The sequence below is a fragment of the Buttiauxella sp. B2 genome (assembly GCF_006376615.1).
Taxonomy (GTDB): domain Bacteria; phylum Pseudomonadota; class Gammaproteobacteria; order Enterobacterales; family Enterobacteriaceae; genus Buttiauxella.
Genome location: NZ_VEXQ01000006.1, coordinates 173015 through 230685 on the forward strand (window position 1 = coordinate 173015; position 57671 = coordinate 230685).

The following is a 57671-nucleotide window of genomic DNA, read 5'->3' on the forward strand; positions in this document are numbered from 1 at the left end:
ATTTCCAACAGGCGCATGCGGCGTACTAGCAGTGCTCCGACGACCAATGCCAGTAGCATTAATGGTGCGGCAGGGAAGATTTTCCCCCAGGTCAAACCGTTCAGAGAACCGGCATTCCACAGGCCTGCAGAAATAGCGGTTTCAAGCGATGCATGCAGCAAAAGCCAGGTGTTAAAGGCCACCAGCATGGCTCGTACGCCGATACCGATAATGATCAGGCGGAAGGTTTCGATGCCGTTGCGCCAGGCCAGCAGCCAGACAATCAACGCCGTAATGATGCCACCTGCCATGGCTGAGGTGGCAATTGCGGTTTGATGTTGACCGAACAGCACCATCGCAATTAACACGCCGGTCCACGCGCCAGTGTTAAACCCCATCACATCGGGGCTGCCGAGTGGGTTGCGCATAAGCGACTGGAAGATGGCCCCGCTGACGCCCAATGCCCCGCCGATTAGCAGCGCCATCACCACGCGAGGTAGCCGCCATTCAACGACCACGAGCGAGATATTGCGCGGCGCGGACCCTAAGAGTGCGTCAAAAACCTGGCTTACCGTAAGCGGCAGCACGCCACTTCCCAAGCTCCATAAACCCAGAGTGATACTAAGCAGCAATAAGAGCAGGCTGGCGATTAACAAGCGAGGGGAGAGGCGGCTCATAACCCGGCTCCTTTGCGGCTACGGCGCACCAGATAAATCAACATTGGCGCACCAATAAACGCACTAACCACCGAAACGCGTAACTCGCCGGGGACCAACATGCGGCCAATAATATCGGCGAACAGCAGTAATGCGGGCGTGGCGATTAAAGTGACGGGAAGTGACCAGCGATGATCGGCACCCACCAACCAGCGCGACAGATGCGGCATCATCAGGCCAATAAAAGCGATTGGCCCAACGGCTGCCGTGGCGCTTCCACACAGCAATGTAATGGATATCAAGCCCAGTAATTGGGTGCGAGCAACTTTACTGCCAAGTGCTGTGGCGGTATCGGTACCCATGCTCAGGCTATTAAGCGAGCGACTGATAAATAACGCAATTACGCAGCCTGCAAGCACTGGCAGCACAATAATTTTTAATGTCGAAAGGGTGCGAATATCAAGCGTTCCGGCTTGCCAGAAGCGTAGTTGGTCGTACACCACCGGGTTCAGAAGCGAGATACCGTTGCTCAAACCTTCAAGTACCGCGCCAAGTGCCACGCCCGCCAGGGTTAATCGGACAGGGCTTAGTTGCCCTCCGCCCTGACTGCCAGTAAACGCCACCACTAATGCAGCGAATAGTGCGCCAGAAAACGCCAGGCCAAGCAGTGCGAGTGGTGAGGAAAGACTCCAGACTGCGGCACCCAACACAATGGCGAAACTGGCTCCGGCATTAACGCCAAGCAGGCCAGGGTCGGCGAGTGGGTTACGAGTCAGGGTTTGCATCAGCGCACCAGCAAGGCCAAGTGCGCCTCCGGCGAGAATACCTGCCAATGTGCGCGGTAAACGTGCATCAAGTACGATAGTGCAATCCGCACTTTTACACTGGCCGCTAAGTGCCTCCATAACGACTTCAACAGGCAGTGATTTTGCGCCTAACAGCAAACTGAGTGTTGCCATTAAAAGCAGCAAGAAAAACAGGATAAGCAGAACGGATAGCCGAGAAGCCGACATATTGTTACCTGATACAAATTCCATGTAAAATTTAATGATAGTTATTATCATTATCACTCTTATTTGTTTATGTTAGCATGAGCCGCCTCGCACCCGGAAAGAAAAATTCGTTTTAAGGCCATGTAATGAACCGCAATTCTTTGCTGCTAAATCTCAGTTTACTCAAGACTCATCCCGCTTTTCGCGCCGTTTTCCTTGCCCGTTTTATCTCCATTTTATCTTTGGGGTTACTCGGTGTTGCGGTGCCAGTACAAATTCAGATGCTTACGGGTTCCTCACTGCAAGTGGGTTTAGCGGTGACGTTGACCGGCAGCGCGATGTTTATCGGTTTGATGATGGGCGGGGTGCTGGCAGACAGGCACGAGCGTCGCCGTCTTATCTTGCTGGCGCGTTCTACCTGCGGAGTAGGTTTTATTGGCCTGACAATTAATGCTGCTTTGCCGGAACCTTCGCTAGCCGCGATTTATCTGCTTGGCGTGTGGGATGGCTTCTTTGGTGCGCTCGGCGTCACAGCACTTCTCGCCGCAACACCTGCGTTGGTCGGGCGCGAGAATTTAATGCAGGCAAGTGCGATTACTATGCTCACTGTGCATCTCGGCTCAGTGATATCGCCAATGATAGGCGGGATGTTGCTGGCATCGGGCGGTGTAGTGTGGAACTACGCGCTGGCCTCAATCGGCACCTTCATTACTTTACTTCCATTGCTGAGTTTGCCGAAACTGGCACCACCGCCACAAGCGCGTGAAAACCCACTGCTTTCTTTGTGGAACGGGCTACGCTTCCTGGTCGGTCATCCGATTATCGGTGGCATTGCGTTAGTCGGTGCGTTACTGACGATGGCGAGTGCGGTGCGTGTTCTCTATCCGGCTTTAGCCGGGCACTGGCACATGAGTGCGGCGCAAATCGGTCTGATGTATGCCGCGGTTCCTCTGGGTGCTGCTATTGGTGCATTAACCAGTGGACGCATCGCTCATCATGCGCGTCCAGGCATGATTATGCTGGTGAGTGGTGTCGTGTCGTTTATCTCTATTGGGGTTTTCAGTTTGATGCCCTTCTGGGGATTTGGGCTTGCTTGCCTTGCGCTGTTTGGCTATCTCAGTGCAATCAGTTCTTTGCTGCAATACACCTTAATTCAGACGCTTACACCAGACGGTATGCTAGGCCGTATTAATGGATTATGGACGGCGCAAAACGTGACTGGAGATGCGATTGGAGCCGCGATTTTAGGCGCGATGACGGTGGCGTTAACGCCCGTTGCGGCGGCGAGCTCCGGTGGTTTTGCGTTGACGTTATGCGGGATTGTGCTGGCGGTTGTTCTGGTGCAATTACGACGTTATCAGCAAGCCGCTCCGGCGCAAACCGAAGCAGCTACGGCTAAGTAATCACTTGCTGGCAAATAACTTGCTCATGCGATCAAGTATTTGAGTGGCACTGTAATAATCCAGACGGAATGTTTCTGTGCCCAGCGCGTAAACCTGTTCTTTCTGCACCGCAGGAATATGCGAGAGCAGCGGGTTGGTTTTAAGCAAGGTGGCGTCTTTCTCGTCGCTGGCAAACAGGAACAGACTCTCGCCATTCAAACCAGTCGCAAGGTTTTCACCACCCAGTTGCACGATATCGTGACGTTTTCCCATGCTTTGGAGGGCCGGAAGCGACGCAGGTAGAGCCGATAACGTGAAGCCAAGCTGTTGGAGTAATTTCCCTTGCGCGGATTCCGACGTCCAGAGGTTAGCCGAACGAGATGCCGGGGTGTAAACCAGCGCGGTAACAGGCTGCGGTGGCAATGTCATATGCATTTTGGCTTCACTCAGTTGCTTATCGAAGCTGGAAATTCTGTCGGCCGCTTGCTTTTCGTGGCCAGTAATTTTGCCGAGTTGAGTGAGTAATCCCTGCCAGCTTTTATCGTCATAATTAATCACGAGCGTCGGTGCGATGGCGGATAACTGGTCATAAAGGGAGAGCGCGGAATCACCCCCGGTGGCGCTGACCAAAATAAGATCCGGCATTTGTGCCGCGACGGCTTCTGCGCTGGCTTCGCCAATATACAAGCGTTGTATGTTACGTGTTTTGGCCACATCACCCCATTGACGAAGGAATCCTTGCGAGTCCGCCATGCGGTTGCCCGGCGTCGTTGCGCCGCTCGCGACTATTGGTGCATCAATTGCCAGTAGCGAGCCGGTTAATGTCACGCTGGTTGAAACAATCCTCTGCGGTGCCTGTTCAAGCGTGTGTGTACCACGGGTGTCAGTGATGGTTCGTGGCCAGTCGGCTGCATGGGCAAGGTTGCTCAGACATAAAAGGATAACTGCGGAGAATCTGATTTTCACTCAATGACATCCTGTTGAAATTTGCGCGCAATGTTATGGTAATGCTTCTCATTTTCACTATTCTGCCATCCCGGCGCAAGTATGACGATTGTTAAAAAAAATTTGCCTTTGTTGACAGCGGGCGGGTTTCTCTTTAGGTTACGACTCCGAAATACAAATGATAATTATTATTAATATCCTTTATCATTTTTTAACGGAGGACGCATGGAAACGTTACTGGCGCCGCAGTCACAAGAAAAACAGCTAACACATTGTGCAGATAGCTTTTTCTTTATGTCGCCTTACCGCAGTTTTTCGACAAATGGCTGCTTTGCTCGTCTGGATATCCCGGCGCTGGATGGCGCAAACCCCCATGGTCACTTGCAAACACAGCTTCGCGAAGCGTTTGAAAATGCCAAAAAGCATGGCATCGAGAAGCCCGTTGTTGTCGGCGCAATCCCGTTTGATCCCCGCAAACCATCAGCTTTGTTTATTCCTGAAAGCTCGCAGACGTTTTCTCGTGCGCAGCGCCAGGACGATGCCTGCCAATTTGTTACGGGGAAACCGCTAAACATTGCGGCGCGCAAAGCGATTCCAGAACAAGACAAATTTATGGAAATGGTAGCGCATGCCGCTGCCGCAACCGCGCTGCCGGATATCGACAAAGTGGTGCTCTCGCGCCTGATTGATATCGAAACCGATGCGCCTGTTGATCTCGATGCGTTGCTCAATCGCCTGATTAGCCAAAACCCGACCAGCTATAACTTCCATGTTCCGTTGCCAGATGGCAGCTCGCTGGTGGGGGCAAGCCCGGAATTGCTGTTACGCAAATCCGGCAAGAATTTCAGCTCGTTACCGCTGGCAGGTTCAGCGCGACGCGACAAAGAAAATATCCCACGTGATAGCGAAATTGGCGCGCAACTGCTGCGTTCAACCAAAGACCGTCATGAACACGGTCTGGTCACTCAGGCGATGCAAAGTGTATTGCAGCCGCACAGCCAGTATTTAACGCTTTCCGATACACCAGAACTGATTACGACCCCGACGTTATGGCACCTTGCCACGCCGATTTACGGGCAGATAAAAGACAGCCAGGACAACGCGCTAACGCTAGCCTGCTTGCTGCATCCAACTCCTGCGTTAAGCGGCTTCCCACACGATGTCGCGCAAAAACTTATTGCCGAACTGGAACCGTTTGACCGCGAATTATTTGGCGGAATTGTCGGTTGGTGTGACGCCGAGGGTAACGGTGAGTGGGTTGTGACGATTCGTTGTGCCCGCGTGGGGGGCAAACAAGTGCGCTTGTTCGCAGGCGCGGGCATCGTACCAGCCTCATCACCGGAATCAGAATGGCGCGAAACCGGCGTAAAACTTTCCACCATGCTGCACGTATTCGGACTCAATTAAATGGCGATTCAATTCACTCGCTGGCCGGCGGATTTGGCCGCACGTTATCGTGAGAAAGGCTACTGGGCGGATTTACCGCTTACCGACATTCTTACTCGTCATGCAAAAAATGATGCACTTGCGCTGATTGATGGCGAGCGCCATTACAGCTACCGCGAACTGGAGCTAGCAGCCACTCGTCTGGCGTGCGCATTGCAGCGCCGTGGCCTGAGTTCCGGTGAAACAGCATTGGTTCAGCTTGGCAATGTGGCGGAACTGTACATCACGTTATTTGCGCTACTGAAAATTGGTGTCGCCCCAGTTAACGCGCTCTTTAGCCATCAACGTACCGAGATGGAAGCGTACGCAAAGCAAATCGAACCGGCGGTACTGATTGCCGATCGCAAACACAACTTGTTCTCTCACGACGATTTTCTGGATGCGCTCTGCCAACAGAACCCGTCGCTGCGTATGGCGGTATTGCTAAATGAAAACGACCGCGAACGTTCGCTGAGCGCGTTTATCAACGAGTCGGAAGATAACTTTGTTGCCTGTCATTCGGCTGCTGATGAAGTTGCTTTTTTCCAGCTTTCTGGCGGCAGCACTGGCACGCCAAAACTGATTCCGCGCACGCATAACGACTACTACTACAGCATTCGCCGCAGCGTAGAAATATGCCGCTTTGATGCCAACACGCGTTTCTTGTGCGCGATTCCTGCGGCACATAACTACGCGCTGAGTTCACCAGGTTCGCTGGGTGTATTTTACGGCGGTGGCCGAGTGGTGCTGGCAAATGACCCGAGCGCCACGCTGTGCTTCCCACTTATCGAACGCCATCAAATTAATGCTACCGCACTGGTGCCACCGGCTGTCAGCCTTTGGCTACAGGCAATTAGCGAGTGGGGCAGCAATCAATCCCTTGAATCTTTAGAGCTGTTACAGGTTGGCGGCGCGCGTTTGAGCGAAGCTCTGGCTGCACGAATTCCCGCGGAAATTGGTTGCCAACTACAGCAAGTATTCGGCATGGCTGAAGGGCTGGTGAACTACACACGCCTTGATGATGACAACGACCATATCTTCAAAACCCAAGGCAAACCGATGTGCCCGGACGATGAGGTTTGGGTAGCTGATGAAAACGGTAATCCGATGCCAGCGGGGGTAGTGGGCCGCCTGATGACGCGCGGGCCATACACCTTCCGAGGCTATTACCGCAGCCCGGAACACAATGCCAGCGCCTTTGATGCCAACGGTTTTTACTGTTCCGGCGATCTGATTTCTATTGCCGAAGATGGTTACATCACGGTTCAGGGGCGCGAAAAAGATCAGATCAATCGTGGTGGGGAAAAGATTGCCGCCGAAGAGATAGAAAACCTGTTGCTGCGCCATGAAGAGATTATTCACGCAGCACTCGTCTCGATGGAAGACAGCCTGCTGGGTGAGAAAAGCTGCGCATTTATTGTTGGCAGCCGCCCGTTCCGCGCAGTGGAAGTTCGTCGCTATTTGCGTGAATTGGGTATTGCAGATTTTAAGCTGCCGGATCGTATCGAAATTGTTGGAAGTCTGCCGCTTACCGCTGTAGGCAAAGTAGACAAAAAACGTTTGCGCCAGTTGATTGCTGATAAGCAACTGGCTTCTTGATTGACGGAGAAATTATGGCTATCCCAAAACTGAACGCGTACACCTTACCGACGGCTGCCGACATCCCAGAAAATAAAGTGAGCTGGGCGTTTGAACCTGAACGTGCGGCGCTGCTGATTCATGATATGCAGGAATATTTCATTGATTTCTGGGGTGATGATTGCCCGATGATCCAACAGGTTATCGCCAACATTGCTGCCCTGCGTCAGTACTGCAAACTGCACAATATCCCAGTCTATTACACTGCACAGCCTAATGCTCAGAGCGATGAAGACCGTGCATTGCTAAACGACATGTGGGGACCTGGCTTAAACAAACACCCTGAGCGCCAGAAAGTAGTGGCTGAACTTGTGCCTGATGAACACGACACGGTTTTGACTAAATGGCGTTACAGCGCGTTTATCCGCTCGCCGCTGGAACAAGCTTTGAAAGAAACTGGCCGTAACCAACTGATTATCTGCGGTGTGTATGCCCACATCGGTTGTATGACGACGGCAACTGACGCGTTTATGCGTGATATCAAACCGTTTATGGTGGCCGACTCACTGGCAGATTTCAGCCGTGAAGAACATATGATGGCGCTGAAATACACCGCCGGTCGTTCAGGGCGCGTGGTAATGACTCGTGATTTGCTACCTGAAATTGCGCCGCAAAACAAACAGCAACTGCGTGAAGTAGTGCTGCCATTGCTTGATGAATCCGATATTCCGGAAGACGATGAAAATTTGATTGATTACGGCCTTGATTCGGTTCGTATGATGGCGCTTGCAGCACGCTGGCGCAAAATCCACACTGATATCGACTTCGTGATGCTGGCGAAAAACCCGACCATCGATGCATGGTGGACGGTGCTGTCACGGGTACCACAAGCATGAACATCGACTTTAGCGGCAAACGTGTCTGGGTGACGGGGGCGGGCAAAGGCATTGGCTATCATACTGCGCGGCTATTTAGCGAAGCTGGCGCGAAGGTGACGGGTTTCGATGTGGCGTTCCCGCTCGATGATTATCCCTATGCCACAGAAATGCTGAATGTCGCGGATACCGACCAGGTTGCCAGTGTTTGCCAACGTCTTCTGAGCGATGAGCCGCAACTGGATGTGCTGGTCAATGCGGCGGGTATTTTGCGTATGGGTGCAACGGATGCGTTAGCGCTGCAAGACTGGCAGGACACCTTTGCCGTCAACGTTGGCGGCGCGTTCAATATGTTTCGCGTCGTCATACCGCGAATGCGCGAGCAGCGTAGCGGGGCGATTGTGACGGTTGCCTCTGACGCCGCTCACACGCCGCGCACCGGCATGTCTGCTTATGGCGCTTCGAAAGCGGCGCTAAAAAACCTTTCTCTGACGGTTGGTCTGGAACTGGCACCGTTCGGCGTGCGCTGTAACGTGGTGTCGCCAGGCTCGACCGATACCGATATGCAACGTACGTTGTGGACATCACCAGATGCCGAACAGCAACGCATCAAGGGTTTCCCTGAACAATTCAAACTGGGCATTCCGTTGGGCAAAATTGCCCGTCCACATGAAATCGCCAGCACCATTATGTTTCTCGCCTCACAACATGCCAGCCACATCACCTTGCAGGATATTGTGATTGATGGCGGCGCAACGCTGGGAGCTTGAATGAGTATCTGGAAACGGCAGCTAACGCTTGATGAGCTAAACCGCACCAGCGTGGGAACCCTGGTTGAACACCTCGGCATTATTTACACGCGCATTGACGACGAAAGTCTTGAAGCGCAAATGCCGGTCGATAACCGCACTCAGCAGCCGTTTGGTTTGCTGCATGGCGGCGCATCGGTGGTGCTGGCGGAAACGCTGGGGTCGATGGCGGGTTTTTTGACAACGACGCAAGGGCAGTGCGTGGTGGGAACTGAGATTAATGCCAGTCATCATCGCGCGGTGGCGTCAGGTATGGTGCGTGGCGTATGCAAACCATTGCATCTTGGTAAGACTTCCCAGGTTTGGGAAATTGCCATTTTTGATGCCCGTGATAAACGTTGTTGCACCAGCCGTTTGACGACGGCGACGCTGGGATAATAATTGGTGGTGGGGGCTTTGCTTCTCCACCACTCGACGCTTATTTGCCCTTACTCTCTCAAATATTGCAACTCTGTTGCCCTGCATTTTCCTCGCAAAGTGATCCCCTTAACAAGCTGATGTAAAGACCTGGTCAAACCACTGTATTATAACGTTTCAATATTGTTAAATCCGCGTGCTTGTTCTAGAACAAAACGGTAATACCGTCTACCTCTGGCTCTACACATGGAAAACAAATATGAATAATCCAGGGAAACACCTCATATGGGCTGTGCTTGCACTGATAGGTGCATTCGCGCTCGGCTACATCGCACTCAATCGTGGTGAACAGATAAACGCATTGTGGATTGTGGTTGCTTCAATCTGCGTTTACCTCATCGCTTATCGTTACTACGGCCTGTTTATCGCTAAACGAGTCTTAACTGTTGATGCCACTCGTATGACGCCAGCTGTGCGCCATAACGACGGGCTTGATTACGTTCCAACCGACAAAAAAGTGTTGTTCGGCCACCATTTTGCTGCCATTGCTGGTGCGGGGCCGCTCGTTGGGCCAGTACTTGCCGCGCAGATGGGTTATTTGCCGGGTATGCTCTGGCTGCTGGCGGGTGTGGTGTTGGCCGGCGCGGTACAAGATTTTATGGTGTTGTTTGTCTCAACCCGTCGTGACGGGCGTTCGCTGGGTGAACTGGTGAAAGAAGAGATGGGCAACACGGCTGGCGTTATTGCGCTGGTGGCCTGCTTTATGATCATGGTTATCATCCTTGCGGTGCTGGCGATGATTGTGGTGAAAGCGTTGACCCACAGCCCGTGGGGCACGTACACCGTGGCGTTTACCATTCCGCTGGCGCTGTTTATGGGTGTGTACATTCGCTATTTACGTCCGGGACGCATTGGTGAAGTGTCGGTCATTGGTCTCGTAATGCTTATTTTCGCCATTATCTCTGGCGGTTGGGTCGCGGAAAGCCCGACCTGGGCTCCGTACTTTGACTACACCGGCGTGCAACTGACGTGGATGCTGGTGGGCTACGGATTTGTCGCCGCTGTATTGCCAGTCTGGCTGCTGCTGGCGCCGCGTGATTACCTCTCAACCTTCCTGAAAATCGGTACCATTATCGGGCTGGCGATCGGCATTTTGATCATGCGTCCAACGCTTCAGATGCCATCTTTGACTAAATTCATTGACGGTACTGGCCCGGTCTGGACGGGTGACTTGTTCCCGTTCTTGTTTATTACTATCGCTTGCGGCGCGGTTTCTGGTTTCCACGCGCTGATCGCCTCAGGCACCACACCAAAAATGCTGGCTAACGAAAACCAGGCTTGCTTCATCGGTTACGGTGGCATGTTGATGGAGTCGTTTGTGGCGATTATGGCGCTGGTTGCGGCCTGTGTTATCGACCCAGGCGTGTACTTCGCAATGAATAGCCCGATGGCCGTTCTGGCTCCGGCTGGCACCACCGACATTGTGGTATCTGCGGCAAGTGTGGTCAGCAGTTGGGGTTTCCATATCACTCCTGATACGTTGACCAATATTGCTAACGAAGTGGGCGAGCAAAGCATTATCTCGCGTGCGGGTGGCGCACCAACGCTTGCAGTCGGGATGGCGTACATTCTGCATGGCGCGCTTGGCGGCCTGATGGATGTCTCGTTCTGGTATCACTTTGCTATTTTGTTCGAAGCATTGTTCATTCTGACGGCGGTTGATGCCGGTACGCGTGCTGCACGCTTCATGCTGCAAGATTTGCTGGGCGTTATTTCACCTGGGCTTAAACGTACCGATTCGCTACCTGCGAACTTACTGGCAACCGCACTTTGCGTCATGGCGTGGGGTTACTTCCTCCACCAGGGCGTTGTCGACCCACTTGGCGGTATCAACACCTTGTGGCCACTGTTTGGTATCGCCAACCAGATGCTGGCAGGTATGGCTCTGATGCTGTGCGCGGTCGTATTGTTTAAGATGAAGAGACAAAAATACGCGTGGGTGGCCTTGGTGCCAACCGCATGGTTGCTGTTCTGTACCCTGACTGCTGGCTGGCAAAAAGCCTTTAGCCCAGATACTAAAGTGGGTTTCCTGGCTATCGCTAACAAGTTCCAGGCGATGATCGACAGCGGCAATATCCCGGCGCAATACACCGAGTCACAGCTTTCTCAACTGGTGTTTAACAACCGTCTGGATGCTGGACTGACTATCTTCTTCATGGTGGTTGTAGTGGTGATTGGCCTGTTCGCCATTAAAACAGCGCGACAGGCGTTGAAATCTGACAATCCAACCGCGAAGGAAACTCCTTACGAGAAGATGCCAGAAGACGTTGAACAGATTGTTGCGCAGGCTAAGAGCGCGCACTAATCGGTCACTTTTCCTCACCTGGCCCTCTCCAGAAGGAGAGGGCCACTGGATTTAACCACGGGAGGCTCTATGTTCGACACCCTCGCCAAAGCCGGTAAATACCTCGGTCAGGCCGCTAAATTGATGGTTGGCGTACCGGATTACGACAACTACGTGCAGCACATACGGCTGACTCATCCAGAACAGACGCCTATGACATACGAAGAGTTTTTCCGCGAGCGTCAGGATGCGCGCTATGGTGGAAAGGGCGGCGCTCGCTGCTGCTAACCTAAGGAATCTGACATGAATCAAGCGGTATCTGTCACCCTGTTAACGGGCTTTCTCGGCTCAGGGAAAACCACACTTCTTAACTACTTTCTTGCCCATAACGACAACCAACCCGTCGCTATTCTTGAGAACGAATTTGGGGCCGTAAACATCGATGGCGCACTGCTCAGAGGCGGAGAAAACGTCAACGTTGTGGAATTAAGCAATGGTTGTGTTTGTTGCAGTGTGCGTGGGGAATTCACCGCAGCATTAAGAGAAATGCTGGATAAACGCGCGGCAGGCCTTCTGAAATTTGAGCGCTTGATTGTCGAAACTACCGGCCTTGCCGATCCTGCACCAATCGTCCAGACGTTCTTTGTCGATGAACACCTGCGAGACGCGTTACGCCTGGATGCGGTGATTGCTCTGGCAGATGCGGAACACATTGCACGCCAGCTTGATGAACATGCCGTTGCTGCGTCACAACTGGGTTTCGCCGATCGAGTCTTGCTGACCAAAGCGGATCGTGTTGACGATGAAACAAAGCAGCAGGCGCTGGAGCGTATTCATCGGATCAACAACAAAGCCGATCTTTTTGAAATCGTTAACGGGGAATGCCCGGCAGAACTGTGGCTTGATCTTAATGCTTTTGAACTCACCGATAACATCGAAATGGCAGCAGGATTTCGCATTATCAGCGCTGATTTAGACCATCCCGTTAGTTTCCAACCGTTTCGTAAAAACTCAGCGAAACGCTCGTGGGACGACGCAATTCAGGCTCATGTATTTGATGCCGGAATGCTGGATGTGAAAAAAATTGGCGCATTCATGGAAAGCTGTATCGCGCGTTTTGGCAACGATATGCTGCGTTACAAAGGTGTGCTGGCGATTGCCGACCACCCGCAACGCCTTATCGTGCAAGGCGTGCATAAAGTGGTGGGCTTTGATTATGGCTCATCCTGGCATCCAACCGAATCACGCGTTTCACGCCTGGTGGTGATTGGCCGTTATTTGCCAATTGACGAGCTGCGCCGGGAATTTGCTGCAACGGCTATCTAAGTTATAAATCAAGGATGTGATCTTAAGCACGATTTTCATCCCTGACGAATAAAGCTGTTGTGTGAAACGAAGCAGTGTGTTTGTATAAATTTCGACGTTAAAAACGCGTAACTCATATTCAGGACCCAAATGACTACATTCACTCGCAACTCTGGCCTACTACTAACCGCGCTACCAGCCGCGGTGGTCGTCGTGCGTGTGGTGGTGGTCGTCGGCAATGCGCCGTAGGGTCTGAATCAACGCATCGATTCCAAAACCCCGCCGGCGCAAACCGGGCGGGGTTTCTTGTTTTAGTCCCCCGGCCAAAAGCGAAACGGCACGAGAAGAAGGACTGGAGCATGGCAATTTCGGAAAACCCACCGCAAGCAAACCGTATTACGGGCGCACAGTTAATCGTGCAACTGCTTGAGCACCATGGCATTAATACCATCAGCGGAATTCCCGGTGGCACCGTTCTGCCGCTCTACAACGCACTCAGCCAAAGCAAAAAAATCCGCCATATTCTGGCACGCCACGAACAGGGTGCAGGCTTTATGGCGCAGGGAATGGCGCGAACTCAAGGCAAAGCTGCCGTGTGTATCGCTTGTAGTGGGCCTGGTGCTACAAATCTGGTTACTGCTATTGCCGATGCACGTCTCGATTCTATCCCGCTGGTGTGTATCACCGGTCAGGTGCCGAAATCGATGATCGGTACCGATGCTTTCCAGGAGGTCGACACCTACGGCATTTCTATCCCCATCACCAAACATAACTATCTGGTTCGCGATATCGCTGAACTGCCACAGGTCATTTGCGACGCGTTCCGCATTGCTGAATCTGGCCGTCCAGGACCGGTATGGATTGATATTCCGAAAGACGTACAGACCGCTGAGATTGATATCAGCGAGTTACCGCCCGTTTCTGCACATACCCCTGCGCCACAGTTTGAAGCCCAACAGATTGCCGATGCTGCCGCGATGATTAACCAGGCGCAGCGGCCGGTGCTGTACCTCGGTGGTGGGGTTATCAATGCCCACGCTAACGCGTGCGTTCTGGCTGAGAAAGCCAACCTGCCAACCACCATGACGTTAATGGCGCTCGGTACCATTCCGGCAAAGCACCCGTTATCACTGGGGATGCTGGGGATGCACGGCGCGCGCAGCACCAATTATATTTTGCAGGAAGCGGATTTGCTGATTGTTTTGGGTGCGCGTTTCGACGACCGGGCGATTGGTAAAACTGAAGAGTTTTGTCCGAATGCGAAAATCATTCACGTTGATATCGACCGTGCGGAACTGGGTAAAATCAAACAGGCTCATGTCGCGATTCGTGGAGATGTGGGTGAAGTGCTTGAGCAATTACTGCCAAAAATCGATGCCCAACCGCGCCAACAGTGGTTGCAGCAAGTTGCCGGTTTACAGCAAGAATTCCCATTCAATATGCCTGGTGTAGATAACCCGTTAACGCCATATGGCCTGATTAACGCAGCAGCGGCATGTGTGGATGACAACGCGATTATCACCACAGACGTAGGTCAGCACCAAATGTGGGTGGCACAAGCATACCCGCTGAACCGTCCGCGCCAGTGGCTGACATCCGGCGGGTTGGGAACGATGGGCTTTGGCTTGCCAGCGGCGGTCGGTGCCGCACTGGCTGAACCGACGCGCAAAGTGCTGTGCTTCTCCGGTGATGGAAGCATCATGATGAATATTCAGGAGATGGCGACCGCAGCAGAACATAATCTGGATGTGAAAATCATCCTGCTGAACAACCAGGCACTGGGGCTGGTGCATCAACAACAAACGCTGTTCTACCAACAAAATGTTTTTGCCGCGACCTACTCAGGGCAAACTAACTTCCTGAAAATTGCTGAAGGTTTTGGCCTGGCGACGTGCGATTTGAATGCCGCAGAAAACCCACAGCAGGCGCTGCAAGAAGCTATTTCACGTCCTGGTCCGTGCCTGATTCATGTCCGCATTGATGCCAGTGAAAAAGTATTCCCGATGGTGCCGCCAGGTGCTGCCAACATTGAGATGATTGGAGAATAATCCATGCAACAACTAACCGTTATTCTAGAACTTACGGTACGCAACCATCCTGGCGTCATGTCTCACATTTGCGGCCTGTTTGCTCGCCGTGCCTTTAACGTCGAAGGCATTCTCTGTCTGCCGCTCCCGCAGGGTGATCAGAGCCGAATCTGGCTGCAAGTGGTCGACGACCAGCGTCTTGAGCAAATGATCAGTCAAATCGACAAGCTCGAAGATGTGGTGCAAATCCGGCGTGATGCCGATGGCGCAGGGGTGTTTGGGAAGCTGGCCGCGTTAGTGCAATAAGTCAGTGCAGAGTGGATAAACGCTGGGTTTATCCACTTCACCATCATCCTAAAGTGATGGCAGAAGTTACACTGACATGGTTTTTTGACGTCTGTTTTCGACGGTGAAAGATGCAAAATTGTTGTATGGCGTTGCTATTTGCCAGAGCTAAGCGCTGATATTTTTTTGCAATTTCTCGGCAATATCGCTCATCTGCGCCGCAGAACCGTGACCTATAACCATAAACATGTGGCTTGGCGTTGCCCAATAAACAATGTTCATGCCTAGCCGTTGCTCGTTTTGAGATGTCATCGGCGTGCCTGTATTGTGCGTAATACACAACGCCAACGGGCCGCTTGTGGCATCAAGCCAGGTGATTTGTGCGATGCGTTGTTCGTCATAAGCCAGCACACGAGCGTTTTTCAGTGTGGCATTTGGCAAGGCAAGATTTGCAGCGATGAGAGGCACACCCAATCCTGTCCCCGTGCTTTGCAACTGCGCTTCTAATGCTTGATTAGTCGGCGTTTCAGCAAGGGTTTCTGGTGTATAAAGCGCCATATATTGAGCCACTAATTCGCGCCAGTTTTCTTCGGGTTGAGCAAAGTGCAGGAAAGTACGATCGCCAATCACGCCGAGCGCCAGAAAACTGACTGCAGCAGCAATCAAACTGCGCCGTGATACAGCAGAGGTTGCGGTTGGCTTCAGATGGGTTTGCAACTTAGCCAGCGGCGCGGCTTCCAGCAGCGGTTCAAATGCTGCTTTAAACGGTAAGCTGGTGTGCTCGAAAAAGGCCAGCCGTTTTGCCAGATAATCATCGTGGCTAAGTCGTTCTTCAAGCTCGGCTCGTTCGTACACGCTGAGTTCATTATCCAGATAAGCCACCAGCAGTTCATCCGTGTTTCCAGAAAAGCTCATGATTTATCTCCTTTCATCTGCGGCGTATCAGGTTGAATGGCCGGCTCCTGAGCCAGTGTCAGGCGGGCTGTGGCTAATCGACTCATTACTGTGCCAAGTGGAACATTTAACACAACTGCGGCCTCCCGGTACGACAGCTCTTCAACGTAAACTAAAAACACCGTATCGCGCTGCGCTTCGGGTAAACGATTCACACATTTCATCACGTCGTTAGACCAGATGGGGTCCTCGCTATTTCCCGCGCCCGTGAGTTCATCAACATCTACAAAACCCTGGCCACGACGAATCAGTTGGGAGCGAACTTCGTTAAGCCAGATGGAGTGCAGAATGGAAAACAACCAGCGGTCCATTCTGCTGCCCGCAATAAATTGTGCAGAACGCTCAAGCGCCCGCACGCAAGTTGCCTGGACTAAATCGTCAGCAACGTCCCGCCGATGGCTTAACACAAGGCCGTATCGCCACAGGCGGGGGAGATATTGCGCGATTTGCTGGCGTATCGCTTCGCTGCTGATTTTCGCCTCCAGGGGCATTTAGATCAGGATTCAGGATGGCCGTCGATGGCGGCTGCCAGGTCGCGATATTCTTCGCAGCTTGTACCGCACAGGGTTTTAATTGCGGCAAGCTGTTCGCGGGCAAGGTCGGGACGGTTTTTGATCATGTACGCTTCGCCCAAGTACTCGCGGACTTTAGGATATTTAGGATCAAGCGCTACAGATTTTAAATAATAGCTGATTCCTTCATCAGTATGGCCCAGCTTGCGAGTGGCATATCCACGATAGTTCAGGGCTTCGGCAGTGTTGGGGTCTTTAAGGGTATTGAGCATATCCAACGCTTCCTGATAGCGCTTATCTTTTGCCAGCGCATAAGCATAGTCAGTGCGCGCCTCGTCGCTAATCATCCCGCCTTTGTCCACCATGCAGGTCTTGGTTTTAGCATCGTAAATTTGCCCTTTAGGGCAGGTTGGAGGAACGGGTTCATTATTGCTGCCGCCCATGGCCTGAGCGTAGCCGGATAACAGCAAAAAACTGGTTGCAACAACGGGTAACAGATGGGAAATAAAACGCTTCATGATAATGCCCTCACTGTGTTCGGTATGCAGTGAACACCTGAGCGGCGGGATTTATTCGATTTATTTTTGTGTCATGGAATAAGTGCCGCAAAGCGTAAACATCCTTTCTAACTTCGCTCTTGATTTTCCTCAACCTGAAATAGATTGCTACGGCAAGCAGTTGCATCGCTCAAAAAAATCATTGACTGGTGTGGTATAAAAGCTACAATTGAGAGGTTTCAAGGATGAATATTATTAAGTTCTTCACGCTACAAAACGGTAGGGCACCATTTAACGAATGGTTAAAAGCATTAAGGGATGCGCGGGCTAAAACAAAAATTGTCCGGCGGATTGACCAGTTAGCGCTCAGCAATCCAGGTGATCATAAGCCTTGCAGGAATGGCGTTTGGGAAATGCGTGTAGACGAAGGGCCTGGCTACAGGATCTATTACGCTCATGAAGGAAAGGACACTTACTTGCTATTACTCGGTGGGGATAAACGCAAGCAGCAGGCAGATATCGACCAGGCCGTTGCGTGGTGGCAAGAATATCAGGAGTCAAATAATGCAATTTAATGAGTTCGATAAAACAGTCATCGAAATGCTTCAGGAAGATCACGCCTTTGCCGTTGAATACATGAAAGAGGCATTTGCGGGTCTGGATGAAGAAAACGGTGAGGTATTATTCCTTCTGGCGTTACGTCGTCTTGTGGAGGCGCGAGGTGGGTTTAGCAAGATTGCAGCCGAAACAAAACTCAATCGTGAAACACTTTACAGAACGCTTTCTGAACGCGGTAATCCTACAATAAGCACCACAAAAAAAATCATTAATGCGGCTGGCATCCACTTTGCCGAGCTGACAGGATAAGTGAAATGCTCGCCACGTTTTCCAAGGCGAGCCACTCATTATCTAAAACCCAACCGCCATACCCTCTGGCGAAAGAATATCTTTCAGACCTTCGCGTACCAGCAACTCAGGGCTGATTTCGGCGATGTTTTTTGCGCCAGTCAACGTCATCGCTACGCGCATTTCTTTCTCGATTAAGTTCAGCAGATTGGTAACGCCTGCCTGGCCATGAGTTGCCAGAGCGTACAGATAAGCACGACCCAGCAAAACGGTGTCGGCACCCAATGCAATCATGCGTACAACGTCCAGACCGTTGCGGATCCCGCTGTCGGCAAGGATCGCAATATCGCCTTTTACTGCATCGGCAATGGCGGGCAGGGCGCGACATGACGAAAGTACACCGTCGAGCTGGCGGCCACCGTGGTTAGAAACCACAATTCCATCGGCACCAAAACGCACCGCGTCTTTGGCATCTTGTGGATCAAGAATACCTTTGATAATCATTGGGCCGTCCCAGAACTCACGGATCCACTCCAGATCGCTCCAGGAAATAGATGGGTCAAAGTTATTTGCTAGCCAACCAATGTAATCTTCAAGCCCCGTTGGTTTACCCAGATAGGCAGAGATATTTCCTAAGTCGTGCGGGCGACCGTTCAGACCCACATCCCACGCCCATTGTGGATGCGTTACTGATTGCCAGTAACGGCGCAGCGCGGCATTTGGCCCGCTCATGCCAGAGTGGGCATCACGGTAACGTGCACCAGGTGTTGGCATATCGACGGTGAACACAAGCGTTGAACAACCTGCCGCTTTGGCTCGCTCCAGTGCATTGCGCATAAAACCACGGTCTTTCAAAACATAAAGCTGGAACCACATCGGGCGGTCAATCGCTGGGGCAACTTCTTCAATCGGGCAAACGGACACCGTGGAAAGTGTGAACGGAATGCCTTTGGCTGCGGCAGCTTTGGCCGCCTGCACCTCACCACGACGGGCATACATACCACACAAACCCACTGGTGCCAGCGCAACGGGCATTGAAAGCGTTTCATTGAACAGTTTGGTTTCAAGGCTTAATTCGGACATATTTTTCAACACGCGCTGCTTTAATGCCACCTGAGCCAGGTCGTCAACGTTGCGACGTAGCGTGTGTTCGGCATAAGCCCCACCGTCGATGTAATGGAACAGGAATGGGGGCAGAATGCGCTGTGCCGCGGCGCGGTAATCAGTTGCAGCGGAAATAATCATGGATTTTCGTCCCTTATTACGTCGGTGTCTTCATCCGGCAAACGGTTAATTCGCACTTGCCGGGCTTCGTCTTCATGTAGGGTTTTTATGGTGGTATGGACAAACCCGAGATGTGTTTTCGCGGCTCGGCGTGCGCGCTCCGGGTCGCCTGCCAGAATGGCCTGCAACAGTTCGTTATGCTGTTCGGTGAGTCCGGCAAAAATGGCCGGTACGGTGTACATGCGTTGGCGGCTATGCATCACGGAGGATTGCAACAAATCGAAAAAGCCGCGCATTGTCTGGAGTAACACGATGTTGTGCGAGGCTTCGGCAATCGCCAGATGAAAACGCACGTCGGCTTGTGCTGCCAGGTCTGGATCGTCGCTCTCTTTGAATTTCACTGTGGCGTCAAAGCAGGCGATGAGCTTTTCTTTATCGGCCTGGGTTGCACGCATCGCGGCATACCAGGCGGTGCTGGCTTCAATCGCGTGGCGGGCTTCTAAAATGTCGTAACGGTAATTGGGGTCATCTTCAACCAGCGTTTTTAGTGGCTGAACAATACGCTGTTCCGACCACGGCTGGACTTCGTAACGTACAAACGTACCCCCGCCGCGACGGCTAATTAGCACACCCTCACTAATCAACTTTTGAATGGCTTCGCGAATTGATGAGCGTGAAACGCCCATTTCAGCAGCAAGCTGGCGTTCAGCGGGTAATCGCATACCCGCCTCCAGTTTACGTTCGTTAATAAGCGCCTTAACGCGCTCGACCAGATGGTCAGCCAGGCGCGGTTGTATTGTCATCAAGGGATCATCCAGGTTAAGACGTAAGCCTGTAGCGTGGTGATAACCCCCACCATACAGGTGAAAATCAGGCTGTGTTTTACGGTAAAGCGGAACAGGTCGGACTCTTTGCCCACCAGGCCAACGGCTGCACAGGCGATGGCGATAGACTGCGGCGAAATCATCTTACCGGTAACACCACCCGTGGTGTTTGCGGCAACCAACAGTAGATCTGACACACCAATTTGTTGTGCTGTTGTCGCCTGCAATGCAGCGAACAAGGCATTTGACGACGTATCAGAACCGGTCAGGAACACGCCCAACCAACCGAGGAATGGCGAGAAGAAGGTAAAGGCATGTCCGGTGTGCGCCAGTGCCAGAGCAAGCGTTGCCGAAAGGCCAGAATAGTTGGAGATAAACGCGAACGCTAACACCATACCGATGGAGTAAATCGGCAGCGCCAGTTCCCTGAGCGTTTCACCGAATGTCTCGATAGCCGCTTTTGGCTTCATGCGCAGATAAACAATGGAAATCAGCGCGGCAACCAAAATCGCGGTACCGGTTGCGGAGAACCAATCAAATTTGTAGACCGCAGCGTAAGCCATGCTCTGAGCCACCACAGGCGGCATTTTGGCGACCATTTTGTCGAGGAACGGCACAGAGAAGTTAAATACCCAGTCAGCCATTGCGCCACCAGGAGCAAATAGCGCTTTAAACGGCGGGATACTCCACAGCGTGACGGTGGCGGTCAGGAAGATAAACGGCATCCAGGCGCGAACCACCTGGCCCATGGTGTAATTTTTGCGAGCCAGCGTTTGGTCGGTAACAGACGCACCGATATCGCCAAAGCGGAAGATGCGAACCGGCTTCCAAACGCGCAGGAAAGCGGTCAAACAAACCAGCGAAACCAGCGAAGAAATAATATCCGGCAGTTCCGGGCCTAAATAGTTTGAGCTGAGAAACTGCGCGATGGCAAATGATCCACCCGCTACCATCACGGCAGGCCACGTCTCTTTAATGCCACGCCAGCCATCCATAATCGCCATAATCCAGAACAGCACGATGATCGTCAGGAATGGCAACTGGCGGCCAACCATCTGACCAATTTCAAAACTGTCCAGTCCGGTCACCTGGCCTGCAACAATAATCGGAATACCCATCGCCCCGAACGCGACGGGCGCTGTGTTTACAATCAGGCACAAACCGGCAGCATATAGCGGGTTAAACCCGAGACCAACCAGCAATGCGGCGGTAATGGCTACTGGCGCACCAAATCCTGCCGCACCTTCAAGGAATGCCCCGAAAGAGAAACCGACAATCAGCATTTGCAGGCGCTGGTCTGGTGTAATGGAAAGAATCGAGGAACGAATAATGTCGAACTGCCCCGTTTTCACCGAGATTTTATAGACGAAAACGGCGGCGATAATAATCCACGCAATGGGCCACAATCCGTAGAAGAAGCCGTACACCACTGACGACAATGCACGGTCAACTGGCATGCGGTAGAAAAATAGTGCAACGAGTAATGCCAAACCCACGGTGATGGTTGCGGCTGTGTAACCCTTCATGCGCAGTTTAATCAGTGCGAAGAAGAAGAAAATAATCGGTATAGCGGCGATAAGGCTTGATAGCCAGATGTTACCAGCGGGGTCGTAGACTTGTTGCCAGGCTTGCATGCAAGACTCTCCAGAACGTGATGTGCTTATTATTTTTCGCTTTATTGGTCAGACCAATCTGGCGATATAGGGTAAACAATGCGTAATGGTTAATCTTTTGTTAATTAATGGCAATTGCTGTGTTGTTTAATTGTCATTATTCGTAAATGAGTCACGTTTTTTTCTGAATTGGTAGGACCAATATTTGAAGCGCAGGGGGAGTGGGGCTTTGGGGTTACCCTCTCTTTTTACAGAGAGGGGTGAGAGCAATCAGGCTTTCAGTGTCGCCATATCAATCACAAAACGATACTTCACATCGCTTTTCAGCATTCGTTCATAGGCTTCGTTGATATCCGCCATATTGATCATTTCGATATCAGAAACGATGCCGTGTTCACCGCAAAAATCCAGCATCTCCTGGGTTTCTTTGATGCCACCAATACAGGAACCGGCAATCGAACGACGGCCAAGAAGCAATGGCAAGGTACTGACTGGCGGCTCAATTTTACCAAGCAAGCCGACGTACACTAATGTCCCGTCCAATGTCAGCGTAGGCATATAAGGATTGATATCGTGGTTGTAAGGTACGGTGTCGATAATCAGGTCGAACTGATTCGTCACAGAGGCCATTTGCCCATCATCAGTAGAAAGTACAATGTGATGTGCACCCAAACGACGGGCGTCGGCTTCTTTGCTGGCAGAACGTGTGAACAGCGTAACTTCTGCTCCCATTGCGTTAGCTAATTTCAGTGCCATATGGCCTAAACCACCCAACCCGATAACGGCCACTTTGCTGCCTTTGCCCACATTCCAGTGGCGCAGCGGTGACCAGGTGGTGATACCTGCACACAGCAGCGGGGCCGCACCTTTCAGATCCATACCGTCAGGCATTTTCAGCACAAAATCTTCAGAGGCGATAATGGCTTGTGAATAGCCACCGTATGTTGGCAAATGATCGTGGCGATCGACGCCGTTGTAAGTCTGGACGTTGCCTTCTTCGCAATACTGCTCTAGCCCTTCTTTACATGGATGACAGGTACGACAGGAATCCACCATGCAACCAATTCCGGCGTAGTCACCAGGTTTGAATTTCGTAACATCGCTACCCACGGAGGCCACGCGACCGACAACTTCGTGTCCTGGCACCAGCGGATAACTACTGAATCCCCAGTCGTTGCGTGCCTGGTGAAGATCTGAGTGGCACACGCCGCAATACATCACTTCAATCACCACATCATCAGGGCGCGGTGAGCGTCGCATAAATTCGTATGGCGCAAGGGGAACCTGTGCGGATTGAGCCGCATATCCGAGCACTTTCATCGTCATGTTTGTTCTCCGGATTGAGATGCTATTTTTTGTATTGATCGTCGCTGACGTGTTCCATCCACTCAACAGGGATGCCGTTAAGTGATTCAGCAATCGCGATATGCGTCATAGCGTTGTCAGGCGTTGCACCATGCCAGTGCTTCACACCCTCAGGGATCCAGACGATATCGCCTTGATTAATAGTACGGATTTCAGCCCCCCATTCCTGTAACCAACCGTGGCCATGCGTAACGATCAGCGTTTGGCCAAGCGGATGGGTATGCCATGCGGTACGTGCGCCGGGTTCAAATGTGACGGTTGCGCCACCAGTACGTGCAGGAGGCGTGGTCTGGAAAGGTGCATCAATACGGACTCTGCCTGTGAAGTAGCTTTCCGGACCTGATTGAGAAGGTTGTGAGCCTGCCTGGACAATTTTCATTTTTTCTTCCACTTTTTCCTCCGTTCGGCATTTGCAGCCGGGTTTGTAAGTGCAACCAACACCCCTGCAACTTGCAGGATGACGGGTTTAAATGGACAACATCGACTTTGAAGTATAGGAAACGTGTCCTGGCTTGCCGTGTTATCGGAAAACAAACTGTATCGCTAATGGCATCAGGTAATTAGTCCGCTAAATGCGAAAGGAGCTATGAGCTGAACTCATGAATCTGCATATACTCAGTGTCTGTTAATGAGAAATGGCGGTAGAAAACCACATGTTAAAAGAGAATTTTAACGATCTGATTTCATTCCTGGTGGTGGCTCGTGAACGCAGCTTCACTAAGGCTGCCGCCAAACTAGGCGTATCGCAGTCAGCGTTAAGCCATGCTATTCGTGGGCTCGAAGAACGTCTCGAATTGCGTTTACTCACGCGAACCACGCGCAGTGTTGCGCCAACTGAAGCGGGAGAAAAGCTGGTGGAAAGCCTCGGGCCACGCTTTGCTGAAATCGAAGGTGAGCTGGAAGCGCTGATTGAAATGCGTGCAAAACCGGCGGGAAATATCCGCATTACCGCAGGTGAGCACGCGGTTGATTCAGTTTTGTGGCCGGTGCTGAAATCATTTCTCAGCGAACATCAGGACATCAAGGTAGAAATCACTGTCGACAACACACTTGCCGATATCGTTAGCGGGCGTTTTGATGCCGGGATCCGCCTGGGTGAGCAGGTTGCCAAAGATATGATTGCGGTACGTATCGGGCCGGATATGACCATGGCCGTCGTTGGTTCGCCAGATTACTTTGCGAAAAAGGGTGTACCGCAATCTCCGCAGGAGTTGCAAAATCACAATTGCATCAATATGCGCCTGCCCACCATGGGAGGCCTGTACGCGTGGGAATTTGAAAAAGATGGCCGAGAATTACGTGTTCGCGTAGATGGGCAACTGACGTTTAACAGCCTACGCCAGCGTATTGATGCCGCCGTGGTCGGGTTAGGCCTGGCATATGTACCGGACGACACCGTAAAAGAGGCTATCGCGCGTGGTGAACTCGTAAAAGTGCTGGAAGAGTGGTGCACTCCGTTCCCCGGTTACTATCTTTATTATCCAAGTCGCAAACAGCACACCACGGCATTTTCGCTATTTATTGAAGCACTGCGTTATAAGGGTTAATTCGTATTCATAAACGCAACTTATAAGCTTATCCAGAGTGAGTGTCTAACGTGTTTCTTAGCGATGTTTTGTCTATTTCATTCATTTTGTTGCCCACATTTCGCAATGTTCGCGCATCAATTCGGTCAGGAGGCCACCATTCGCGACAAACTCACGAATGCGTCGTGTATCACTGTCGTTATTACGCACGTAACCCTCGATGGCTTCTAAAGCTGATGTGGCGCGAAGTTGTGCGGCATAAGGCGCGAGAGTATCAAGCAGCGGTAGAATATCTTCTGCAAGTGTTCGTTGTTCACTGGTACGCACATCGGTCAGAACCCCATCCAAACCAAAGCGGCAAGCCTGAAAACGGTTAAAGCGATACAGCAAATAGTCTTCTGAACGCGGTACAAATGGACGTTCGCTAAGCAGCCAGTGGGCCAGAGCCTGAATAAACCCGGCAATATTTACTGCACGATACAGAGTCAACGGCGTATCCATGACGCGTACTTCAATGGTGCCAAATTTCGGGCTTGGACGAATATCCCAGTGCAGGTCTTTCATTGACTGGACGATGCTGCTGGACTCAAGGCGTTGATACATCCATTTAAACTCTTGCCAGTCACCGACAAAAGGGGCAGGGCCGTTGTCCGGAAACGCTGAGAAGATATTCAGGCGTGACGAGGCATAAGTGGTATCCGAACCCTGTATATAGGGCGAGGATGCCGAGAGCGCGATGACATGCGGAACGAAGCGCGATAAGCCATGCAGTAAATAGATAGCATCTTCTTCGTTTTCACACCCAACATGCACATGTTGGCCAAATACTGTTGCTTGTTTCATTAAATAGCCATACAGCTCAAGCGTCTGATTATATCGTTCGCTCTGGCAAACTTCCTGACGCTGCCATTTTTGAAACGGATGCGTCCCGCCACCACAAATGGCCAGATGATGTTTGCTAGCCGCTTGCAGAACGTGTTGGCGTAAATGGGCAAGTTGTGAATTAGCCTGCGCGATGTCGATACAGACGCCGGTTGCGATTTCCAGCATGCTTTCAGTGATGTCATGTTTGACTTCACCTTCGGTCACAGCACCTTTCAGTGAGTCAATCAGCAGCGATGAATCCTGGCTAAGATCGTTGGCTGGCGGATTGATTATCTGCAATTCCAGCTCAATACCGAGGGTGTAGGGATCAGAATGAACAAAATCGCTTAAAGGCATACTGAAATCTCGCTGTTTTAACATTCTTAAATTTAGTATAGCCAGACGTTGAAAAATCTCTCGCGCTTTAAATTTTTATCTATTTATTATCCCTAAGAATTATCCACTACATCATGAATGCAATGAAAATATTGTAAGGAATATTCAAGGAATTAAAATTGACATTGCAGTTGCAGATGGAATCACGAGCCATCATGATATGCCCTGGTGAGGAAGGAGTAATTATGAAAGAATTGAGTTTGTTTTTGAGCCGCTTTGGCGTTGTTCTTGACCCGACAACTTCAATATTAATGGTTTTGGGTATTATATTTATATTTTCTCTGGTCGTGCATTTTATTCTGCACAGAATAGTGCTGCGAGCCTTTGAGAAACGTGCTAATTCCAGTCAGCATCTGTGGTTGCAAATCATCACAGAAAACAAATTGTTCCACAGGGTTGCGTTCACCCTGCAAGGCGTTATCGTTAATATTCAGGCAGTTCTGTGGTTGCAGAAGGGCAGTGATGTCAGCACGATATTGATCACCTGTGCACAGTTGTGGATTATGCTTTATGCTTTGCTGTCGTTATTTTCTTTGCTGGATGTTATTTATAACATCTCGCAAAAATTCACCCTCGCGTCGAATATTCCCCTAAAAGGGATATTCCAGGGTGTAAAGTTAATTAGCTCAATTGTCATTGGTATCATGATCGTCTCAAGAATTATTGGCCAATCGCCTGCCATTCTTATCAGCGGTTTAGGTGCGATGGCAGCGGTGCTGATGTTGGTCTTTAAAGACCCCATTCTTGGATTGGTAGCGGGTATTCAGCTTTCGGCAAACCGCATGTTAAAGCTGGGTGACTGGCTGGAAATGTCTAAATTTGGTGCTGATGGTGCGGTAACTGATATTGGCCTGACGACAGTGAAAGTACGTAACTGGGATAATACCATTACCACTATTCCAACCTACGCGCTGGTTTCAGATGCTTTTAAAAATTGGAGCGGCATGTCGCAGTCTGGCGGTCGCCGTATTAAGCGCAGTATTAATATTGATACCACCAGTATTCATTTCCTTTCAGCCGAGGAAATAGAGCGTTTGCAGAAGGCTAAGTTATTGAAACCTTATATGGACGTGCGCAGTAAAGAAATTGAAGAGTATAATCGCACGTATAATAGCGAGAGTGTTTCAGTTCTTAATGGGCGTAGCATGACTAACGTCGGCACATTTCGTGTTTACCTGAATGAATATTTGCAAAACCATCCGCGTATTCGCAAAGACATGACGCTGATGGTTCGCCAGTTAGCGCCAGGTGCAGAAGGTTTACCGATTGAGATTTATGCCTTTACCAATACCGTAGCGTGGCTGGAATATGAAGCCATTCAGGCTGATATCTTTGAGCATATATTTGCTGTGGTTGATGAGTTTGGCCTGCGTATTCATCAGGCACCTACCGGCAACGACATTCGTTCTATAGCGGCAATACTCAATCGCTAATCCCATCATTCAGGCGGTTAATTACCGCCTGAAACCTCTCTCTATGCATCCCTCTCAATTGAAAACCAACGTTTCCAGATAAAGCGAATCACGAAGTATTCGATGGCACCCAGCCCCAGAAACCACAGGCAGAAAATGATGGTGTATAGCTGGTTAATATCCAGCAAATGGAACATCGCGATCAGTTTTTGTGCCAGTTCGATGGTCAGCGCTGGGGCTGGCAGCAGCAGGCAGGAAAAGAAGGCTAGCAGCAAGATACCGCCAGCACTCATCAGGGTTTCCAAAGGGTGTTTCATGTCATTGTTACGCCGGAGTTAAAAAACTAAAGGCATTGTCCGGGAAAATAACCGTTGATTCAAATCCCCGGCGATAAATTCGCCGGGGAGAACGATTACAACCCTTCAGTGCTTTCTTTCTTCGCTTCCCTGGCAACAATGGCGCGATACCAGCGCGGATGGTGTTTCTGCGCCCAGCGGCGGCTGACTTTGCCGACAATCATCCCTTTTATCGACCCTTTCACCCAGAACGCCATGTACATATGAATCAGGATGGCGTGGATCAAAATGATGGCAACAGTCGCGTGGATAAGCAGGCTGTAGCGCACAAGTTTGATTGAAAAGTACGGTGCAAAATAAGGCCGCCAGATAATCACGCCGGTCACCAGTAGCACGAAAATCATGCTCATAATGGTCCAGAACATCATCTTCTGCCCCGCGTTATATTTGCCAACGTCCGCCACTTTATGTTCGTTACCCTTCAGCACTTCAACAATGTTTTTAATCCACGGCCAATCCTGCTTTTCCGGGATATTGTGATGCACGAAACGTACAAACATAAACATCAGCGCCACGAAAATCAGCACGCCGAAGAACGGGTGCAAAATGCGCCCCATCTGCGGTGTGCCGAACGTTTCTGTCAGCCATTGCAGCGTAGGAAAGAACAGCGCGATGCCTGAGAGGGATACAAGGAAGAAACACATCACCACCGTCCAGTGGCAGGCGCGGTCGATAAACTTCGTCCTGACAATGGATTTGCTCTGCTTAATCATGATGTTCTTCCTCGTCTTCATCCACCTCTTCGTTAGGCCCAATACCGATGTAATGGAAAATCAGCCCGGCAAACGTGGCGATGAAACCTGCTGCCGATAACGGTTTGAGGATCCCTTTCCATAGGTTGATTGGTGTATCAATTTTCGGGTCTTTTGGCAGATTGTTGTACAGCTCCGGTTGGTTGGCATGATGCAGTACATACATTACATGCGTACCACCAACCGCTTGTGGATTGTAGAGTCCTGCGTGTTCGTAACCGCGTTTTTGCAGTTTCGCCACACGTTCGTCAGCCACATCCAACATCTCTTTCTTGGTGCCAAAATGAATGGCCCCCGTCGGGCAGGTTTTCACGCAGGCAGGCTCCTGGCCAATGCTTACGCGATCGACGCACAGCGTGCATTTGTAGACGCGGTTATCGTCTTTATTCAGGCGCGGAATATTGAACGGGCAACCGGCGATGCAATACCCGCAGCCAATACAATGTTCCGACTGAAAATCGACGATACCGTTGGCATACTGGATGATGGCACCGGCAGATGGGCACGCCTTCAGGCAACCCGGATCTTCACAGTGCATGCAGCCATCCTTGCGGATAAGCCACTCCAGCTTGCCGTTTTGCGTGGTTTCGCTAAAGCGCATTAACGTCCAGGATTTAGCGCTCAAATCGGCGGGGTTATCGTAAACCCCCACGCAATGACCCACTTCATCGCGGATGTCGTTCCACTCCGAGCACGCCACCTGGCAGGCTTTGCAGCCAATACAGCTTGTGACGTCAATGAGCTTTGCGACTTCTTCCTTGAAGTCACGAGCTTGCGGCGGCGGTGTGAAACTGTTAGTTGCCGAACGCTTGATAATATCCTGAGATTGCATGGACATGATTTCGCTCCTTATGCCTTCTCAATGTTGACCAGAAACGCCTTGTACTCTGGCGTTTGCGAGTTAGCGTCACCGACTGATGGCGTCAGGGTATTGGCGAGATAGCCTTTACGCGCTGTGCCTTCAAAGCCCCAGTGCAGAGGGATACCCACGGTTTCCACTTCCTGCCCACCCGCATTGAGCGTTTGCAAACGCTGAGTCACCACCGCAACCGCACGAATAAAGCCACGCTTGCTGCTGACTTTTACATAGTCGCCATTGGCAATCCCTTTTACTCTCGCCAGTTTCTCGCTGATTTCTACAAACTGCTCAGGCTGTACGATGGCGTTAAGCCGCGAGTGCTTAGTCCAGGTATGGAAATGTTCGGTCAGGCGGTACGTAGTGCCGACATACGGGAACTGCTCGCGCTTGCCCATGCGTTTGGCATCGGCTTCGTACAGGCGTGCTGCCGGGTTCGAAACCACATTCGGGTGTAGCGGGTTGGTGCCAAGCGGCGTTTCAAACGGCTCGTAGTGTTCAGGGAACGGGCCTTCCGCCATTTTGTCGATGGCAAACAGTCGACCCAAGCCTTCCGGCTGCATGATAAACGGCCCGACGCCACTGCCAGGCGCGGCAGTGTTGTAGTCCGGAATATCGTTACCGACCCACTTCACACCGTTCCATTCGATAAGCATCCGTTTCGGATCCCACGGTTTACCTTGCGGATCGGCAGATGCGCGGTTGTAAATAATGCGGCGGTTAAGCGGCCACGCCCAGGCCCAACCCAGCGTATTGCCAAGGCCAGACGGATCGGCATTGTCGCGGTTTGCCATCTGATTGCCTTTCGCAGTCCAGCTACCGGCGTAAATCCAGCAGGCGGAAGCGGTAGAGCCGTCGTCACGTAAGAGTGCAAACGAATCCAGAAGCTGGCCTTTTTTCGCCAACAGATTACCGTGCTGATCATAGAGATCCTCCAGCGCGTAACCGTTGTTCTCTTTGGCGACTTCTTCGGACTCTGGATTGTCGGGCTGCTCATAATGCCAGCCCATTTTCAGAAGCGGCTCGGCACCCTTACCGCCTTCAGTGCGGTACATCTCGCGTATGCGATGATAAATCCCGGCCAAAATTTCACCGTCAGTACGTGCGTGTCCTGGCGCGTCGGCCCCTTTCCAGTGCCACTGCAACCAGCGCCCAGAGTTGGCAATTGAACCGTCTTCTTCGGCAAAGCAAGTCGAAGGCAGACGGAATACTTCGGTCTGAATCTCAGCGGGATTAACGTCGTTCATCTCGCCGTGGTTCTGCCAGAAGTTCGACGTTTCAGTGACTAATGGATCGATAATCACCAGATATTTCAACTTACTGAGGCTCGCGACAATTTTGTTTTTATCCGGGAACGACGCCACCGGGTTAAAGCCCTGGCAGATATAACCGCTGACTTTGTTGCGGTCCATCATGTCGAAGTACTTCAGCACGTCGTAGGACTGATCCCACTTCGGCAGCCAATCGAAGCCCCAGTTATTTTCTTTCTGTGCATCATTGCCATAAAACGCTTTCATCAGGCTGACGAAGAACTTCGGGTAGTTACCCCAGTAGTTCACCTGATCTCGCAGCGTGGCTTTTGGCGTGTTGGCAGCAAGATAGGTTTCAAGCGTTGTATGTTTCTCCGACGGCAAAGTCAGATAACCAGGCAGGCTGGTGGAAAGCAGGCCGAGATCGGTTAAACCCTGAATATTGGAGTGCCCGCGCAATGCGTTCACGCCGCCACCCGCCATGCCCATATTGCCGAGCAGCAACTGGATCATCGCCATAGTACGGATGTTCTGCGCACCCACGGTGTGCTGTGTCCAACCCAACGCGTACAGGAATGTCGTGGTGCGATCGGCAGCACTTGTGGAAGCCAGCACTTCGCAGACTTTCAGGAAGTCGGCTTTCGGTGTACCGCAAATGTGTTCGACAACTTCTGGCGTATAGCGGGAAACGTGCTCTTTTAGCAAATTCCACACGCAACGCGGATCGGTCAGTGAATCATCGCGTTTCGCGTAGCCGTTTTCATCGAACTGATAGTTCCAGCTCGTTTTATCGTACTGGCGTTTATCTTCGTCATAGCCGCTAAACAAGCCGTCATTGAAGCTGAAATCGTCACGCACCAGCAGGCTGGCGTTGGTGTAATGCTTAACGTATTCAGCGTTGATTTTATTATTGGAAATCAGGTACAGCAGCACACCCGACAGGAAAGTAATGTCGGTGCCGGAACGAATCGGCGCATAAATATCCGCGACCGAAGCGGTGCGGGTAAAGCGCGGATCGACCACAATAAGCGTGGCATCGTTGTTGTTTTTGGCTTCCATCGCCCAGCGGAAACCCACCGGATGAGCTTCAGCGGCGTTACCGCCCATCACCATCACAACGTTTGCGTTTTTGATATCAACCCAGTGGTTGGTCATCGCACCGCGGCCAAATGTTGGAGCAAGACTTGCTACCGTTGGTCCGTGTCAGACGCGCGCCTGGTTATCTACTGCTAACATGCCCAGTGAGCGGACAAATTTTTGTGTCAGCATGCCGGTTTCGTTGCTGGCCGCCGACGCACATAACATGCCGGTGGAAAGCCAACGGTTGACCGTGACATTCTGCTCGTTCTTCTCAATGAAATTGGCATCGCGGTCGTCTTTCATCAGGCGAGCGATACGTGAAAAAGCATCTTCCCAACTGATGCGTTGCCATTTATCAGAACCTGGTGCGCGGTATTCTGGGTAACGCAGGCGGCTTTCGCTGTGGATGTAATCCAGCAGGCCCGCACCTTTCGGGCATAACGCGCCCCGGTTGACTGGATGATCCGGGTCACCTTCAATATGGAAAATGCTGGATTTGGCGTTTTTCGCACCATCGCCCAGGCTATACATCAATAATCCGCAACCTACAGAGCAGTATGTACAGGAATTGCGGGTTTCTTTAGCGCGCATTAGCTTGTAATTGCGCACCTCCGCGAGTGCCGCTTTGGGTGCAAATCCCAGAACTGCGGCGGTTGTCCCTGCCATCCCGCCGGCACAGATTTTGAAAAATTTTCTGCGACTGACGTCCATCGTAACCTCATTGTTATGACGTATGAATGGCCGCGAAAATACCAACAGTTGCTGATGGGTTATTGAGCAAAATCAATTCGCTAAGCATTGGGTAGTGAACCCATACTTAATGAGTAGAAGGGCGAGAAATCAGATAACCACAAAGAGTGTGTGAATATAGGTCTAACAATAGTGCGGTAACTGGTGATAAAAAAATAAGCTAGACCGCAAATATCTCAACATCATAATCAGGGTTCACAATGTTAAAAATTGCCAATACTCAGGTCATCACCGTAGCGCGCAATATGGTGCATTTTATTGCCGACATCACGCACGGATATCCCGCTGCCAAAACGAGTAGCAGAGCAGTTGAAACTGAGCATTGAAGGGAAGTAATTACCTCGAAGTGATGTAACTTTATACGGGTGAAAATAAGGGATGTTATGTTCACCCGTAAAGTCGATTACTTACGGATTGGACCGGGTTGCCTGAGGTTACCTGTGTGCCCTAAGACCGGCATCGTCACAGGGTTTGTAATCTGAATGCCAGTACTGTCAGGCACAGTCCCGGTATCACTTCCCTCTAAAGTCCCAAGTAAGTCGCTACTGCCCTGGATGGCAGACGTTTGCTGGCTAGTGGAGGTGGACGAACTGCTTGTACTGGAATTGCCGATATTATTCGTCGTCAATTGAGCAAACGCCGCCGTGGTAGCCACAGATAAAGCGACTGCCAGAATGATTTTTTTCATGAATTTTTTTCCCATTCAGTACAAACAGTACAGACAATAAGGAATATGTGAGGGGCGTGGGCTTTTGTTTGGTGCCAGAGCGCACCAGAAAAGAAAACCCGCCGGGCACAATGCCGTTAACTTAAGCGTTGGTGATACGCGTTACACACCAAAGGCTGGGCTGCACTGATTATTGTAATCCATGGCTTAGATTTTTCCTGTTCTACCCCCAGGTTTGATGACCTGTTTTAACCCTAATCCCGATGCAACAAATCCTGATACATCTCCGTTAGCATTCCACCTGCCGCAAACTGTTTCTTAATCCACTGGGTGACTTGTCCGGTAGCGGCGTGCTGGGTAGCAAGTAACATCCGCGAATCCTGGCGCGGATTGTTTATCTGGCGCGTCACAAGTAGGCCGCTTTCCTGGGCTTCGCGCACCATGTAGCTTGGTAAAAAGCCGACGCCTTCGCCTAAAATCTGGCACTGGCATTTGGTGTTGAAGTCTGGCACCAGAATTGCTTCCTGCCCGTGTAGCAACCAGCCCACCTTTTTATTGAGCGTCAGTGCGGTGTCTTCGACCATGATATTGGGATACAGGCGCAACTGGCTTTCGGAAATCGGCTCGGGCATAAAGGCCAGCGGATGTGTGGGGGCGATGGCGAATTCCCACCGAATTGCACCGATTTCGGTGTAGTCGATGCCGCCGCCGTCGAGCAGCGTATCCGGCGCACCAATCGCGATATTTGCCTGGTTATTGATAATCGAATCCCACACGCCGTTGTAGACCTCGGTAGTGATGGTAATCAGGCAGGTTGGAAATTGTTTTTTGAGAATTTGCAGCAGCTTTGCAGTATGGCGCGGGGTATAGAGCAACTGATTGATACAGATGCGTACCTTCACCTCAATACCTTGCGAAATGGTATCGACGCCGCGTTTGATGGCATGAAAATCGTTAAGCAGCTCGGTTGCCTTGCGATAGAAATAGTAGCCGGACTCGGTTAATTCAATACTGCGGGTATTGCGCACAAACAGAACTACATCAAGGTAAGTCTCTATTCGCTTGATGGTGTAGCTGATGGCTGACGTGGTGACACCCAGCTCTACAGCGGCTTTGCTGAAACTGGCGTAACGGGCAGCAGTGGTAAAGGCATGGAGGTTTTCTTCGGTGAAGATGGAGTTCATTACGCGATTCCCCCTGAACAGACGCATTGTTGAATGTATTTGAAATTCCTATGATCCCGGCCAAAGCCTTGAACCATATTTAACACTGCCGTTACAAGTGATTTGAAGAGTATCACACTTCTTGAATCCTGTTTTTCCCGCTTTGGACAAGGGTTCACGGCTATCCGGATAGTCGGTGCTAAAGTGTCGCGAAAACGGTTTTATCATAGGTAAAAGATTGCGCTAAAGCACATTTTGCTCACATTGTTGAAATCTATTCAACAATGCTGTCATTAACGATGAATGATTTTTAAACGGATGTTAAAGCTCTCAGAGTGTTGCTATTCTCAATTCATCGGAAATAGCAAAGTATGGGAGTATGGATATGTCTCAGAAAGAACTTATTGCAGAATTTCTAAATGCAGCACAAGAAGGGCATCTGGAAAATCTAAAACAATGCCTTAGTGATGGCGTGGAAATAAATGCCACTAACCGCCAGGGGCGCACCGCAATTACACTTGCCAGCCTGCACAAAAAATATGATTGTGTGGAGTATTTAATCGCGGCTGGTGCCGATATTAATAAGCAAGATGAAACCTGTTTTAACCCTTTCTTACTCAGTTGCCTGAATAACGATCTGGTATTATTACGCCTGATATTACCGGCAAATCCAGATCTGAATGTTTTATCGCGTTTTGGTGGCGTGGGTATCACCCCTGCCAGCGAAAAAGGTCACGTCGAAATTGTGCGTGAATTAGTAACGCGCACGGAAATTAATGTCAATCACACCAATTTTGTTGGCTGGACACCGTTGCTGGAAGCCATTGTCCTCAATGATGGCGGCACCCGGCAGCAAGAGATAGTCAAGCTGCTTCTCGACCATGGCGCGAATCCGCACATGACAGACAAATACGGCAAATCCCCCCTTTTCCTGGCTCGTGATAAGGGCTACCACGAGATTGCCGAACTGTTAGTTAACGCCGGGGCTTAAACAAAGGAGACGCACTATCGCCGATTATTTTTTGCGGCAGTGCCTCTTTGTACAAACGGCAGATATCACCTTTTTTGAACCAAGTTTTCCAGGTGATACAACCGGTTATGTTGAGCAGGTGTTTTCCAGGGCAGTTAATATCCTTCTCCCTGAAAGACAGCAGATATTCACTTTGTTGAGTACCGACTGTGATAACGGACCGAACAGCTGCCGTTTAGCACTTGAGCATTGTCATCACTTATTCCAGCCCGGCGAACGGGTCAGTTTTCACAACAACGGCATTAATATTGGTACGGATAAACGCATCGACTTTTCGCGCTGTACACGCTGGCAACCTGATGCACCGTATTTAACACAAGCCAGAATAAAAGAGACAGACTGGCAAAGCCTTGCTCAAATCACACAGGCCAGTGTTGAGCAAAGCGCGTCATTATTTTACTTCCACAGTGGCAATATTTTTTATGAAGAAATGAGCCGCTTGTTGCAATTACATCGCGTGCAACTTATCGCTGCATTACGCGCAGGAAATTGTGACGCTATTGAAAATGAAATAACCGGATTATTAGGTTTGGGTATTGGATTAACGCCATCAGGTGACGATTATCTGGCGGGGCTAAGTGCATTTTTATTTGTTGATGGACATCCAGCACGAAAATATCGCGATAACTTTATTTCCGTACTAGAAAGAGAAAAACATAAAACCACTCTGCTTAGTGCAATTACGCTGCGTGAAGCTATTGACCAACGATATCGTGAAAGTATTCATAATTTTATTAATCAGGTGGTCAGTGGCGATTTAGAAAATACTCAGCAGCTAATTAACGAAATTAAAAAAATAGGGTCGAGTTCAGGATGCGACATGCTTTGTGGCATGGCGGATGCCTTCGCGTTGACCCGATATGACGGAGAAAATCATGTCGACCAGGATTGTAATTAAAAAGAACACCTATTTTGATTCTGTCTCACTGATGTCCATTTCAACCAAAGCGAATCAGCTTGAAGGGGTGGAACAGGCGTTTGTTGCGATGGCTACCGAAATGAATAAAGGGGTGCTGAAAAACCTCGGCTTGTTAAACGACGAGCTAGAACAGGCCAAAAATGGCGACCTGATGATTGTCATCAAAGGTGTAAGTGATGCAGCAAACGAAACCACACTTGAAGCCATCGAAGGGTTGTTCACCCGCAAAGATGACGGTGGTTCACGCCACGAAGCCCGCTACGCAACGCTTACCAGCGCGCACAACAACATTCCTGACAGCAACCTCGCAGTGATTTCGGTCAACGGCGCATTTGCGGCCCGTGAAGCGCGTCAGGCACTGGAAAACGACCTCAACGTGATGCTGTTTTCCGATAACGTTTCGCTTGAGGACGAACTGGCTCTCAAACAACTCGCACATAGCAAAGGGTTATTAATGATGGGGCCGGACTGTGGCACCGCGATTATTAACGGCGCGGGGCTGTGTTTTGCCAATGAGGTGCGTCGCGGTTCTATCGGTATTGTGGGTGCCAGCGGTACGGGTAGCCAGGAATTAAGCGTTCGTATTCATGAGCTTGGCGGTGGTGTTTCCCAACTTATCGGTACTGGCGGGCGTGATTTAAGCGAGAAAATCGGCGGCATCATGATGCTGGATGCTATCCAAATGCTCGAAGATGACCCGCAAACCGACGTGATTGCCCTTATCTCTAAACCGCCTGCTCAGGCCGTGGCAGAAAAAGTGCTGGCACGTGCGCAAACCTGCCGCAAACCGGTAGTGGTTTGTTTCCTCGGGACCGGGGAAGTGCGCGAAGACCAGCCGGGTTTGCAGTTTGCTCGTGGCACCAAAGAAGCCGCGCTGAAAGCCGTTCTGCTCACCGGTATTAAAAAGGAATCGCTGGATTTACATCCGCTCAACTGGCCGCTTATTGAAGAAGTGCGTGCGCGCCTGAAACCGGAACAGAAGTATATTCGTGCGCTGTTCTGCGGCGGCACTCTGTGCGACGAAGCAATGTTTGCCGCGTTGGAAAAATACCCTGACGTTTACAGCAATATTCAGCCAAACCCGGAATATCGCCTCAAAGACGTCAACGTCAGTATTGCGCACACTTTCCTTGATTTTGGTGATGACGATTTCACCAATGGCAAACCTCATCCGATGATTGACCCAACCAACCGCATCAGCCGCCTGTTGCAGGAAGCGCGCGACCCGGAAGTGGGCGTGATAGCGATGGATTTCGTGCTGGGCTACGGCTCGCATGAAAACCCTGTCGGCGTGATGCTCGACGCTATCAAAGAAGCGAAAGCCATTGCGACCCGCGATGGGCGTCATCTTGAAATTTTGGGTTACGTACTGGGCACCGACCAGGATACCCCTTCACTTGAACAGCAATGCCAAATGTTAACGGACGCGGGCGTTATCTGGGCAAGTAGCAGCACCAACACCGGCCTGCTGGCACGCGAATTTGTCTGCAAGGAGAAAGCACAATGAGTTTGTTCAACCAACCCCTGAACGTTATTAACGTCGGCATTGCGATGTTCAGCGATGATTTGAAAAAACAGAACGTACCGGTAACGCAACTGGACTGGACGCCGCCAGGTCAGGGGAATTTAGCTGTCGTTAAAGCGCTGGATGCGATTGACGCACCAGGGCTTGCCGAAAAAGTGAATGCTGCAAACAAGCTTGCCGTTGAGCGCATCATTCAGTCCCAGCCTGTGCTGGTGGGTTATGACCAGGCGATTAACGTGGTTCCCGGCATGACGCGCAACACTATTCTTCATGCCGGGCCGCCGATTACCTGGGCAAAAATGTGCGGTGCGATGAAAGGTGCGGTGACCGGCGCGTTGGTCTTTGAAGGATTGGCTGCAAACCTTGAAAATGCAGCGCAACTGGCGGCATCGGGTGAAATCATCTTCTCGCCATGCCACGAACACGACTGTGTGGGTTCAATGGCAGGTGTGACGTCCGCTTCCATGTTTATGCATATCGTCGAGAACAAAACCTATGGCAACCGTGCATACACCAACCTCAGTGAGCAAATGGCGAAGATCTTGCGCATGGGCGCTAACGATCAAAGCGTCATTGACCGTTTGATCTGGATGCGCGATGTGCTTGGCCCAATGTTGCGCGATGCGATGAAACTCGCAGGTGAAATCGATCTGCGTCTAATGCTGGCGCAGGCGCTGCATATGGGCGATGAGTGCCACAACCGCAACAATGCAGGCACCACGTTGCTGATTCAGGCGCTGACGCCGTGGATTATTCAGACCAACTTCACCGTGGCGCAGCAAAAGGAAGTGTTCGATTTTGTCGCCAGCAGCGACTACTTCTCAGGCCCAACCTGGATGGCAATGTGCAAAGCGGCAATGGACGCGGCGCACGGCATCGAATACAGCACCGTGGTCACCACCATGGCGCGTAACGGCGTGGAGTTTGGCTTGCGCGTCAGCGGTATGCCTGGTCAATGGTTTACCGGTCCGGCACAGCAAGTTATCGGCCCAATGTTTGCAGGTTATAAACCGGTAGATTCCGGTCTGGATATTGGCGATAGCGCCATCACCGAAACCTACGGCATTGGCGGTTTTGCCATGGCAACGGCCCCGGCAATTGTTGCACTGGTGGGCGGCACGGTGGATGAAGCTATCGATTTCTCACGCCAGATGCGTGAAATAACGCTTGGCGAAAACCCTAACGTCACGATTCCGTTGCTGTCGTTTATGGGCATTCCGACCGCCATTGATATTACGCGTGTGGGCAACAGCGGCATTCTGCCGGTGATTAACACCGCCATTGCCCACAAAGACGCGGGTATCGGCATGATTGGCGCCGGGATTGTGCATCCGCCGTTTGAATGTTTTGAGAAGGCTCTGCTCGCCTTTGGTGAGCGTTACTCTTTCTAAGGGAAACACCGATGACAAACATAAAGCTTGAGTGGAAACGCGGTGACTGGGCGGCATATTTCGGGTTAATGACCAACAACCTGACCAACTTGCTGACCATGATGGGGTTGCTCATTTTTGTAGTGGGCATCCCAACTGAAATTGTTTATGGGCGTATTGCGCCAGCCTTTGGGCTGGCGGTGCTGGTGGCGAGCATTTGCTATGCATGGTTTGGTCTGCAACTGGCAAAAGAGACTGGGCGAAAAGATGTTACCGCACTGCCTTCCGGGCCGAGTGCGCCATCGATTTTTACCGTCACATTTTTGGTATTGATGCCGGTCTATCAGCAAACGGGCGATGCCGAGTTTGCCATTCAGATTGGCCTGGTGTGGTGCTTTGTTGAAGCGATGATTCTGGTGGGCGGTTCGTTCCTGGGCGAAACCATCCGCAAGATGATCCCGCGTACCGTTCTGCTTTCATGTTTGTCCGGTTTAGGGTTGCTGTTACTGGCGATGAACCCGATGTTGCAGGCGTTTGAAGCCCCTACGGTTTCGTTCATCGTGCTGCTGCTTATCTTCATCAACTGGTTTGGTAAAAAGCCAATATTTGCCCGTATTCCTACCGGTTTATTACTGCTGGTTGCCGGTACCGCGCTGGCGTGGATTTCGGGCCTGCAAAGCCCGGAAGCCATCAAAGCGTCGATGTCATCGTTTGGTTTTAACCCGCCAACCATTCATGTTGATAGTTTCTTGCAAGGCTTGCCGCATGCGCTGCCATACCTGGCATCAGCGGTTCCGTTGGGGCTGGCAAACTACATTTTTGACCTCGAAAACATCGAAAGTGCCCACGCGGCGGGTGATGAATACAACACCCGTAAAGTGATGCTGACCAACGGACTTGCGTCCACGCTCGGTTGTCTGATGGGAAACCCGTTCCCGGTCACGGTGTATGTCGGCCACGCGGGTTGGAAAGCGATGGGTGCCAGCATCGGTTATACCCTCGCATCTGGCGTCACCATGTTTATCGTCCCGTTGTTCGGGTTGGGCGCGTTCATGCTCGCCATTATCCCGATGACCGCGATTGTGCCGATTCTGGTGTTTATCGGCGTGGTTACCGCAAACCAGGTGGTGCGCGAAACGCCGAAGATAGAAGTGCCGGTTATCTTCATCTGCCTGTTCCCGTGGATAGCTAACTGGGCGCTCACAATGGTGAATAGCGTGATGGCAGCAGCAGGAACAACGGCGGCAAAAATCGGCCCGGATGCGCTTGCTCACAAAGGTGTGTTTTATCAAGGGCTGGTGCATTTGGGTAACGGAGCACCGCTTGCCAGTATGTTGTGGGGATGCGTGGCAATATTTGCGATTATCAACAAACCGTTACGCGGCGCGGTTGCGGCGGCTGTGGGGGCGTTGCTGGCGCTGTTTGGCGTGATTCATGCCCCGATAGTCGGTTTTGCGCAGGGTAGCTCAATGATGTTCGTCACCGCGTATCTGATGATGGGCTCGATGTTTGTCGTCAAACATGTGCTCGACAGACGTGAAGCGGCGACCCAGGCTGTGGCTCCTGTTTCTGAGAGTTAGTGTGTCTTTCTCCCTCTCCCTTACGGGAGAGGGGATTAAAAAGGAATAACAATGAAACAGCTCGTGGTAGTGGCAATTGGTGGTAACAGCATCATTAAAGATAACGCCAGCCAGTCAGTCGAACATCAGCAAGTCGCGGTAAAAGAAGTCGCAGAGTCCGTTCTGGCTATGCTGGCATCGGATTACGACATCGTTCTGACTCACGGTAACGGCCCGCAGGTCGGACTGGATTTACGCCGTGCAGAAATTGCCCATGAAAAAGAAGGGCTGCCATTAACGCCGCTCGCCAACTGTGTTGCGGATACCCAGGGCGGCATCGGATATTTAATCCAACAGGCATTGAACAACCGCCTGGGGCGCAGCACGGATAAAAAAGCCGTCACCGTTATCACTCAAGTGGAGGTCGATAAAAACGACCCAAACTTTATCCATCCGACAAAACCGATTGGCGCGTTCTTTAGTGCGCCGCAGTGTGAAGCATTGAAAGTTGCACATCCTGACTGGCAATTTGTTGAGGACTCCGGCCGTGGTTACCGCCGAGTGGTGGCGTCTCCTGAGCCGATTCGCATTGTTGAAGCTGATGCAATAAGTGCGCTCATCAAGCAAGGTTTTGTGGTGATAGGTGCTGGCGGCGGTGGCATTCCGGTTGTTCGCACTGAACAGGGTGAATACCAGAGCGTGGATGCGGTTATCGACAAAGATCTTTCAACTGCATTGCTGGCCCGTGAAGTGAGCGCTGACATCCTCGTCATCACCACGGGGGTCGAGAAAGTGTGTATTAACTTTGGCAAGCCTGAACAGCGCGCGCTGGATGAAGTGACGGTCGCGCAGATGGAACGCTACAGCGAAGAAGGCCATTTCCCGCCTGGCAGCATGTTGCCGAAAATTACCGCAAGCCTTGCGTTCCTACGCAATGGTGGCAAACGCGTTGTCATCACCACCCCTGAAAAATTACCCGAAGCCCTACGCGGCGAAACCGGAACTCATATTGTTAACGCCTGAGAGCGGGAGAACTCGATGAATAATGCTGAAAAAAGTCGCCGTGAATTTTTAAGCGGTAGCAGCAAAGTGGCGGCAGCCTGCGCGCTTTTTGGTGCCACCGGCTCTATGGCGTATGCTGCGAAACCAGCATCCACAGCCTGTGAGACAGATAATCGCATGAGCGCCATTAAAGAATCACACTATTACCTCGACAACGTTCTGCTGGAGGCGGGGTTCCGCCGCGATGGGCAGAATATCGTGGGAACGGAAACTGAGCTAAAAACGCTGGAAATCAAAGATGGCGTTATTGCGACGTTGCTCGCAAATAAACAACATCCTGATGTCACGCTTGCACATTACGATGCGGCGGGAAAATTGCTGTTACCGGCGATGCGCGACATGCACATCCATCTGGATAAAACGTTTTACGGCGGCCCGTGGCGTGTACATTCCCGCCCGGCGGGCACCACTATTCTGGACATGATCGCCCTTGAGCAAAAACTGCTGCCCGAGCTGCAACCAGTCACGCAGGAACGTGCGGAAAAACTGATTGATTTGATTCAGTCGAAAGGCTCAACCATTGCTCGTAGCCATTGCAACATCGAACCCGTTTCCGGGCTGAAAAATCTGCAAAACCTGCAAACGGTGTTAGAGCGCCGTAAGGCAGGATTTAGCTGTGAAATCGTCGCGTTTCCACAACATGGCTTACTGCATTCAGATTCGGTTCAACTGATGCGTGAAGCGATGCAAGCGGGCGCTCACTACGTCGGTGGTCTTGATCCCACCAACGTTGACGGCGCGATGGAAAAGTCCCTCGATACTATGTTCCAGATTGCCATCGACTACAAAAAAGGCGTGGATATTCACTTGCATGAAACCAGCCCTGCGGGTATTGCTGCAGTGAATTACATGGTTGAAACGGTTGAGAAAACCCCAGAGCTGAAAGGCAAACTGACCATCAGCCATGCGTTTGCGTTGGCAATGATGAATGAGCAACAGGTTGATGATATCGCCACGCGTATGGCGGCTCAGCAAATCACCATCGCATCCACCGTGCCGATTGGCACAATGCATATGCCACTCAAGCAGTTACAAGAGAAAGGTGTGTTTGTGATGACCGGAACGGACAGCGTTATCGATCACTGGTCGCCATATGGCCTGGGTGACATGCTGGAGAAAGCCAATTTGTATGCGCAGCTCTACGAACGCGTGAGTGAATTGAATCTTTCACGATCGCTGGCGATTGCTACTGGCAACGTGCTGCCGCTTAACGATAAAGGCGAACGTGTGTGGCCAAAAGCGCAGGATGAAGCAAGCTTCGTGCTGGTGGATGCTTCTTGTTCGGCAGAAGCCGTGGCCCGTATTTCGCCACGTACCGCGACATTCCATAAAGGCAATATGGTTTGGGGAGAGCTGAAGGTTTAATGCTCTGTAAGATGTTTATGTTTCTTCCCGGCACTCCGTTGCCGGGAAACTCGTCATTAACTACGCCAGAACGTTCTCGAGAATAGAATCAATACCGGATAAATTTCCAGTCGGCCTAATAACATGGCCGCGCACATCAAGTATTTTGCGCCATCACTCAGTGTGCCAAACCCTGCGGCCGTCTCACCAAATCCCAGCCCCATATTGTTAATACAAGCCGCGACGGTAGCGAACGACGTTAAAAGGTCGTAGCCCATCAGGTTCAGCGTCCAGATAAACAGAAAAGTGCAGGCGATGTAGAGAAAGAAAAAGCTCCACACTGAACGCAGCATTCTGTCATTAACCGGCGTTTTGCCCACGCGAATACTCATCACGGCACGAGGATGCGCAAGTTGATGAACTTCATGGCGGCTTTGTTTAAACAACACCAGAAAACGCAGTGCTTTAATCCCACCACAGGTGGAACCCACGCAGCCACCAAAAAAACTGGCTGACAGCAGCAAAATGACGGTATGTACCGGCCAGGAGGCGTAATCGCCGGTTGCCAGACCGTTATCGGTAATCATCGAGCTGGTCAGGAAAAAGGCATGCACAAATGACGCAGGCAGGGCGTACATTCCCGCTCGCCATACTTCAAGGGTGATTATCAAAATTACGATGCTTGCGACCATCAGGAAGAATCGTAGCTCTGCACTTTTTAGAAAGGGTTTGATGCTGCGACGGCCCAGGGCAACAAAATAGAGCGTGAAGTTAATCGCCGATAGTAGCGAAAAAGCCCCGGCAACCAGTTCGATGGCGTAGCTGTCGTAAAAGCCGATACTTTCTGTGCGTGTGGAAAATCCGCCAAGTGAAACGGTAGAAAGTCCGTGGCAAAGCGCGTCAAAGAAAGGCATTCCCGCAAGCCGATAGGCTAAGGTACAAGCGCCGCCCAGCAGTAAGTAAGTCAGCCACAGGCTTTTAGCCGTATCGGCCAGGCGCGGGGTAAGGCGTTCTTCTTTAAACGGTCCTGGCATTTCGGACTGATAAAGTTTCATGCCACCAATGCCCAGCAGGGGAAGCACTGCCACAGCAAGAACGATGACACCTAAGCCGCCGACAAAATTAAGCTGCGCTCGGTAATAGAGAATTGATTTAGGTAACGCGGAGACATCGTTAAAAACAGAAGCTCCAGTCGTGGTAATGCCCGAAACACCTTCAAATATGGCATCAGCAAGTGACACGTTATAGCTGTCATCTAGCCACAGCGGCATGGCGCTGATTAGAGAGAAAAGTAACCAAAACAAGACGATGATGATAAAACCATCACGTGTTTCGAGCTGAATATTAGAACGCCCCGTCAGCGCCCAGCAAACGCTTCCCACGGTAAAAGTGATGATAAAAGTATAAAGAAACCCAAAAAGGCTGCGCTCTTTCTCGACTAATGCCAGCAACATTGGCGGGATCATCGTCAAACTGTAGAGAACAACCAAAAAGGCGCATAGGTGAATGACAATTCTAAAGCGTGTTGAAATATACATCTGTGGTAGCCAGATACCCGCGTTATCAATCAGGTAGGATGGCAAAGTATAGAATATTTCTGGTTGGAATGGCGACAGGGTGTTGATTTGGCGGAAGGCATTATTGAATGGGCAACGCAGGATTGCCCATTTTTACTAAACCAGAATGAAGATTATTTCTTCTTATACACGTCTGCTGTGCCGTGAATTTTATTACCGGTATTCGCAGAAGTTACCACGTAGAACTGGCCACCAAGGGCATCAGCTTTTTTAGAGAGTTCTTCTTTTGCGTCACTCGGTGCCATTTCGCCGTCAGTGACAATGGAACCTACTTTTACATACTGATCTTTGTGTTCTTTAAACGCTTCCTTGGTTAATAACTCCGCAGACATTGCGCCAAATGACACCGCGCTTAATGCTATCGTTGCAATAATGACTTGCGTAATTTTCATAACAAACCTCTTTTTTGGGTTGTGGAAAATGCAATGCGATCCTTACGTTACGCTTATGACTATGGTTCAGTAAGTTGATTTTTGCCACTTTTGAATGATGACATTTTTGTTTAAAAATAAACAAGTACCGGATTTTTGGTGTGGTTTGTGGTATCGGCAGCTTGTGAAAACTCACCGGTTCCCGCAAAAAATATGCACGTTGGTTTACAGATATGGGCGCTTTTGGGGATTTGTTGGGTGTCGCTGCACTAATCCGACCAAGGTTGAGAATATTTTGCGGGAGGAGAGGGTGGATTAACAACATCCACCCTCTATTTTGGTTTTAAGACGTTATTTGCTCAGTTATTGGCACTGCTGCTGTTTCTTTTTGCAATTTACTGGCCTGCTCTTCGCGATATTTCAGGTTATCCCAGATACGGAAGAACGGGTAATACATGACCAGCGAAATCCCCAGGTTCACGATTTGCAGTATCGAACCGGATATATGCCCGCCCGTTGCCAGGTATCCACTGACGATGATAGGTGTGGTAAACGGCAGTGCAATTCCCGCAGGTTTGGCGACAAGACCAGTAGTCATTGCCACGTAAGAAACGATGACTAATACCACTGGCGTGAGGATAAACGGCACGACCAGATACGGGTTCATCACAATTGGAATGCCGAATACCATCGGTTCGCTGATGTTAAACAAGCTGCCCGGTGCGGCGATTTTACCCAGTTGTTTCATCTGGACGCTACGGCTGCGGATCAGCATGAAAATCACCAGTCCGAGCAGGGCGCCGGTACCGCCTGGGGCAATCCACAAATCATAAAACTGCTGCGTGATGATATGCGGAATGGGTAGCCCATTCTGAAACGCCTCGAGGTTTTCTGACATGTTGCTCAACCAGACCGGGCGGATAAACACCAGAACGATGGTGTCGCCATGCAGACCCAGCATCCACAGAATACCAATCAACAATACCGAGATAATCATGCCTGGGAGCGAACCGCCAACATGGCTCATTGGGATGCCAACCAGTTCGGTTATCATGGTGTTGATATCGCCAAACGGTGTGGCTTCAACCAACAGGCGCAGCGCCAGAACAACCGCTAAAACACAGAAGCCTGGGATCAATGCCAGGAAGGATTTTGCCACCGCTGGCGGTACACCTTCTGGCATGCGGATAACCAGGTTACGGGCGTTGATAAAGCGATAAATCTCGGTTGAAAGCAGCGCAATAAGTATTGCGACAAACAATCCCTGGCTGCCAATCTGGCCCATCGGCATCACACCTTTTACCAGTTGAGCCGCGCCGCCCGCAGCTGGGGTAAACATAATGTGCTGAGGGATGGTCATAATAAACGCCACCAGGGAAACGGCCCCAGCGGTCAGCGGGTCAATGGTGCGGTATTTTTCCGCCAGGCGATAAGCGATACCAAAGGCTGAGATAATCGCCATGATGTCGTAAGTCGCCTTAACCGGATACAGCACTTTTTCCTGCCAGGTCGGGCCGAAAAACTCGCTCATCATTTGCGCATAACCCGGTATTGGCATGTAGGCAAAAATAAGGAAGAACGAGCCAATCAACATAAACGGCATATTAAGGATGATACCGTCACGCACTGAGAGCACGTGTTTTTGCCCGGCAATTTTTAGCGCGGTCGGCAGTACATATTTTTCGATAATTGATTTATTCATAGACACAGACACCCCCTGCCCGGATACGGGCTGACCGATCCGGGTATTATTATTGTTTTGGTGAATTGCTTATTTATTTGCCGAACTGCGGCAACCACGCTTTGTTGATGCTCAGGACTTCTACTACTAATGCTGAAGCCAGATTCACATCGGCCACCAGTGGATTTGCAACCAGCGCCAGTAACGCTTGCTGCTTATCACCATGAACGGCGGCCTCAATGGTCAGGCGTTCAAAATCTTTTACCTGCTGCGTCAGGCCATTCATCAGCGGTGGCAGTTTGCCAAACGCCAGTGGATGCGCGCCAAGTGCGTCAATCAGGCAATTGGTTTCAATCACCGCGTCGTCTGGCAAACCCTGAATCGCGCCGTTATTGGCGGTGTTAACGACCATCTCTACGCCGAGATTGTTATGCAGTGCGTCAATCAATTGCACTGCAACTTCGGAATAGAACGAACCGCCACGCTGGCTGAGTTCTTCCGGCTTTTTATCAAGATTCGGGTCGGCGTACAGTTTAAATAATGATTCTTCAACCTTCATGACCTGCTCGGCACGTGTGCCTTTGGTCGCGGCGTCAGACAGCTCGTCTTCAAGCATGGTGCGCGTTTGCCAGAAGTAGCGGTGATAAGGGCAGGGAATGGCACGCAGTGCGCGTAACATGTCGGCAGGCCACGGTATCGCTTTAATGTTGTTCATGGAAAGCAGCTCGCCATCGCACAACATTTCGATAACTTCGTCGGTGGCATCGCGCCCGTCAGCCAAAACTTTGTGTACCCAAACCATATGATTCAGACCCGCAAAGCGCAGTTTCACGGCATCGTGTGGCAGTTTCAGCATGTCGGCAATCATGTGATGCATCGTCACCGGCACATTACACAGGCCGATGATTTTTGCTTTACTGTTGCGCGATACCGCTTCCGTCACAATGCCTGCCGGATTGGTGAAGTTGATAATCCAGGCGTCTGGTGCGAGACGTTCCACCCGACGAGCAATATCGAGCATCACCGGAATAGTGCGCAGTGCTTTGGCAAATCCACCTACGCCGGTCGTTTCCTGGCCGAGTAGTTTGTGGCTTAAACCCAGACGCTCGTCGGCGGCGCGGGCGGGAAGTTGCCCCACGCGTAGTTGCGTTAAGACAAAGCTTGAGCCTTTGATAGCCTCATCGGCATCAAAATGCACCGAAACTTTCACCGTTTCCAGCCCGTTACGGTCGAGCATGCGGCGGGCGAGTGCGGCGATAATATCGACTTTCTGGCGGCCCGCTTCCACATCAACCAGTGCCAGCTCCGTTATTGGCAGTGAAGCGTGGCGCACAATCAATCCTTCAATCAATTCTGGGGTGTAACTGCTTCCCCCACCAACAACGGTAATTTTCATGCTGTTCTCCGCGGCGTTAAGCCATAAGGGCGATGGCTTTATCCAGTACGCGATCGCCGCGCATGGTGCCGTAATCCATCATATCGATCACCGCGACAGGTAAGCCGCGCGGAGTAGAAATCTCGGTCAGGCGCTGTAATTCGTACTGCACCTGGGGGCCAAGTAACACCACGTCGGCGTGGTGCAATTGGCTTTCAATTTCTGAAACCGGGAAGGCGTCGATTTCGACTTCCAGAGAACGCTTTGCGGCTTCAGCACGCATTTTCTGTACCAGCATGCTGGTGGACATCCCTGCGGCGCAGCACAACATAATTTTTTTCATTACAACTTTCCCCGTGTTTGAAAACATATTTCATACATTAGCCGTTTTGCTCAGTATTTATGAAAATTATTTTCATGAGTGTGATCGCGGTTGGATTATTGTTTTGCGGCACTCTGGCGCAGTAAAAATGTGATCTATACGGAAATAACACACATCTGATTGGTAAAGACTGTCGTGAGTCAGCCTGAGTAGACGAGATGGATTGAAAAATAATTTCAAACATTTATGATGCATTTAACGAGCAGCAAATGCCGATATCAGGACACCTCCCATTATGGATATTGTTTACCAACTGGTGCATGGGTTATCTGGACTACCCGCTGCAGAATCGCGCCTTGCACGCTTTTTCCTCGATAATTTCGCGCAGATACCCGAAGCGACGATGGAAGAATTAGCGGCAAAAGCGGGTGTTAACCCGGCCACATTGCAGCACTTTGCTCGCAGCATTGGCTGTGACGATATCAATGATTTTATCGGACAGGTGCGCCATCAGCAGCAGGAAAACAACCTGAACATTGCGGCGGCACCAATGCTTGGTGATGCAGCCTGGGTTGACCCCCGCACATTGCAGAAACTGGCTACCAATGCCGGTATTGGTAGCGAAATACTTGACCGTTTCTCGCACTCAATTGGCCGTGAAAATAACGCAGATATTCTTGGCCAGATCCGCAATCGGCTGGCTGACTTCAGCCAGCAGGAATCGCGCGTGGCACAGACCATCCTTGATGATGTTTCTTTTGCCGCGTCAGCCACCATCGATCAACTTGCTACAGCTGCAGGCGTCAGCCCCGCGACAATTACTCGTTTTGCCCGCGCTGCAGGTTGTGACGATATTCGTGATTTGCGTATGAAGCTTGCGCAATCCAGTACACCCGCGCCTGTCGGGGATATGCCCGCTCCGTGGCGTGAAAAACTCAACAATGTACATAGCGCGTTAAATTCACAGTTATGTGAGCTGCAACCGTTGGCCATCAATCACGCCATCGATCGGCTAAAACAGGCGAAAGCGGTGCATATTTTCAGCGCCAGCGCAGCGGATACACCGTTTGCGAGCCTGCTTCAATACCGTCTTTTGACTCAGGGGTATCCGGCCAATATTTGCCAGGATACTGCGCTGATGAGTATCACCGCGTCTATGCTCGGCACCGGGCAGGTACTGGTGGTTTTCACCGGTTCCGCCCCGGAAAATGCCTTGATTGCGGCAGCACACCAGGCGCGTTGGCTGGGTGCGGAGATCATTATCATCGGGCAAGACGGCGGCACGCTGGTTCATCGCGAAGATGTTCACTTGCCGTTAAAAGAGTCGCGCTATGGTTCGCTGCTGGTTATCGATTTGCTTTGTGAGGGGATTGATAGCTGACAAGCTTACCGTCGTAACGAAATGGTGGATGTCGCGCACCGCTAATCCACCCAACAAATAGCTTTTGTAGGGCGGGTAAGCGTAGCGCACCCGCCAGATTTAAAGCGAAACTTAGAACGCCGTCTCTAACGTTTCCAGTACGTTGTACTCGTCATCGATCAAAAACAGTGCTTTCCATTTGTCGAACGTCAGGCAAGGGTGGGAGGTGCTGAACACCAGAATATCCCCCACCTGTACGTCGGCACCTGGCTTGATTTTCAGCATGGCATGTTGGTCCATAATGCCGGTAGTTTCCAGTGCATCAGGCGTGAATTCTACTGCTTTGCCTGCGCGGTAATGTGCGACGGGCTGTGGCAACCCTGCGTCAAACGCGCTGTCGCGTTTACCGAAGTTCACAATGGCACGATCGCTTTCTGGCACCGATTGCACCATCGCAATCAGCTCTAATGCAGAAACTAAATCCCCGCCTAAATCGCAGGCGACGTTGTCGCGCGCCATTAACTCGTCCTGTGCTTCTTGATAAATTCCGGCATCGTGCGTGATGTAACAACCGGGGCGGATCACCACGCGGCAGTTTGCTGGTTTTTTCGCTTCCAGCCAGACATTGCACACCACGTCATACCAGACCGACCCCGCACCGGTAAGAATAAATTCGCCATCCACATACTGCTCAAGCTGGCAGGCGAGGGCTGCGGCATCACGTAGTAATGCTTCCACTTTTGGCTGCGGGTTTTCTCCGTGCAGCACACCTTCGTACAGCTCCAGCCCGCGTAAACGCAAGCCAGGCAAGGTCGCAATTGTTTCCGCTAATGCCAGTGCCTGTTGCGTGGTGCGGCAACCGCAACGCCCGCCGGGTACACCTAACTCAAGCAAAATATCTAACGTTTGGTTTTTAGCACTAAAGAAGTCGGAAAGCGTTTTGGCATTGGCAACGCTGTCGACACAGCACAGGTAATCGACGTCCTGATAGTGTGCTTTTAACTCAGACACAACCTGCATATTCGCTTTACCAACCAATTGGTTAACCATCAATACGCGTTTTACGCCGCTCACCATTGCAATGCTGGCTTGCCAGGCGCTGCCGACGCCAACAGCCCAGGCTCCGGCTTGTTGCTGTTGCTGGAAAATCCACGGCGTCATGGTGGTTTTACCGTGTGGCGCAAGCAAAACGCCGCGCGCGTCTGCGTAACGCTGCATCCACTGGATATTGTTCTCTAATGCCGCTTTTTTTATCACGGCTGCAGGCAAGCAGACATCTTCATTCAGGATGTTGGCCGCAGTAAACATCGGGGCCGATTTGTGTGGGATGAGGTTACTGTTCTGGTATTTCATAACATTATTCCTTTGATTTTATCTTTTACTTCATGATGGATATCATTAGTAAATACATGAAAATATTGGAAATTATTTGTTGTTTTAAAGTTTAATGAATAAAAGTATCACAAATTCATATGAATTTTGCGTAGTCTTCCACTGTTTTTTACGCTTGTAAATGGTTAACTTTAGTCCAGCACATAACGGGGGTAAGGAAGAGATGAAGTTCGACTATCTGTTCAGGAATGTCACAGTCATTGATGGTAGCGGCGGCCCGGAATACCGCGCAGATGTTGCCGTGCAGGGCGATCGTATCGCACAAATCGCACCGGCGATAAGCGGTTCGGCACAGCACGAAATTGATGGCACAGGCCGTGTACTGGCCCCAGGTTTTATTGACGTCCATACCCACGATGATATTAACGTTATCCGTATGCCTGAATATCTGCCGAAAATCAGCCAGGGTATCACTTCGGTGATTGTCGGCAACTGCGGTATTAGCGCCGCGACGGCGACGATGAAGGGCAGTGTGCCTGATCCGATGAATTTACTCGGTGAGGTGGAGCACTTTATTTACCCAACGGTTGCCGCCTACGCGCAGGCCGTAGAACAGGCTAAACCTGCGATTAACGTCGGCACGCTGATTGGCCACACCGCGCTGCGCAACAATCATATGGACGATTTATACCGCGCCGCCACCGAGGAAGAAATTGCCGGAATGCGCGAACAGCTCCGCCTGGCATTGCAGCAGGGCGGCCTGGGATTAAGCACCGGCCTTGCTTACGGCAGCGCGTTCCAGTCCACCACTGAAGAGGTGATGGCGCTGGCCGAAGAGTTAGCTGCTGGGAAAGGTATTTACACCACTCATTTACGCTCTGAATTTGAACCGATTCTGGACGCGCTCGATGAAGCGTTTCGCATAGGCCGCCACGGCAAAGTGCCCGTTGTGGTTTCGCACCATAAATGCGCCGGGGCGAAGAACTGGGGCCGTACAGTCGAAACGTTGAAACTGTTCGATAAAGTGCGCGAACAGCAGGATGTTTCCTGCGACTGCTATCCGTATTCCGCCAGTTCTTCCACGCTGGATATGAAACAAATTACCGATGAGTTCGACATTATTGTTACCTGGTCGGAACCGCATCCTGAAGTCGCTGGGCAGTCGTTGAAACAGATTGCTGAAAGCTGGTCGCTGTCGCTTCAAGAGGCGGGGAAACTACTTATGCCCGCCGGAGCGATTTACTACAACATGGATGAGCAGGATGTGCGGCGAGTGTTGAGTTATCCGGTGACGATGGTCGGTTCAGATGGTTTGCCAAATGACCCAATGCCGCACCCACGCTTGTGGGGCGCATTCCCGCGCGTGCTGGGGCACTATAGTCGCGACGAGAAATTGTTCCCGCTCACGGTTGCCGTTCACAAAATGACGGGCATGTCAGCGGCGCGTTTCCAGCTTCCCGATCGCGGGTTGGTGAAATGCGGCTACTATGCTGATTTGGTGATGTTCGACCCAGACACTGTTCAGGACGTAGCAAGCTTTAGCGACCCTCAACAACCCGCCGCCGGCATTGAAGCTGTAATGGTTAACGGCGTGATGAGTTATGGTCGTGATAAACAGGTTATTGGCCGAGCCGGACGGTTTTTGCGCCGGTAATATTTAACAACCCTTTTCCTCTCCCAAAGTGGGGCAGGGTGAGGGTATAAACAAATAAGGAGCAACAATGAGCATTAAACGTTATGGAGTAGGTGGCAGCACCGGTACGGGCGGGCAGCGTCTACCGTTTGCCAAAGCGGTGGAAGCGGGTGGCTGGCTGTACGTTTCCGGGCAAACCCCGATGAAAGACGGTGAAGTGGTGGAAGGCGGTATTATCGAACAGTCCCGCCTGGCGATTCAGAACTGCGTGGATATCATGCAGGACGCGGGTTACACCCTGGAAGACGTGGTGCATGTGAAGGTTTTCCTGACTGATGCGCGTTATTTCCAGTCGTTTAACAAAGTGTTCAGCGAATTCTTTGCCGACCATCCGCCTGCACGTGTGTGCTGTGTGGCGGACCTGGTAGTCGATTGCAAAGTGGAAGTAGATTTGACTTGTTATCGGGCGGACAGAGGCTAGTTTTACCCTCACCCCAACCCTCTTCCTAAAAGGGAGAGGGAGCAAAGAAAATTAAATATAAAACTATTTCGGTACGCCCTCGATCGTGCCAACGGGTTTTCTGTATCTTATTTTCAGGCTACCCATTTAACCTTAACCCTACGATGACCTGTTAATACTTCAGGTACCGTTATTAAGTATTTGGAAGTGAATGATGAACAGTCAGGTATTTTTAATCGGCTTTATTATTTACGCGCTGGCCATGATTTGGATCGGTTGGTATGTTTCACGCAACCAAAAAAATGGTGATGATTTTTTACTGGGCGGCCGTTCTTTGCCAATGTTTTTAACGCTTGGCTCAACGGTTGCGACAATGGTGGGCACTGGCTCCAGTATGGGCGCAGTCGGCTTTGGTTATAGCAATGGTTGGGCGGGAATGCTCTATGGAGTGGGCGGAGCCATTGGCATATTGCTGGTCGCCTGGTTATTTGCGCCAGTGCGAAAATTTCGTTTTATGACCATGAGTGAAGAACTTTCTTATTATACGGGTGCCAGTCATTTAATTAAGAATATTGTTGGCTTACTTATTTTTATTGCTTCAATTGGCTGGCTTGGCGCGCATATCTTGGGCGGCAGTATGTATCTTTCTTGGGCGACCGGAATTGATATGACAGTGGCGAAAATAATTATCGCACTGGCTTTTGCCATTTATGTAGTCATTGGCGGATATTCTGCCGTGGTCTGGACAGATACGATTCAGGCGTTAATTCTATTTTTCGGTTTTATATTAATGGCGATTCTGGCAGTAATACATGTCGGCGGCTGGAGCGCGATTACCAGCGCGATGGATCCGAAAGCGTTAAGCTTGTTTGCCGTGGATAAATTGGGTGTTATCCCTGCGTTTTCGCTCGCAATGGTGATTGGCGTAGGGGTGCTGGCCACACCGTCTTACCGTCAGCGTATTTACTCCGGCAAGGATGTTTCATCCGTACGCCGTTCGTTTGTTTATACCGGCGTGCTGTATCTGTTTTTCTCCATTCTTCCGGCCATCATCGGTATGGCTGCGTTCACCATGAACCCGAATTTGCAAAACAGTAACTATGCCTTCCTGTTTGCCACCAGTTTCCTGCCCAGCATTTTAGGCCTGGTGGTGCTGATCGCAGGTTTGTCGGCGACCATGTCTTCTGCAAGCTCAGATGCCATTGCCGCAGTCGCTATCATGATGCGTGATCTCTACACCATGGTGACCGGCAAAATGCCTCCTGAGCACAAAGCCATCACGTTGTCTCGCTGGATGTTGGTGTTCGTAATTGGCCTGGCACTGATTTTTGCACTGACCTCCAACGACATCATTAGCTACATCACGAAAATGATTTCTACCCTGATGTCTGGATTGTTTATCTGCTCAATTCTTGGGCGTTTCTGGCTGCGTTTTAACTGGCAGGGGGCGTTAACTGCACTGCTCAGCGGGGCGGTGGTTTCTATTGTCGTACTGATAAACGATAGCTGGATGGGGTTCTGGGGTAATCCGTGCGTGCCGTCGGTACTGGCGAGTCTGGTTTGCGCGGTTGTGGTCACACTGATGACACCAGCTAGCAAAATGAGCCGTGAAGAAGCACTGGAAATGATCACCCGTGAACGTGAAGGTCAGCCGCAGACAGTAGCGGTGCCGTTGGGTAAAAGCGCAACGGAGAATGCATGATGAGCGAAAACTATATCGCCATCGACTGGGGCTCGACGCACTTGCGCGCCTGGCTATATCGCAACGGGCAGTGCGTGGACAGCTTACAACTGCCATATGGAGTAAGCCGCCTGGTTGAGCAAACCGCTCGCGAGGTGTTCGATAAATACATTCAACCGTGGCGCAAACCCGAAACGTTGCCCGTGGTGATGGCCGGAATGATTGGTAGCGACGCGGGCTGGCAGCCCGTGCCCTATCTGGCGTGCCCTGTGTCGCTGCATGAACTTAGTGCACAGCTTTATGAAGTCGCCCCGCAAGTGTGGATTGTGCCGGGTTTGAACACCTTGAGAAACGTAATGCGCGGCGAAGAAACGCAGTTGCTGGGCGCGATGCAATTGGCTCCCGCCTCTTGCTACGTTTTGCCCGGCACCCACAGCAAATGGGTGCGGGTAGCGAATGGCGTGGTGAACGGTTTTTCTACGGCGATGACCGGCGAACTACACCATGTGTTGATGAACCACTCGCTGATTGGCAAAGGGTTGCCGGAACAAAGCGAAGACCCCGCAGCATTTCAGGCCGGCCTGCAATGCGGGCTGGATTCACCCTCGTTAGTGACCCGACTTTTTGAGGCGCGTGCATTGCGAGTGCTGGGTGAACTAGCGCCAGATTCTGTCAGCGAATGGCTTTCTGGTCTGCTGATTGGCGCGGAAGTTGCGGCAATGGATGCGGTAGAAAATGTGACGCTGGTAGGTGGAGAATCGCTTTGCCGCCGTTATCGGCAGGTATTTGAAAAGGCCGGCGTAGCGGTTAGTGAAATTGCGGGCGATACCGCATTCCAACAAGGGATAAGGAGCATACTCAATGCAAGATGCTAAACCGTTAGTCGCTATTTTACGCGGCATTGAGCCTCACGAAGCCAACAGCCATGTGGCAGCGTTGATTGAAGAGGGGTTCCGCTACATTGAGATCCCATTGAATTCACCGGACTGGCAACAAAGTATCCCGCAAATGGTGAGCCGCTATGGTGAGCAGGCATGTATTGGTGCGGGAACGGTGTTGAACGTCGAACAAGTTGATTTTCTGGCGCAGGCGGGTGCAAAACTGGTGGTCACACCGAATACCAATCCGGCAGTGATTCGCCGGGCAGTAAAGGCGGGAATGCTGGTTTGCGCAGGATGTGCAACCGCCAGTGAAGCCTTTACCGCACTGGAAGCGGGTGCGCAATGGTTGAAGATTTTCCCGTCATCGGCATTTGGCCCAGCCTATATTTCTGCACTTAAAGCTGTATTGCCGCCCACCGTGCCGGTGCTGGCAGTGGGTGGTGTGACACCGGAAAATCTGCACGAATATATTCAGGCAGGTTGCGCTGGTGCGGGGCTGGGTAGTGATTTATATCGTGCTGGTCAGAGCATGGAAACCACGCGGGTTAAGGGGCGGCTTTTTATGGCGGCATTCGATGAATGTCATCGCTGATGCAAGCGGCACAAAAGAGAGCTGTCAGCATTGCTTTTGAGTAAGCGATACGGTCTTCGAGATTGGCTCTGCCGTTTACCCGTTCAGTCAACATAACCAGATCCCAGTTATCGGTGAATAGCGAACGGCAGACATTTTCGGGTTTTCAGGTACCAGCAGCCGAAAATTATAGCCCCTTGGTTTACCTCGATAGTTTTATGTAGATAAGAAGACAACAAAATTTAGTATTTCATTTTTTGTTAAAACTTCGATAATAAAAAATGTTAAGTGAAAAGAATAGTCATCACACATCAATATCAAAGTATATACAGGCTGTTTATTTTTAATTTATTTATTTTTAAAGCATGGATGTAATTATATTTATTGGAAATGATGTGAGGTTTATTTTATTACACATGCTGCGTTGGCTTAATATATATTCTAGAGTCAGTGGCCAGCTGGGGTAAGGTCATGGGTGAGGTACCGTGAATTCTAGTGCCAGCCCGATTAGTGTCATATTTTGTACCGACGGTTCCCACGATGCCGAAATGAGTGTTCCCTGGAATTTCAGTTTTTTAAACGGTCCATTAATAATGAGCCTGGCACGGAGACTGGGCAGAGCCTGGGAACTGACAGGATAAACAACGCGACCTTTAATGGTTATCGGTATTTTCCTGAGATCAATGCGCTGCAGCACGCCGATAGTGGAATAGAGCAGCGCAACTGGCGTGACGGATATCAGTGATTGAGTGGAGACACTGATAAAATCCAGCAGCAGCTCAGGTTGTAGATAGTGCAGCCCACCATGGGTTATGGTAACGCCCGGAATTTCCGGCATTGGAAACGTATGGGGTGTGAGGTGCAAATCAGTCATCGACTCGTCATCCATCAGAATAGATACATCTAGTATAAACTCCGCTTTAATAATGCGGATTTTTTAGTATGCCAGTACAACCTTATTCAGGGTGTATCCACGACTTAATCCCGTGTCCTAATCCCCCAATGGCTGCCGATCCACGCCGCCACGGTGGCTGTCCAACGCCAACTTGATACGGCGCAGGCGGTCTTTGGCTTGGTTTTTATTCGCCATCGCAAGTTCCGTTGCTAACACGTCCACCATCGCTAGCATCGCGTAGCGAGAAGTGCTCGGCTTAAAGATGTAGTCGTTTTCGCGCACGATAAGCGGCAGCACGATATCGGCGTTTTGTGCCAGAGGTGAATCTTGCGGCGTGATAGCAATAACTTTTGCACCGTATTGCCGGGCAATAGCTGCACTTTCAATGATTTCCGGCGTGTATCCACCCAGCGAAAGCGCAAGTACTACATCGTTGGGCGCTACGGAAGAACACATCATTCTCACCAACAAGCCATCACTCTGGCTGACGACCGGCAGACCCAGACGGAACAGGCGGAACTGGACTTCCTGCGCACAAATCGTTGAACCGCCACCCATCCCGATAGCCAGAATTTGCCGTGTGTCGCTCAACCATTCCACCGCTTTTTTTAGCGACTCGGGGTTTAGCGCCCGGCGGTTAATATCCAGTACATTAATGATAGTTTCGTAGATACCCTGCACGCCTTCGAGGTCTGGTACATCAAGAATAAAGCGTTGCCCCACCGCCAACGACTGCGCAAGTTTCACTTTTAATTCACGAACGTCTTTGCAGCCAATGGCACGTGCAAAACGGGTTATCGACGCCTGGCTGGTATCGGTAAGCCGCGCCATTTCAGCAATGGGCAAAGTCGCGGCAG

The 57671-nt window shown here is 51.0% G+C and carries 55 protein-coding genes and 1 pseudogene (2 of these 56 running past the window's edge); 30 read left to right on the top strand and 26 right to left on the bottom strand.

Going from position 1 to position 57671, the window contains the following annotated elements; translation table 11 throughout:
• Both fepG and fepD read right to left on the bottom strand, forming a co-directional pair.
• A protein-coding gene (fepG, locus tag FH968_RS09710; protein WP_139878949.1) for an iron-enterobactin ABC transporter permease crosses the window boundary here: on the bottom strand, positions 1 to 656 show its 5' portion. The gene continues 337 nt to the left of window position 1, outside the view; the window shows 656 of its 993 coding nt (coding positions 1-656); its start codon is at positions 654 to 656; its stop codon lies off the left edge, out of view.
• Entirely contained in the window at positions 653 to 1648 is a 996-nt protein-coding gene (fepD, locus tag FH968_RS09715; RefSeq protein ID WP_139878950.1) for a Fe(3+)-siderophore ABC transporter permease, read from the bottom strand. Before fepD ends, fepG begins: the two co-directional genes overlap by 4 nt.
• A gap of 125 nt (positions 1649 to 1773) precedes the next feature.
• On the opposite strand from fepD, the gene entS reads away from it, so the two are divergent.
• Complete coding sequence (gene entS, locus FH968_RS09720) at positions 1774 to 3030, top strand: enterobactin transporter EntS (RefSeq protein WP_139878951.1); 1257 nt, start codon at positions 1774 to 1776, stop codon at positions 3028 to 3030.
• Here the strand turns inward: entS and fepB are convergent, their stop codons facing one another.
• Positions 3031 to 3975: a Fe2+-enterobactin ABC transporter substrate-binding protein gene (gene fepB / locus FH968_RS09725; RefSeq protein ID WP_139878952.1), complete on the bottom strand. Its 945-nt coding sequence runs from the start codon at positions 3973 to 3975 to the stop codon at positions 3031 to 3033.
• A 204-nt stretch (positions 3976 to 4179) separates the two neighbouring features.
• On the opposite strand from fepB, the gene entC reads away from it, so the two are divergent.
• The 11 genes from entC to ilvN all read left to right on the top strand — a co-directional run bounded on the left by entC (position 4180) and on the right by ilvN (position 14980).
• On the top strand, positions 4180 to 5361 hold the full coding sequence (gene entC / locus FH968_RS09730) for an isochorismate synthase EntC (RefSeq protein ID WP_139878953.1): 1182 nt from the start codon (positions 4180 to 4182) through the stop codon (positions 5359 to 5361).
• Positions 5362 to 6978, top strand: a complete 1617-nt coding sequence (locus FH968_RS09735; protein WP_139878954.1) for a (2,3-dihydroxybenzoyl)adenylate synthase — start codon at positions 5362 to 5364, stop codon at positions 6976 to 6978.
• A 14-nt stretch (positions 6979 to 6992) separates the two neighbouring features.
• Entirely contained in the window at positions 6993 to 7853 is an 861-nt protein-coding gene (locus tag FH968_RS09740; protein WP_139878955.1) for an isochorismatase, read from the top strand.
• 2 nt (positions 7854 to 7855) lie between these two features.
• Positions 7856 to 8602: a 2,3-dihydro-2,3-dihydroxybenzoate dehydrogenase gene (gene dhbA / locus FH968_RS09745; RefSeq protein WP_305038335.1), complete on the top strand. Its 747-nt coding sequence runs from the start codon at positions 7856 to 7858 to the stop codon at positions 8600 to 8602.
• Positions 8603 to 9019 (top strand): proofreading thioesterase EntH, encoded by a 417-nt coding sequence (gene entH, locus FH968_RS09750; protein ID WP_139878957.1) that lies wholly within the window; start codon positions 8603 to 8605, stop codon positions 9017 to 9019.
• A gap of 238 nt (positions 9020 to 9257) precedes the next feature.
• Positions 9258 to 11363 (top strand): pyruvate/proton symporter CstA, encoded by a 2106-nt coding sequence (gene cstA / locus FH968_RS09755; protein ID WP_139878958.1) that lies wholly within the window; start codon positions 9258 to 9260, stop codon positions 11361 to 11363.
• A 69-nt stretch (positions 11364 to 11432) separates the two neighbouring features.
• A complete protein-coding gene (locus tag FH968_RS09760) occupies positions 11433 to 11630 on the top strand; it encodes a YbdD/YjiX family protein (protein ID WP_034456870.1) in 198 nt (65 codons plus the stop codon).
• A 15-nt stretch (positions 11631 to 11645) separates the two neighbouring features.
• Complete coding sequence (locus tag FH968_RS09765) at positions 11646 to 12668, top strand: GTP-binding protein (protein ID WP_139878959.1); 1023 nt, start codon at positions 11646 to 11648, stop codon at positions 12666 to 12668.
• Positions 12669 to 12797: 129 nt separating this feature from the next.
• Entirely contained in the window at positions 12798 to 12896 is a 99-nt protein-coding gene (gene ivbL / locus FH968_RS09770; protein ID WP_074388616.1) for an ilvB operon leader peptide IvbL, read from the top strand.
• Between the two features lie 110 nt (positions 12897 to 13006).
• Positions 13007 to 14695, top strand: a complete 1689-nt coding sequence (gene ilvB, locus FH968_RS09775) for an acetolactate synthase large subunit (RefSeq protein ID WP_139878960.1) — start codon at positions 13007 to 13009, stop codon at positions 14693 to 14695.
• A gap of 3 nt (positions 14696 to 14698) precedes the next feature.
• Positions 14699 to 14980: an acetolactate synthase small subunit gene (ilvN, locus tag FH968_RS09780; protein ID WP_139878961.1), complete on the top strand. Its 282-nt coding sequence runs from the start codon at positions 14699 to 14701 to the stop codon at positions 14978 to 14980.
• Positions 14981 to 15127: 147 nt separating this feature from the next.
• On the opposite strand, the gene FH968_RS09785 is transcribed toward ilvN, so the two are convergent.
• From FH968_RS09785 to FH968_RS09795, 3 genes are all read right to left on the bottom strand, one after another.
• On the bottom strand, positions 15128 to 15874 hold the full coding sequence (locus FH968_RS09785; protein ID WP_139878962.1) for an anti-sigma factor: 747 nt from the start codon (positions 15872 to 15874) through the stop codon (positions 15128 to 15130).
• The gene (locus tag FH968_RS09790; RefSeq protein ID WP_255431497.1) at positions 15871 to 16320 is read right to left on the bottom strand and encodes an RNA polymerase sigma factor; all 450 of its coding nucleotides are present in this window, start codon (positions 16318 to 16320) and stop codon (positions 15871 to 15873) included. The genes FH968_RS09785 and FH968_RS09790 overlap by 4 nt, the downstream gene beginning before the upstream one ends.
• An 89-nt stretch (positions 16321 to 16409) precedes the next feature.
• Entirely contained in the window at positions 16410 to 16943 is a 534-nt protein-coding gene (locus tag FH968_RS09795) for a hypothetical protein (RefSeq protein ID WP_139878964.1), read from the bottom strand.
• Positions 16944 to 17167: 224 nt separating this feature from the next.
• On the opposite strand from FH968_RS09795, the gene FH968_RS09800 reads away from it, so the two are divergent.
• Positions 17168 to 17497 (top strand): type II toxin-antitoxin system RelE/ParE family toxin, encoded by a 330-nt coding sequence (locus FH968_RS09800; protein ID WP_139878965.1) that lies wholly within the window; start codon positions 17168 to 17170, stop codon positions 17495 to 17497.
• Positions 17487 to 17789, top strand: a complete 303-nt coding sequence (locus FH968_RS09805) for a DNA-binding protein (RefSeq protein ID WP_139878966.1) — start codon at positions 17487 to 17489, stop codon at positions 17787 to 17789. Before FH968_RS09800 ends, FH968_RS09805 begins: the two co-directional genes overlap by 11 nt.
• A 42-nt stretch (positions 17790 to 17831) precedes the next feature.
• Here the strand turns inward: FH968_RS09805 and lldD are convergent, their stop codons facing one another.
• The 5 genes from lldD to FH968_RS09830 form a co-directional block, all read right to left on the bottom strand.
• Complete coding sequence (lldD, locus tag FH968_RS09810) at positions 17832 to 19013, bottom strand: FMN-dependent L-lactate dehydrogenase LldD (protein ID WP_139878967.1); 1182 nt, start codon at positions 19011 to 19013, stop codon at positions 17832 to 17834.
• Positions 19010 to 19795 (bottom strand): transcriptional regulator LldR, encoded by a 786-nt coding sequence (lldR, locus tag FH968_RS09815; protein ID WP_139878968.1) that lies wholly within the window; start codon positions 19793 to 19795, stop codon positions 19010 to 19012. Before lldR ends, lldD begins: the two co-directional genes overlap by 4 nt.
• Positions 19795 to 21450: an L-lactate permease gene (gene lldP / locus FH968_RS09820; RefSeq protein ID WP_139878969.1), complete on the bottom strand. Its 1656-nt coding sequence runs from the start codon at positions 21448 to 21450 to the stop codon at positions 19795 to 19797. Before lldP ends, lldR begins: the two co-directional genes overlap by 1 nt.
• A gap of 249 nt (positions 21451 to 21699) precedes the next feature.
• Positions 21700 to 22755: an NAD(P)-dependent alcohol dehydrogenase gene (locus FH968_RS09825; RefSeq protein WP_139878970.1), complete on the bottom strand. Its 1056-nt coding sequence runs from the start codon at positions 22753 to 22755 to the stop codon at positions 21700 to 21702.
• Positions 22756 to 22777: 22 nt separating this feature from the next.
• The gene (locus tag FH968_RS09830; RefSeq protein ID WP_139878971.1) at positions 22778 to 23173 is read right to left on the bottom strand and encodes a cupin domain-containing protein; all 396 of its coding nucleotides are present in this window, start codon (positions 23171 to 23173) and stop codon (positions 22778 to 22780) included.
• Between the two features lie 274 nt (positions 23174 to 23447).
• Here FH968_RS09830 and FH968_RS09835 point away from each other — a divergent pair, with 274 nt between their 5' ends.
• The gene (locus tag FH968_RS09835; protein WP_139878972.1) at positions 23448 to 24341 is read left to right on the top strand and encodes a LysR family transcriptional regulator; all 894 of its coding nucleotides are present in this window, start codon (positions 23448 to 23450) and stop codon (positions 24339 to 24341) included.
• An 81-nt stretch (positions 24342 to 24422) separates the two neighbouring features.
• Here FH968_RS09835 and FH968_RS09840 read toward each other — a convergent pair whose 3' ends face one another.
• Positions 24423 to 25541 carry a YbdK family carboxylate-amine ligase gene (locus tag FH968_RS09840; protein ID WP_139878973.1) on the bottom strand — a complete coding sequence of 373 codons (1119 nt, stop codon included), beginning with the start codon at positions 25539 to 25541 and terminating at the stop codon, positions 24423 to 24425.
• Between the two features lie 224 nt (positions 25542 to 25765).
• Between FH968_RS09840 and FH968_RS09845 the strand changes: the two genes are divergently transcribed.
• On the top strand, positions 25766 to 27013 hold the full coding sequence (locus FH968_RS09845; protein ID WP_139878974.1) for a mechanosensitive ion channel family protein: 1248 nt from the start codon (positions 25766 to 25768) through the stop codon (positions 27011 to 27013).
• A 41-nt stretch (positions 27014 to 27054) separates the two neighbouring features.
• On the opposite strand, the gene FH968_RS09850 is transcribed toward FH968_RS09845, so the two are convergent.
• The 4 genes from FH968_RS09850 to fdnG all read right to left on the bottom strand — a co-directional run bounded on the left by FH968_RS09850 (position 27055) and on the right by fdnG (position 31997).
• Positions 27055 to 27309, bottom strand: coding sequence for a DUF1158 domain-containing protein (locus FH968_RS09850; protein WP_139878975.1), 255 nt, complete (start codon positions 27307 to 27309; stop codon positions 27055 to 27057).
• Positions 27310 to 27404: 95 nt separating this feature from the next.
• The gene (fdnI, locus tag FH968_RS09855) at positions 27405 to 28058 is read right to left on the bottom strand and encodes a formate dehydrogenase-N subunit gamma (RefSeq protein ID WP_139879010.1); all 654 of its coding nucleotides are present in this window, start codon (positions 28056 to 28058) and stop codon (positions 27405 to 27407) included.
• On the bottom strand, positions 28054 to 28938 hold the full coding sequence (fdxH, locus tag FH968_RS09860; protein WP_139878976.1) for a formate dehydrogenase subunit beta: 885 nt from the start codon (positions 28936 to 28938) through the stop codon (positions 28054 to 28056). Before fdxH ends, fdnI begins: the two co-directional genes overlap by 5 nt.
• Positions 28939 to 28949: 11 nt before the next feature.
• Complete coding sequence (gene fdnG, locus FH968_RS09865; RefSeq protein ID WP_139878977.1) at positions 28950 to 31997, bottom strand: formate dehydrogenase-N subunit alpha; 3048 nt, start codon at positions 31995 to 31997, stop codon at positions 28950 to 28952.
• Between the two features lie 239 nt (positions 31998 to 32236).
• Here fdnG and FH968_RS24070 point away from each other — a divergent pair, with 239 nt between their 5' ends.
• On the top strand, positions 32237 to 32362 hold the full coding sequence (locus FH968_RS24070) for a hypothetical protein (RefSeq protein ID WP_255431496.1): 126 nt from the start codon (positions 32237 to 32239) through the stop codon (positions 32360 to 32362).
• 595 nt (positions 32363 to 32957) lie between these two features.
• On the opposite strand, the gene FH968_RS09870 is transcribed toward FH968_RS24070, so the two are convergent.
• Positions 32958 to 33887, bottom strand: a complete 930-nt coding sequence (locus tag FH968_RS09870; RefSeq protein ID WP_139878978.1) for a LysR substrate-binding domain-containing protein — start codon at positions 33885 to 33887, stop codon at positions 32958 to 32960.
• Between the two features lie 364 nt (positions 33888 to 34251).
• On the opposite strand from FH968_RS09870, the gene FH968_RS09875 reads away from it, so the two are divergent.
• From FH968_RS09875 to FH968_RS09905, 7 genes are read left to right on the top strand one after another with little or no spacing between them, the layout of a single operon-like run.
• The gene (locus tag FH968_RS09875) at positions 34252 to 34857 is read left to right on the top strand and encodes an ankyrin repeat domain-containing protein (RefSeq protein ID WP_139878979.1); all 606 of its coding nucleotides are present in this window, start codon (positions 34252 to 34254) and stop codon (positions 34855 to 34857) included.
• Positions 34858 to 34888: 31 nt separating this feature from the next.
• Positions 34889 to 35794, top strand: coding sequence for a DUF2877 domain-containing protein (locus FH968_RS09880; RefSeq protein ID WP_223271306.1), 906 nt, complete (start codon positions 34889 to 34891; stop codon positions 35792 to 35794).
• Positions 35772 to 37322 carry an acyl-CoA synthetase FdrA gene (fdrA, locus tag FH968_RS09885; protein WP_139878980.1) on the top strand — a complete coding sequence of 517 codons (1551 nt, stop codon included), beginning with the start codon at positions 35772 to 35774 and terminating at the stop codon, positions 37320 to 37322. The genes FH968_RS09880 and fdrA overlap by 23 nt, the downstream gene beginning before the upstream one ends.
• Positions 37319 to 38731: a DUF1116 domain-containing protein gene (locus tag FH968_RS09890; protein ID WP_139878981.1), complete on the top strand. Its 1413-nt coding sequence runs from the start codon at positions 37319 to 37321 to the stop codon at positions 38729 to 38731. Before fdrA ends, FH968_RS09890 begins: the two co-directional genes overlap by 4 nt.
• Positions 38732 to 38742: 11 nt before the next feature.
• Positions 38743 to 40290, top strand: a complete 1548-nt coding sequence (locus FH968_RS09895; RefSeq protein WP_139878982.1) for a xanthine permease — start codon at positions 38743 to 38745, stop codon at positions 40288 to 40290.
• A gap of 51 nt (positions 40291 to 40341) precedes the next feature.
• Positions 40342 to 41292 carry a carbamate kinase family protein gene (locus tag FH968_RS09900; RefSeq protein ID WP_139878983.1) on the top strand — a complete coding sequence of 317 codons (951 nt, stop codon included), beginning with the start codon at positions 40342 to 40344 and terminating at the stop codon, positions 41290 to 41292.
• Positions 41293 to 41307: 15 nt separating this feature from the next.
• A complete protein-coding gene (locus tag FH968_RS09905; protein WP_139878984.1) occupies positions 41308 to 42696 on the top strand; it encodes an amidohydrolase family protein in 1389 nt (462 codons plus the stop codon).
• Positions 42697 to 42752: 56 nt separating this feature from the next.
• Here the strand turns inward: FH968_RS09905 and FH968_RS09910 are convergent, their stop codons facing one another.
• The 5 genes from FH968_RS09910 to FH968_RS09930 all read right to left on the bottom strand — a co-directional run bounded on the left by FH968_RS09910 (position 42753) and on the right by FH968_RS09930 (position 48022).
• Entirely contained in the window at positions 42753 to 44213 is a 1461-nt protein-coding gene (locus FH968_RS09910) for a TrkH family potassium uptake protein (RefSeq protein ID WP_139878985.1), read from the bottom strand.
• 152 nt (positions 44214 to 44365) lie between these two features.
• Complete coding sequence (gene yahO, locus FH968_RS09915; protein ID WP_139878986.1) at positions 44366 to 44644, bottom strand: DUF1471 family periplasmic protein YahO; 279 nt, start codon at positions 44642 to 44644, stop codon at positions 44366 to 44368.
• Positions 44645 to 44966: 322 nt separating this feature from the next.
• On the bottom strand, positions 44967 to 46325 hold the full coding sequence (celB, locus tag FH968_RS09920) for a PTS cellobiose transporter subunit IIC (RefSeq protein WP_139878987.1): 1359 nt from the start codon (positions 46323 to 46325) through the stop codon (positions 44967 to 44969).
• Between the two features lie 73 nt (positions 46326 to 46398).
• Positions 46399 to 47700, bottom strand: coding sequence for a 6-phospho-beta-glucosidase (locus FH968_RS09925; protein WP_139878988.1), 1302 nt, complete (start codon positions 47698 to 47700; stop codon positions 46399 to 46401).
• A gap of 16 nt (positions 47701 to 47716) precedes the next feature.
• Positions 47717 to 48022, bottom strand: coding sequence for a PTS sugar transporter subunit IIB (locus FH968_RS09930; protein WP_139878989.1), 306 nt, complete (start codon positions 48020 to 48022; stop codon positions 47717 to 47719).
• A gap of 274 nt (positions 48023 to 48296) precedes the next feature.
• Here FH968_RS09930 and FH968_RS09935 point away from each other — a divergent pair, with 274 nt between their 5' ends.
• Positions 48297 to 49382: a MurR/RpiR family transcriptional regulator gene (locus tag FH968_RS09935; RefSeq protein ID WP_139878990.1), complete on the top strand. Its 1086-nt coding sequence runs from the start codon at positions 48297 to 48299 to the stop codon at positions 49380 to 49382.
• A gap of 111 nt (positions 49383 to 49493) precedes the next feature.
• On the opposite strand, the gene FH968_RS09940 is transcribed toward FH968_RS09935, so the two are convergent.
• Both FH968_RS09940 and FH968_RS23855 read right to left on the bottom strand, forming a co-directional pair.
• Positions 49494 to 50714: an amino acid deaminase gene (locus tag FH968_RS09940; RefSeq protein WP_139878991.1), complete on the bottom strand. Its 1221-nt coding sequence runs from the start codon at positions 50712 to 50714 to the stop codon at positions 49494 to 49496.
• A gap of 96 nt (positions 50715 to 50810) precedes the next feature.
• Positions 50811 to 50888: pseudogene (locus FH968_RS23855) on the bottom strand (hypothetical protein); the annotation flags it as partial.
• 28 nt (positions 50889 to 50916) lie between these two features.
• On the opposite strand from FH968_RS23855, the gene FH968_RS09945 reads away from it, so the two are divergent.
• The 5 genes from FH968_RS09945 (at position 50917) to FH968_RS09965 (ending at position 55940) form a co-directional block, all read left to right on the top strand.
• Positions 50917 to 52347, top strand: a complete 1431-nt coding sequence (locus tag FH968_RS09945; RefSeq protein WP_139878992.1) for an amidohydrolase family protein — start codon at positions 50917 to 50919, stop codon at positions 52345 to 52347.
• Positions 52348 to 52414: 67 nt separating this feature from the next.
• Positions 52415 to 52807, top strand: coding sequence for a RidA family protein (locus FH968_RS09950; protein ID WP_139878993.1), 393 nt, complete (start codon positions 52415 to 52417; stop codon positions 52805 to 52807).
• A gap of 193 nt (positions 52808 to 53000) precedes the next feature.
• The gene (locus FH968_RS09955) at positions 53001 to 54488 is read left to right on the top strand and encodes a sodium:solute symporter family protein (protein ID WP_139879012.1); all 1488 of its coding nucleotides are present in this window, start codon (positions 53001 to 53003) and stop codon (positions 54486 to 54488) included.
• Positions 54488 to 55342 (top strand): 2-dehydro-3-deoxygalactonokinase, encoded by an 855-nt coding sequence (locus tag FH968_RS09960; protein WP_139879013.1) that lies wholly within the window; start codon positions 54488 to 54490, stop codon positions 55340 to 55342. The genes FH968_RS09955 and FH968_RS09960 overlap by 1 nt, the downstream gene beginning before the upstream one ends.
• Positions 55329 to 55940, top strand: coding sequence for a 2-dehydro-3-deoxy-6-phosphogalactonate aldolase (locus tag FH968_RS09965; RefSeq protein ID WP_139878994.1), 612 nt, complete (start codon positions 55329 to 55331; stop codon positions 55938 to 55940). The genes FH968_RS09960 and FH968_RS09965 overlap by 14 nt, the downstream gene beginning before the upstream one ends.
• A 448-nt stretch (positions 55941 to 56388) precedes the next feature.
• On the opposite strand, the gene FH968_RS09970 is transcribed toward FH968_RS09965, so the two are convergent.
• Both FH968_RS09970 and FH968_RS09975 read right to left on the bottom strand, forming a co-directional pair.
• Positions 56389 to 56793 (bottom strand): dTDP-glucose pyrophosphorylase, encoded by a 405-nt coding sequence (locus FH968_RS09970; protein ID WP_139878995.1) that lies wholly within the window; start codon positions 56791 to 56793, stop codon positions 56389 to 56391.
• Between the two features lie 117 nt (positions 56794 to 56910).
• Positions 56911 to 57671, bottom strand: partial view of a MurR/RpiR family transcriptional regulator gene (locus FH968_RS09975; RefSeq protein ID WP_139878996.1) — the 3' portion only. Its footprint extends 103 nt past the window's final position; 761 of the gene's 864 nt are visible here — the last part of the coding sequence; the start codon falls outside the window, past its right edge; its stop codon occupies positions 56911 to 56913.

Coding starts and splice junctions, on each gene's coding strand:
- fdxH (WP_139878976.1), bottom strand. CDS start 28,938: ATGTCCATGCAATCTCAGGATATTATCAAGCGTTCGGCAACTAACAGT.
- yahO (WP_139878986.1), bottom strand. CDS start 44,644: ATGAAAATTACGCAAGTCATTATTGCAACGATAGCATTAAGCGCGGTG.
- FH968_RS09760 (WP_034456870.1), top strand. CDS start 11,433: ATGTTCGACACCCTCGCCAAAGCCGGTAAATACCTCGGTCAGGCCGCT.
- FH968_RS09900 (WP_139878983.1), top strand. CDS start 40,342: ATGAAACAGCTCGTGGTAGTGGCAATTGGTGGTAACAGCATCATTAAA.
- FH968_RS09940 (WP_139878991.1), bottom strand. CDS start 50,714: ATGAAATACCAGAACAGTAACCTCATCCCACACAAATCGGCCCCGATG.
- FH968_RS09950 (WP_139878993.1), top strand. CDS start 52,415: ATGAGCATTAAACGTTATGGAGTAGGTGGCAGCACCGGTACGGGCGGG.
- ilvN (WP_139878961.1), top strand. CDS start 14,699: ATGCAACAACTAACCGTTATTCTAGAACTTACGGTACGCAACCATCCT.
- FH968_RS09895 (WP_139878982.1), top strand. CDS start 38,743: ATGACAAACATAAAGCTTGAGTGGAAACGCGGTGACTGGGCGGCATAT.
- FH968_RS09765 (WP_139878959.1), top strand. CDS start 11,646: ATGAATCAAGCGGTATCTGTCACCCTGTTAACGGGCTTTCTCGGCTCA.
- FH968_RS09845 (WP_139878974.1), top strand. CDS start 25,766: ATGAAAGAATTGAGTTTGTTTTTGAGCCGCTTTGGCGTTGTTCTTGAC.
- FH968_RS09800 (WP_139878965.1), top strand. CDS start 17,168: ATGAATATTATTAAGTTCTTCACGCTACAAAACGGTAGGGCACCATTT.
- FH968_RS09830 (WP_139878971.1), bottom strand. CDS start 23,173: ATGAAAATTGTCCAGGCAGGCTCACAACCTTCTCAATCAGGTCCGGAA.
- FH968_RS09735 (WP_139878954.1), top strand. CDS start 5,362: ATGGCGATTCAATTCACTCGCTGGCCGGCGGATTTGGCCGCACGTTAT.
- entH (WP_139878957.1), top strand. CDS start 8,603: ATGAGTATCTGGAAACGGCAGCTAACGCTTGATGAGCTAAACCGCACC.
- fepD (WP_139878950.1), bottom strand. CDS start 1,648: ATGTCGGCTTCTCGGCTATCCGTTCTGCTTATCCTGTTTTTCTTGCTG.
- FH968_RS09955 (WP_139879012.1), top strand. CDS start 53,001: ATGAACAGTCAGGTATTTTTAATCGGCTTTATTATTTACGCGCTGGCC.
- FH968_RS09910 (WP_139878985.1), bottom strand. CDS start 44,213: ATGTATATTTCAACACGCTTTAGAATTGTCATTCACCTATGCGCCTTT.
- ilvB (WP_139878960.1), top strand. CDS start 13,007: ATGGCAATTTCGGAAAACCCACCGCAAGCAAACCGTATTACGGGCGCA.
- FH968_RS09890 (WP_139878981.1), top strand. CDS start 37,319: ATGAGTTTGTTCAACCAACCCCTGAACGTTATTAACGTCGGCATTGCG.
- FH968_RS09925 (WP_139878988.1), bottom strand. CDS start 47,700: ATGAAAATTACCGTTGTTGGTGGGGGAAGCAGTTACACCCCAGAATTG.
- FH968_RS09870 (WP_139878978.1), bottom strand. CDS start 33,887: ATGAACTCCATCTTCACCGAAGAAAACCTCCATGCCTTTACCACTGCT.
- FH968_RS09805 (WP_139878966.1), top strand. CDS start 17,487: ATGCAATTTAATGAGTTCGATAAAACAGTCATCGAAATGCTTCAGGAA.
- FH968_RS09835 (WP_139878972.1), top strand. CDS start 23,448: ATGTTAAAAGAGAATTTTAACGATCTGATTTCATTCCTGGTGGTGGCT.
- entS (WP_139878951.1), top strand. CDS start 1,774: ATGAACCGCAATTCTTTGCTGCTAAATCTCAGTTTACTCAAGACTCAT.
- entC (WP_139878953.1), top strand. CDS start 4,180: ATGGAAACGTTACTGGCGCCGCAGTCACAAGAAAAACAGCTAACACAT.
- FH968_RS09930 (WP_139878989.1), bottom strand. CDS start 48,022: ATGAAAAAAATTATGTTGTGCTGCGCCGCAGGGATGTCCACCAGCATG.
- FH968_RS09785 (WP_139878962.1), bottom strand. CDS start 15,874: ATGAGCTTTTCTGGAAACACGGATGAACTGCTGGTGGCTTATCTGGAT.
- lldD (WP_139878967.1), bottom strand. CDS start 19,013: ATGATTATTTCCGCTGCAACTGATTACCGCGCCGCGGCACAGCGCATT.
- FH968_RS09960 (WP_139879013.1), top strand. CDS start 54,488: ATGAGCGAAAACTATATCGCCATCGACTGGGGCTCGACGCACTTGCGC.
- FH968_RS09905 (WP_139878984.1), top strand. CDS start 41,308: ATGAATAATGCTGAAAAAAGTCGCCGTGAATTTTTAAGCGGTAGCAGC.
- FH968_RS09945 (WP_139878992.1), top strand. CDS start 50,917: ATGAAGTTCGACTATCTGTTCAGGAATGTCACAGTCATTGATGGTAGC.
- lldR (WP_139878968.1), bottom strand. CDS start 19,795: ATGACAATACAACCGCGCCTGGCTGACCATCTGGTCGAGCGCGTTAAG.
- FH968_RS09795 (WP_139878964.1), bottom strand. CDS start 16,943: ATGAAGCGTTTTATTTCCCATCTGTTACCCGTTGTTGCAACCAGTTTT.
- ivbL (WP_074388616.1), top strand. CDS start 12,798: ATGACTACATTCACTCGCAACTCTGGCCTACTACTAACCGCGCTACCA.
- FH968_RS09825 (WP_139878970.1), bottom strand. CDS start 22,755: ATGACGATGAAAGTGCTCGGATATGCGGCTCAATCCGCACAGGTTCCC.
- fdrA (WP_139878980.1), top strand. CDS start 35,772: ATGTCGACCAGGATTGTAATTAAAAAGAACACCTATTTTGATTCTGTC.
- cstA (WP_139878958.1), top strand. CDS start 9,258: ATGAATAATCCAGGGAAACACCTCATATGGGCTGTGCTTGCACTGATA.
- lldP (WP_139878969.1), bottom strand. CDS start 21,450: ATGCAAGCCTGGCAACAAGTCTACGACCCCGCTGGTAACATCTGGCTA.
- FH968_RS09875 (WP_139878979.1), top strand. CDS start 34,252: ATGTCTCAGAAAGAACTTATTGCAGAATTTCTAAATGCAGCACAAGAA.
- FH968_RS24070 (WP_255431496.1), top strand. CDS start 32,237: ATGTTAAAAATTGCCAATACTCAGGTCATCACCGTAGCGCGCAATATG.
- FH968_RS09740 (WP_139878955.1), top strand. CDS start 6,993: ATGGCTATCCCAAAACTGAACGCGTACACCTTACCGACGGCTGCCGAC.
- FH968_RS09850 (WP_139878975.1), bottom strand. CDS start 27,309: ATGAAACACCCTTTGGAAACCCTGATGAGTGCTGGCGGTATCTTGCTG.
- FH968_RS09840 (WP_139878973.1), bottom strand. CDS start 25,541: ATGCCTTTAAGCGATTTTGTTCATTCTGATCCCTACACCCTCGGTATT.
- FH968_RS09965 (WP_139878994.1), top strand. CDS start 55,329: ATGCAAGATGCTAAACCGTTAGTCGCTATTTTACGCGGCATTGAGCCT.
- FH968_RS09935 (WP_139878990.1), top strand. CDS start 48,297: ATGGATATTGTTTACCAACTGGTGCATGGGTTATCTGGACTACCCGCT.
- FH968_RS09970 (WP_139878995.1), bottom strand. CDS start 56,793: ATGACTGATTTGCACCTCACACCCCATACGTTTCCAATGCCGGAAATT.
- celB (WP_139878987.1), bottom strand. CDS start 46,325: ATGAATAAATCAATTATCGAAAAATATGTACTGCCGACCGCGCTAAAA.